The organism is Hyphomicrobium sp. (assembly GCF_036780825.1).
Lineage (GTDB): Bacteria > Pseudomonadota > Alphaproteobacteria > Rhizobiales > Hyphomicrobiaceae > Hyphomicrobium_C.
Genome location: NZ_DAIQCD010000015.1, coordinates 1 through 56768 on the forward strand (window position 1 = coordinate 1; position 56768 = coordinate 56768).

52 protein-coding genes and 1 tRNA gene (1 of these 53 running past the window's edge) are annotated in these 56768 nt (G+C 64.7%); 23 read left to right on the top strand and 30 right to left on the bottom strand.

All coding sequences use genetic code 11. The annotated features are described in order from the left end of the window. Positions 1–5: 5 nt before the first annotated feature. Together V7P99_RS08225 and cpdR are read right to left on the bottom strand one after the other, a co-directional pair. Positions 6–80 (bottom strand) — tRNA-Val (locus tag V7P99_RS08225). Between the two features lie 148 nt (positions 81–228). Further along, positions 229–588, bottom strand: a complete 360-nt coding sequence (cpdR, locus tag V7P99_RS08230; RefSeq protein ID WP_333794380.1) for a cell cycle two-component system response regulator CpdR — start codon at positions 586–588, stop codon at positions 229–231. 346 nt (positions 589–934) lie between these two features. Between cpdR and V7P99_RS08235 the strand changes: the two genes are divergently transcribed. Both V7P99_RS08235 and hisN read left to right on the top strand, forming a co-directional pair. Continuing rightward, entirely contained in the window at positions 935–1831 is an 897-nt protein-coding gene (locus V7P99_RS08235) for an N-formylglutamate amidohydrolase (RefSeq protein ID WP_333794321.1), read from the top strand. A gap of 934 nt (positions 1832–2765) precedes the next feature. Then, positions 2766–3575, top strand: a complete 810-nt coding sequence (hisN, locus tag V7P99_RS08240; protein ID WP_442909891.1) for a histidinol-phosphatase — start codon at positions 2766–2768, stop codon at positions 3573–3575. Between the two features lie 21 nt (positions 3576–3596). On the opposite strand, the gene V7P99_RS08245 is transcribed toward hisN, so the two are convergent. Both V7P99_RS08245 and V7P99_RS08250 read right to left on the bottom strand, forming a co-directional pair. After that, positions 3597–4556, bottom strand: a complete 960-nt coding sequence (locus tag V7P99_RS08245; protein ID WP_333794323.1) for an alpha/beta hydrolase — start codon at positions 4554–4556, stop codon at positions 3597–3599. A 256-nt stretch (positions 4557–4812) separates the two neighbouring features. After that, positions 4813–5319 carry a hypothetical protein gene (locus tag V7P99_RS08250; protein ID WP_333794324.1) on the bottom strand — a complete coding sequence of 169 codons (507 nt, stop codon included), beginning with the start codon at positions 5317–5319 and terminating at the stop codon, positions 4813–4815. A 308-nt stretch (positions 5320–5627) separates the two neighbouring features. Between V7P99_RS08250 and V7P99_RS08255 the strand changes: the two genes are divergently transcribed. The 4 genes from V7P99_RS08255 to V7P99_RS08270 all read left to right on the top strand — a co-directional run bounded on the left by V7P99_RS08255 (position 5628) and on the right by V7P99_RS08270 (position 13644). Continuing rightward, positions 5628–6086: an Hsp20 family protein gene (locus V7P99_RS08255; RefSeq protein WP_333794325.1), complete on the top strand. Its 459-nt coding sequence runs from the start codon at positions 5628–5630 to the stop codon at positions 6084–6086. Positions 6087–6584: 498 nt separating this feature from the next. Beyond that, a complete protein-coding gene (gene gltB / locus V7P99_RS08260; RefSeq protein WP_333794326.1) occupies positions 6585–11288 on the top strand; it encodes a glutamate synthase large subunit in 4704 nt (1567 codons plus the stop codon). A 15-nt stretch (positions 11289–11303) separates the two neighbouring features. Further along, a complete protein-coding gene (locus tag V7P99_RS08265; protein ID WP_333794327.1) occupies positions 11304–12743 on the top strand; it encodes a glutamate synthase subunit beta in 1440 nt (479 codons plus the stop codon). 517 nt (positions 12744–13260) lie between these two features. Further along, on the top strand, positions 13261–13644 hold the full coding sequence (locus V7P99_RS08270; protein WP_333794328.1) for an HPF/RaiA family ribosome-associated protein: 384 nt from the start codon (positions 13261–13263) through the stop codon (positions 13642–13644). Positions 13645–13907: 263 nt separating this feature from the next. Here the strand turns inward: V7P99_RS08270 and V7P99_RS08275 are convergent, their stop codons facing one another. Further along, positions 13908–15287 (bottom strand): SGNH/GDSL hydrolase family protein, encoded by a 1380-nt coding sequence (locus V7P99_RS08275; RefSeq protein ID WP_333794329.1) that lies wholly within the window; start codon positions 15285–15287, stop codon positions 13908–13910. Positions 15288–15326: 39 nt separating this feature from the next. Continuing rightward, positions 15327–16604: a lytic murein transglycosylase gene (locus tag V7P99_RS08280; protein ID WP_333794330.1), complete on the bottom strand. Its 1278-nt coding sequence runs from the start codon at positions 16602–16604 to the stop codon at positions 15327–15329. Positions 16605–16889: 285 nt separating this feature from the next. Here V7P99_RS08280 and V7P99_RS08285 point away from each other — a divergent pair, with 285 nt between their 5' ends. The 3 genes from V7P99_RS08285 (at position 16890) to V7P99_RS08295 (ending at position 20148) form a co-directional block, all read left to right on the top strand. Then, complete coding sequence (locus V7P99_RS08285) at positions 16890–17771, top strand: UTP--glucose-1-phosphate uridylyltransferase (RefSeq protein WP_333794331.1); 882 nt, start codon at positions 16890–16892, stop codon at positions 17769–17771. A 203-nt stretch (positions 17772–17974) separates the two neighbouring features. After that, positions 17975–19015 carry a flagellar motor protein MotA gene (locus V7P99_RS08290; protein WP_333794332.1) on the top strand — a complete coding sequence of 347 codons (1041 nt, stop codon included), beginning with the start codon at positions 17975–17977 and terminating at the stop codon, positions 19013–19015. 104 nt (positions 19016–19119) lie between these two features. Then, the gene (locus V7P99_RS08295; protein ID WP_333794333.1) at positions 19120–20148 is read left to right on the top strand and encodes a peptidoglycan -binding protein; all 1029 of its coding nucleotides are present in this window, start codon (positions 19120–19122) and stop codon (positions 20146–20148) included. A gap of 101 nt (positions 20149–20249) precedes the next feature. Here V7P99_RS08295 and V7P99_RS08300 read toward each other — a convergent pair whose 3' ends face one another. Together V7P99_RS08300 and V7P99_RS08305 are read right to left on the bottom strand one after the other, a co-directional pair. Continuing rightward, positions 20250–20456, bottom strand: coding sequence for a hypothetical protein (locus tag V7P99_RS08300; RefSeq protein WP_333794334.1), 207 nt, complete (start codon positions 20454–20456; stop codon positions 20250–20252). A gap of 269 nt (positions 20457–20725) precedes the next feature. Further along, entirely contained in the window at positions 20726–21757 is a 1032-nt protein-coding gene (locus tag V7P99_RS08305; RefSeq protein ID WP_333794335.1) for a cytochrome-c peroxidase, read from the bottom strand. Between the two features lie 303 nt (positions 21758–22060). Here V7P99_RS08305 and V7P99_RS08310 point away from each other — a divergent pair, with 303 nt between their 5' ends. The 3 genes from V7P99_RS08310 to V7P99_RS08320 all read left to right on the top strand — a co-directional run bounded on the left by V7P99_RS08310 (position 22061) and on the right by V7P99_RS08320 (position 23888). Continuing rightward, on the top strand, positions 22061–22294 hold the full coding sequence (locus V7P99_RS08310) for a hypothetical protein (RefSeq protein ID WP_333794336.1): 234 nt from the start codon (positions 22061–22063) through the stop codon (positions 22292–22294). Positions 22295–22513: 219 nt separating this feature from the next. After that, positions 22514–22861 carry a hypothetical protein gene (locus V7P99_RS08315; RefSeq protein WP_333794337.1) on the top strand — a complete coding sequence of 116 codons (348 nt, stop codon included), beginning with the start codon at positions 22514–22516 and terminating at the stop codon, positions 22859–22861. 274 nt (positions 22862–23135) lie between these two features. Beyond that, positions 23136–23888, top strand: coding sequence for an arginyltransferase (locus V7P99_RS08320; protein WP_333794338.1), 753 nt, complete (start codon positions 23136–23138; stop codon positions 23886–23888). A gap of 121 nt (positions 23889–24009) precedes the next feature. Here V7P99_RS08320 and V7P99_RS08325 read toward each other — a convergent pair whose 3' ends face one another. Together V7P99_RS08325 and parC are read right to left on the bottom strand one after the other, a co-directional pair. Further along, positions 24010–24549 (bottom strand): hypothetical protein, encoded by a 540-nt coding sequence (locus tag V7P99_RS08325; RefSeq protein WP_333794339.1) that lies wholly within the window; start codon positions 24547–24549, stop codon positions 24010–24012. Between the two features lie 124 nt (positions 24550–24673). Next, entirely contained in the window at positions 24674–26923 is a 2250-nt protein-coding gene (gene parC, locus V7P99_RS08330) for a DNA topoisomerase IV subunit A (protein ID WP_333794340.1), read from the bottom strand. 177 nt (positions 26924–27100) lie between these two features. Between parC and V7P99_RS08335 the strand changes: the two genes are divergently transcribed. Further along, positions 27101–27811 (top strand): CAP domain-containing protein, encoded by a 711-nt coding sequence (locus V7P99_RS08335; RefSeq protein WP_333794341.1) that lies wholly within the window; start codon positions 27101–27103, stop codon positions 27809–27811. Between the two features lie 49 nt (positions 27812–27860). Here the strand turns inward: V7P99_RS08335 and recO are convergent, their stop codons facing one another. From recO to rpoZ, 8 genes are all read right to left on the bottom strand, one after another. Continuing rightward, positions 27861–28604, bottom strand: a complete 744-nt coding sequence (recO, locus tag V7P99_RS08340; protein WP_333794342.1) for a DNA repair protein RecO — start codon at positions 28602–28604, stop codon at positions 27861–27863. A 62-nt stretch (positions 28605–28666) separates the two neighbouring features. After that, positions 28667–29620 (bottom strand): GTPase Era, encoded by a 954-nt coding sequence (gene era, locus V7P99_RS08345; RefSeq protein WP_333794343.1) that lies wholly within the window; start codon positions 29618–29620, stop codon positions 28667–28669. After that, complete coding sequence (gene rnc / locus V7P99_RS08350) at positions 29613–30320, bottom strand: ribonuclease III (RefSeq protein WP_333794344.1); 708 nt, start codon at positions 30318–30320, stop codon at positions 29613–29615. Before rnc ends, era begins: the two co-directional genes overlap by 8 nt. Positions 30321–30329: 9 nt before the next feature. Continuing rightward, positions 30330–31112, bottom strand: a complete 783-nt coding sequence (gene lepB / locus V7P99_RS08355; protein WP_333794345.1) for a signal peptidase I — start codon at positions 31110–31112, stop codon at positions 30330–30332. Positions 31113–31242: 130 nt separating this feature from the next. Further along, positions 31243–31644: a holo-ACP synthase gene (gene acpS / locus V7P99_RS08360; RefSeq protein ID WP_333794346.1), complete on the bottom strand. Its 402-nt coding sequence runs from the start codon at positions 31642–31644 to the stop codon at positions 31243–31245. Continuing rightward, entirely contained in the window at positions 31641–32417 is a 777-nt protein-coding gene (locus V7P99_RS08365) for a pyridoxine 5'-phosphate synthase (RefSeq protein ID WP_333794347.1), read from the bottom strand. The genes acpS and V7P99_RS08365 overlap by 4 nt, the downstream gene beginning before the upstream one ends. 93 nt (positions 32418–32510) lie before the next feature. Beyond that, entirely contained in the window at positions 32511–34811 is a 2301-nt protein-coding gene (locus V7P99_RS08370) for a RelA/SpoT family protein (protein ID WP_333794348.1), read from the bottom strand. A gap of 130 nt (positions 34812–34941) precedes the next feature. Continuing rightward, a complete protein-coding gene (rpoZ, locus tag V7P99_RS08375; RefSeq protein WP_333794349.1) occupies positions 34942–35364 on the bottom strand; it encodes a DNA-directed RNA polymerase subunit omega in 423 nt (140 codons plus the stop codon). A gap of 421 nt (positions 35365–35785) precedes the next feature. Between rpoZ and V7P99_RS08380 the strand changes: the two genes are divergently transcribed. The 3 genes from V7P99_RS08380 (at position 35786) to V7P99_RS08390 (ending at position 37772) form a co-directional block, all read left to right on the top strand. Continuing rightward, positions 35786–36403: a LabA-like NYN domain-containing protein gene (locus V7P99_RS08380; RefSeq protein WP_333794350.1), complete on the top strand. Its 618-nt coding sequence runs from the start codon at positions 35786–35788 to the stop codon at positions 36401–36403. Between the two features lie 127 nt (positions 36404–36530). Continuing rightward, positions 36531–37223 (top strand): uracil-DNA glycosylase, encoded by a 693-nt coding sequence (locus V7P99_RS08385; protein ID WP_333794351.1) that lies wholly within the window; start codon positions 36531–36533, stop codon positions 37221–37223. 129 nt (positions 37224–37352) lie between these two features. Next, positions 37353–37772 (top strand): DUF3775 domain-containing protein, encoded by a 420-nt coding sequence (locus tag V7P99_RS08390; RefSeq protein ID WP_333794352.1) that lies wholly within the window; start codon positions 37353–37355, stop codon positions 37770–37772. A gap of 16 nt (positions 37773–37788) precedes the next feature. Here V7P99_RS08390 and V7P99_RS08395 read toward each other — a convergent pair whose 3' ends face one another. From V7P99_RS08395 to dapA, 3 genes are read right to left on the bottom strand one after another with little or no spacing between them, the layout of a single operon-like run. Beyond that, entirely contained in the window at positions 37789–38331 is a 543-nt protein-coding gene (locus V7P99_RS08395) for a peroxiredoxin (protein WP_333794353.1), read from the bottom strand. A gap of 39 nt (positions 38332–38370) precedes the next feature. After that, a complete protein-coding gene (smpB, locus tag V7P99_RS08400) occupies positions 38371–38850 on the bottom strand; it encodes an SsrA-binding protein SmpB (protein WP_333794354.1) in 480 nt (159 codons plus the stop codon). 26 nt (positions 38851–38876) lie between these two features. Continuing rightward, complete coding sequence (dapA, locus tag V7P99_RS08405; protein ID WP_333794355.1) at positions 38877–39767, bottom strand: 4-hydroxy-tetrahydrodipicolinate synthase; 891 nt, start codon at positions 39765–39767, stop codon at positions 38877–38879. Between the two features lie 417 nt (positions 39768–40184). Between dapA and V7P99_RS08410 the strand changes: the two genes are divergently transcribed. The 3 genes from V7P99_RS08410 to chrA all read left to right on the top strand — a co-directional run bounded on the left by V7P99_RS08410 (position 40185) and on the right by chrA (position 44711). After that, on the top strand, positions 40185–42302 hold the full coding sequence (locus V7P99_RS08410) for a lytic transglycosylase domain-containing protein (protein WP_333794356.1): 2118 nt from the start codon (positions 40185–40187) through the stop codon (positions 42300–42302). 71 nt (positions 42303–42373) lie between these two features. Next, a complete protein-coding gene (locus V7P99_RS08415) occupies positions 42374–43294 on the top strand; it encodes an alpha/beta fold hydrolase (RefSeq protein WP_333794357.1) in 921 nt (306 codons plus the stop codon). Between the two features lie 193 nt (positions 43295–43487). Then, the gene (chrA, locus tag V7P99_RS08420; protein WP_333794358.1) at positions 43488–44711 is read left to right on the top strand and encodes a chromate efflux transporter; all 1224 of its coding nucleotides are present in this window, start codon (positions 43488–43490) and stop codon (positions 44709–44711) included. A gap of 9 nt (positions 44712–44720) precedes the next feature. On the opposite strand, the gene V7P99_RS08425 is transcribed toward chrA, so the two are convergent. From V7P99_RS08425 to V7P99_RS08440, 4 genes are all read right to left on the bottom strand, one after another. After that, positions 44721–46655, bottom strand: coding sequence for a sodium:solute symporter family transporter (locus tag V7P99_RS08425; protein ID WP_333794359.1), 1935 nt, complete (start codon positions 46653–46655; stop codon positions 44721–44723). Then, the gene (locus tag V7P99_RS08430) at positions 46652–47083 is read right to left on the bottom strand and encodes a DUF4212 domain-containing protein (protein WP_333794360.1); all 432 of its coding nucleotides are present in this window, start codon (positions 47081–47083) and stop codon (positions 46652–46654) included. The genes V7P99_RS08425 and V7P99_RS08430 overlap by 4 nt, the downstream gene beginning before the upstream one ends. Positions 47084–47356: 273 nt before the next feature. Continuing rightward, positions 47357–48832: a hypothetical protein gene (locus V7P99_RS08435; RefSeq protein WP_333794361.1), complete on the bottom strand. Its 1476-nt coding sequence runs from the start codon at positions 48830–48832 to the stop codon at positions 47357–47359. A gap of 204 nt (positions 48833–49036) precedes the next feature. Beyond that, a complete protein-coding gene (locus V7P99_RS08440) occupies positions 49037–50020 on the bottom strand; it encodes a DUF1134 domain-containing protein (protein WP_333794362.1) in 984 nt (327 codons plus the stop codon). Positions 50021–50457: 437 nt separating this feature from the next. On the opposite strand from V7P99_RS08440, the gene chpT reads away from it, so the two are divergent. The 4 genes from chpT to V7P99_RS08460 all read left to right on the top strand — a co-directional run bounded on the left by chpT (position 50458) and on the right by V7P99_RS08460 (position 53411). Continuing rightward, positions 50458–51105 carry a histidine phosphotransferase ChpT gene (gene chpT / locus V7P99_RS08445; protein WP_333794363.1) on the top strand — a complete coding sequence of 216 codons (648 nt, stop codon included), beginning with the start codon at positions 50458–50460 and terminating at the stop codon, positions 51103–51105. A gap of 250 nt (positions 51106–51355) precedes the next feature. Continuing rightward, positions 51356–51730, top strand: a complete 375-nt coding sequence (locus tag V7P99_RS08450; RefSeq protein WP_333794364.1) for a response regulator — start codon at positions 51356–51358, stop codon at positions 51728–51730. A 263-nt stretch (positions 51731–51993) separates the two neighbouring features. Further along, positions 51994–52617 carry an ABC transporter ATP-binding protein gene (locus V7P99_RS08455; protein WP_333794365.1) on the top strand — a complete coding sequence of 208 codons (624 nt, stop codon included), beginning with the start codon at positions 51994–51996 and terminating at the stop codon, positions 52615–52617. Beyond that, complete coding sequence (locus V7P99_RS08460) at positions 52614–53411, top strand: ABC transporter permease (RefSeq protein ID WP_333794366.1); 798 nt, start codon at positions 52614–52616, stop codon at positions 53409–53411. The genes V7P99_RS08455 and V7P99_RS08460 overlap by 4 nt, the downstream gene beginning before the upstream one ends. Positions 53412–53527: 116 nt before the next feature. Here V7P99_RS08460 and V7P99_RS08465 read toward each other — a convergent pair whose 3' ends face one another. From V7P99_RS08465 to V7P99_RS08485, 5 genes are all read right to left on the bottom strand, one after another. Then, a complete protein-coding gene (locus tag V7P99_RS08465; protein ID WP_333794367.1) occupies positions 53528–54478 on the bottom strand; it encodes a hypothetical protein in 951 nt (316 codons plus the stop codon). A 216-nt stretch (positions 54479–54694) separates the two neighbouring features. Then, positions 54695–55021: a hypothetical protein gene (locus V7P99_RS08470; protein WP_333794368.1), complete on the bottom strand. Its 327-nt coding sequence runs from the start codon at positions 55019–55021 to the stop codon at positions 54695–54697. Positions 55022–55173: 152 nt separating this feature from the next. Beyond that, on the bottom strand, positions 55174–55389 hold the full coding sequence (locus V7P99_RS08475; RefSeq protein ID WP_333794369.1) for a cold-shock protein: 216 nt from the start codon (positions 55387–55389) through the stop codon (positions 55174–55176). A gap of 224 nt (positions 55390–55613) precedes the next feature. Then, positions 55614–56501: a 23S rRNA (adenine(2030)-N(6))-methyltransferase RlmJ gene (locus V7P99_RS08480; protein WP_333794370.1), complete on the bottom strand. Its 888-nt coding sequence runs from the start codon at positions 56499–56501 to the stop codon at positions 55614–55616. Between the two features lie 107 nt (positions 56502–56608). Continuing rightward, positions 56609–56768, bottom strand: partial view of a bactofilin family protein gene (locus V7P99_RS08485; RefSeq protein ID WP_333794371.1) — the final stretch only. Its footprint extends 389 nt past the window's final position; 160 of the gene's 549 nt are visible here — the last part of the coding sequence; the start codon falls outside the window, past its right edge; its stop codon occupies positions 56609–56611.

The following is a 56768-nucleotide window of genomic DNA, read 5'->3' on the forward strand; positions in this document are numbered from 1 at the left end:
TCGGATGGTGGGCACTAGAGGGATCGAACCTCTGACCCCTACCATGTCAAGGTAGTGCTCTACCGCTGAGCTAAGTGCCCATCCGAGCCTAGAATGTCATTCAGGAGCGCCCCGTATACTGGCATTGGGGGCCGGAGGCAAGCGAGGAAACCGAAGAGCCGCGATGCGCCGCAGGACTGCGGCTCCGAATGCGGGCACCGCCGCCGCGGCGACACACATCAAAGCTCGTCAAGCGGCGAGAAGGCGCTCGACCTCACGCACCAGATCCTTGAGGTGGAACGGTTTGGACAGCACGCGCGCATCTTTCGGCGCCGACGCTTCATTGTTCAGAACGACGGCCGCAAAGCCGGTGATGAACATGATTTTGAGCTCGGGGTCGATTTCGGAAGCCCGGCGCGCAAGCTCGATGCCGTCCATGCGCGGCATCACGATATCGGTGAGCAGCAGCGTAAATGGCTCCTGCTTGAGGCGCTCGTAGGCCTCCTCGCCGTTGGCGAATGCAAGCACCTCGTACCCTGCCTTGCCAAGCGCGCGCTCAAGAAAGCCACGCATGGAATCGTCGTCCTCAGCCAGCAAGATTCGGCACATCGGCATACGGGAAGGCTTGGCGGTCATGGGGATTTTTTACTCGAAATGTCCACTTATCAGTGATAGCCCATTGGGCACCAGGAATCTGACGCGAGTTTGGTAAACGGAGCGTGAAACCCCACCTACTCTCGCACCAGTTCACGCTTGGACGCCAGTCTTCGCAGGAAGTCTTGGCGGAATGCAACAGAAAGCGTCGTCCACACCGCCGCAATGAACGTTAGCGGTATGGCGCCAAGCCAGATGGACACCGCGCGACCGCGTTGGCACACTCGCCCTGTCACGTCGCGCAATCCGCTGCCGCTTCGCTCAGTATCCAACGGTGAAAACCTCGTGTGAGCCCGGACCCATGACTGCAAGGAACTTCCCGCTCTGCGCCGAGCTGCAACCACCGTTCACAATATTTTCGCCGAGCGAGCAGACGGCGCCATTCGTCCTGTGCTCGCCGCATTCAGGCCGCATCTATCCTCGGGCCTTCCTTGAGCAATCCCGCCTCGATCCGCAGACGCTACGCAAAAGCGAGGACTGCTTCGTCGACGAGTTGTTCCAGGGTGCTGCAGACCTCGGCGTACCAATGATCGCGGCCCAGTTTCCGCGCGCCTATCTGGACGTCAACCGGGAGCCTTACGAGCTCGACCCTGAGCTTTTCGCCGATCCCCTGCCCGACTACGCGAACAGTCAATCCGTGCGCGTGATCGGCGGTCTCGGTACGATCGCACGCATTGTCGCTGATGGTGAGGAGATCTACGACCAGCAGCTCCATGTGGAAGAGGCACTGGCGCGCATCCAGCAACTCTATTTTCCGTTCCACACCGCCCTGCAGGGGCTCGTGGAAGAGACGAAGGCGCGCTTCGGCTACGCCATCCTAATCGATTGCCACTCGATGCCCTCGGCCCAGATGGCGCAAAGCCACGGACCGCGGCCCGATTTCGTCCTCGGCGACCGATTCGGTACGGCGTGCGATCCCAAGCTCACTCGCTTCATCCGGGATACACTCGTTCAGGAGGGCTATGACGTGAAGCTCAACCGGCCTTACGCTGGCGGCTACATCACGGAAAGCTACGGTCGCCCCTACCGCGGGGTGCAGGCTTTGCAGATGGAGATCAACCGGGCCCTTTACCTGGACGAGGCCCGCTTTACGCGCTCGGCTGGATTCGCGCGCCTGAAGCGGGATCTCACATGCCTCGCCGAGACGCTTTTTTCCGCATTCCCAGCCATCATCGCCCAGAGGGACGCGGCGGAGTAGGGCACAGCGCGCCAGTCCTGGCCCGCCCCTCCCTCCCGAGGGCTTCAGGCAAAAAAAGGGGCCGTCCGGATGGACGGCCCAAGTCTAGGGAGGAAACGCCCAAGGAGGGCTTGTGATCCCATGGGGATCACACCGCCATATCTATGGTGCGATGCCGCGAACTGCAAGCCCAGCAGGGGCGATAAAATGTTGCAGCGCGTCATGCGCGACCAAATGGCAACGATACCGTTCAGTAACGCTATCGACCTTTCCACAAAGCAGGAAATTTTGCTGTAATTCCATGTGCGAAAGCGTCGCAACGCTACAAACAAAAAAAGGGCCGTCCAGATCGGACGGCCCAAGTCTAGGGAGGAAACGCCCAAGGAGGGCGGCAACATGGCGAGTCAGGCTCAACGATGTCGCACTGCAAGATATCGGTCGGGATGCCCTAAAAGGAAAGTGCAAAAAACGCAGAGCTGCTATTACAGGTAGGCAGGGCGGCGCCAATTAAAAGGGCGCTCCGTCAACGGACGGCAGACTTGATCGAAAGAGGCCGTCCGAACGAGCGAACGGCCCAAGTCTAGGGAGGAAACGCCCGATTGGGCTGCGGCGGCGAGACGCTTTCCTCGTAACCGCAGTTTTTTTATGCGCCTGTTCGCCGCTGCCGGCAATGCGTGCGGCGTTTTGCACCGAGCTTTGAGAAGAAGATGGTGCGTGCCCGCAACACAACAGGCAAGCAACAAACTTCTACTCTCATCATGTGTATTTATAAGATGTGGGGCGTTTTTGTCGTTGCTCTAACCGCGCGACGCACGCGAAGGCGTGCTAAGTCTTTGTTCGAGAGACCGCTTCCCCGCTGAGAGAATCTACAGCTTCCGCATCTCGAAGGAGGGGCGCTCTCCCCTACCGCACGGCTTCGGATCGCTGCGCGTCCGCCTTTATTTTTCGGATATCCATCGTGACTTCGCTTTCCCGCTCCACCTTCAAAGACCTGCTCGCGCTCGCCCACGATCTGGCCGATCAGTCGCGGGCGGCCATCCGGCCGCACTTCCGCAAGCAGATGGCCGTAGACAACAAGGCCGGAGCCGGCGGCTTCGATCCTGTCACGCGGGCGGACCAGGGGGCGGAGCGCGCCATCGTGCGGCTCCTGCGCAGCCGGGTGCCAGAGCACGGCATCATTGGAGAGGAGTATGGGGAAAGCCGGAGCGAGGCCGCCTTGCAATGGGTTGTCGATCCCATCGACGGCACACGCTCCTTCATCACCGGAACCCCCATGTGGGGGACGCTGATCGGTCTTCTTCATTCGGGCATGCCCGTACTGGGCCTCATGGATCAGCCCTACACCGGCGAGCGGTACTGGTCCGGCGAGGCGGCGGCCTATCTGCGCGAGGCTGAGGGCAAGCCCCGCCGCATCCGCACGCGCGCGTGCCCGCGCGTGGGCGATGCCCTCATGATGACCACGAGCCCCGAGCTGTTCGAGCCCGGAGACGAGACCGAAGGCTTCGAGCGCGTCCGGCGTGAGGTGCGCATGACGCGCTACGGCGGCGATTGCTATGCGTATTGCTTGCTTGCGGCGGGCTTCGTCGACCTTGTCATCGAGGCGGGGCTCAAGAGCTACGACATCGTCGCGCTGATCCCGATCATCGAACGCGCCGGCGGCCGCGTCACGACTTGGGACGGCCGCCCTGCAACAAGCGGTGGACGCATTCTCGCCGCAGGCGATCCGAAATTGCACGGTAAGGTACTGAAGCTCCTCAACCGCTAATTCCGGGCTGATCGTGGCGTATCACGCAGCGATCTCGTCGAGGCCCATGTAGGCGTCGAAGGCGGCCCAGAAGCGGAGGCGGATCGAATCCGCCTCCTGCAGGATCTCGTGGCGCGAGGACGGAAGCAGCACGTGCGTGCCGACCTTCAGGCCGATGGCGAAATCTTCGGTGGCGCGCGAGCAGACGATCTCGTCCTTGCCGGCGACGAAGATCATCATCGGGACCCGCACCGAGGCGGCATATCCATCCGCGGCGACCAAAGACATCGAGCGATAGGCCGCCCGCAGCCACCCGATCGTCGGCGATCCGAGGCCGAGCGAAGGGTCGGTATCGAGCACCGCCTTGTTGCGATGCCATCGCTCGCGATCAGAGGTGAGAGGGTTGCCCTCGAACGGCCCCTGCTCCGCGATCGTATCGCTCCCGCCCCTGATGTACTTGCCGGACAAGCCGAGAAGGCAGGCGGCCTCCGCATAGGCGCGGGCCAGGGGCTGCGGATAGCCGACCCGCTGATCGGCGAACGCGATCATCGGCGCGGTGAGGATCATGCGCTCGAACCAGGAGCCGGGCCGGGCGGCATTGCGCAGCAGCACATTGGCGCCCATCGAGTGACCGAGCGCCAGGAACGGCGGCGGGCAATCCGGCAGCACCACCTCCCTCATGAGCAGGGCAAGGTCGCTCTCGTATTCGCGGAACGAGCGCACATGGCCTTTGCGCGGATTGGCCAGCGGACGCGACGAGCCACCCTGCCCACGCCAGTCCATGGTTGCCACGGCAAAACCGCGCCGGCGCAGGTCGGCCACCACCTCGAAGTATTTCTCGACGAACTCGCCGCGCCCTCCGAGCAGACATACGGTGCCGCGGCGGGGCCCACGCGTCGCCGCCCAGCGGACGAACCTGAGGCGCGCGCCGTCAGCCGTCTTGAGCTCACCGGCAACAGCACCGCCAGGGACCGGATTCTTGGCCAGCGCTACAAGCTTCATGCTTCCGCATCCCGATCTGCAAATCATCGGCAAGACTAGAGCATTTTCCGTTCGCTTGCGCTCACTGCAAATTCTCTAGCTATTTGTTTGAGCGAGCATCTTCACCCATTCGGCCGATGCCGCCCGAATGGGATCTGCTCTAGCATGAGCGATGATGACATCCAGCGCGGGCGCGCATGAAGCGGAGAGCCAGCCGGTCTCCTTCGAGCGGCTTCACCCACGCGCGCCATTTCCGATCAAGACGGGCTTGCTCTCGCTATTTCACCCAGCGCCAGTCCCGATAGGCAACGCCGCGGTGAGCCGGCCTTGCCGCAAGCACCTCGCCGGAGCAGCGATCCACGCGCAAGTCGAATGGGCGCCGGCTATCGTACCGGCGGGCGCGGATGTGGACGATGCTGCCATCGCCGCCCATGGGCCGCACGTCGCTCCATCCCTGGCGACGCAGCTCGCTCCGGACCTCCCAGCGCTCAAGACAGACATCATAGCGCTCGGTGTAGCGCTCGACGCGGACAGGCGGCCGTTCGGCGTAGCGCGGCGGCGGTGCATCGGGTGGCGGCACCGGCACGGGATAGCCGTCCTTGATCGAGCCGGGACGCCTCGCGCCCATGTCGTAGCCATCGTCACCCGTATCGTAGGCATCGTCGTAAGTCTGGGCCGCATAGCCATCGCCATACAGATCAGCGGTGGAAGCGGCGCGCGGAAATGTCAGCACGGCCGCAGCGACGGCCGCCGTCAGGCAGCCCGTGAACAATGACGCTCTCATAGCTTACTCCGGATCAACTTCGACACGCCCGCACGCGAGATCCAGGGCGGGAAAGGAACGCAAATCGTTGGTCACTGCACATGAACGCGAGATGAAGAGTTATGGTTTTTTCGTTTCAAACGCTCGGCTTGTCTCCCGCCGGTCTCTCGCCGGCCAGAAATCCTGCGCAGAGGGCAGCGCCCCTTGAAGGGTGCAGAGCGCCTCCTAAATGAAGGGTACGCGCACGCCCTTTGCGGGTGCGCGGGTTCAGAGATCCGGCCCACTGCGGGCGGATCCCGATCAGTCGCTTCTTCAGGAGGACTAACGTTATGCGACATTTCGATCTTACACCACTCTACCGCTCGACCGTTGGCTTCGATCGGCTCGCGCAGCTTTTCGACAGCGTGGCGGGCGGGGAATTCGATGCGCCCTATCCGCCTTACAACATCGAGCGTCTCGGCGAGAATGAGTACCGCATCACCATGGCGGTGGCCGGCTTCGCCGTCGACGAGCTCAAAGTGGACGTCAAGGAGAGCACACTGTCGGTGCGTGGCGAGAAGAAGGCAGAGGTGAACGAAGGCGACGAGCGGCGCTACCTGCATCGCGGCATCGCCAGCCGCAGCTTCGAGCGTCGCTTCCAGCTCGCCGACCATGTGGAAGTGAAGGGCGCCGACCTCAAGGACGGGCTCCTGCACATCGATCTCATCCGGAACCTGCCGGAGCGCATGCGCCCGCGGTCGGTTGCGATCGGTTCAGCCGAGCCTGCCAAAATCGAAGCCCAGGCCTAACCAACTCCCGGAGGAGCCGGTATCCCTCCCCCATCCGGCTCCTCACCCAGGGCGGCGGCATTCGTGCCGCCGCCCTTTTTGTCGCTGTCTTTCTTCAATCTTGCCTCGAAACCCGCTTGTGCGGCAGAATAAAATCTGCGAAATTTTTCGACTGAAAGGTCAGCATTCCTGTCCTTTGTATTCTTTTGCCTTTACGCAATCTTTGCGTAGGCCGTGGCAAACTGGGCGCGTTTTTCAGCTTGGACGAGAGCAGCACAAACGCTGCGCCCCAAGCTTCGGAGGTGGATTGCGGTGGTCGCAGAGCTGCCACGTCTCGTAAGCGGTTGTCCGCCGGACGGCGCAAGAGCCTGATCGCCAGGCTTCCGCCAAGCGCCCCTTAGCGCGCAGACGTGCAGCAAAAGAATTACGGGATCCGCATTCCGACCATCGATCGGTTCGAGCGGATGGCGCTGAGCCAGTCTCCAAGGAGACGGCGCCGTGACCCCGAGGACCACGTCCATGACCAGCAACACGCCGTTTCTCGGCACCTTTGAGCGTCCGCATGCGCAAGGCCTTTTCGACCCTAGGCTCGAGCGTGATTCCTGCGGCGTCGGCTTCATCGCAAATCTCAACGGCACGGCGTCGCACCGTGTGATCTCCAACGCCCTCGAGATGCTGCGCAACCTCGAGCATCGCGGCGCATCCGGCGCCGACCCGCTGGCGGGGGACGGTGCCGGCGTGCTGATCCAGATCCCGCACGCACTTTTACTTCAAGACTGCGCCAAGCTCGGCTTCAGGCTGCCGGACGCGCGGGGCTATGCCGTCGGCCAGCTCTTCATGCCACAAGACGAGAGGCTGGAGCGTCACTGCCGGAGCGTGTGGGAGCGGGTGCTCGGCGAGGAAGGCCTCGCACTCATCGGCTGGCGCGCGGTTCCGGTCGACAACTCCTGTCTTTCGGACATGGTGCGCGCCACCGAGCCGGCGCATCGGCAAATTCTGATCGCACGCCCCAAGGGCATGAGCGAGGACGCCTTCGAGCGGCGGCTCTATCTCGTGCGCAAGATCGTCTCCAATGCAATCCACGCCTCCTATCATGGCCGCGACATCGGCCACTACACGGTGAGCCTTTCCTGCCGCACCGTCGTCTACAAGGGGATGTTCCTCTCCTACCAAGTCGGCGCCTACTACAGAGATCTCGCAGACCCACGCACGGTTTCGGCGATGGCGCTCGTTCACCAGCGCTTCTCCACCAACACGTTTCCATCATGGAAGCTCGCGCATCCCTATCGCATGGTTGCCCACAACGGTGAGATCAACACGCTGCGCGGCAACGTGAACTGGATGGCAGCCCGGCAGGCCTCCATCTCCTCGCCGCTGTTCGGCGACGATCTCGAGAAGCTGTGGCCGATCTCGTATGAGGGCCAATCGGACACGGCCTGCTTCGACAATGCGCTCGAGTTCCTCGTCATGGGCGGGTACAGCCTAGCGCACGCGGCCATGATGCTGATCCCCGAAGCGTGGGCCGGCAATCCGCTGATGGATGCCCGGCTGCGCGCCTTCTACGAGTATCACGCGAGCCTCATGGAGCCGTGGGACGGACCCGCGGCCATGGCGTTCACCGACGGGCGGCAGATCGGCGCCACGCTCGACCGCAACGGCCTGCGGCCGGCGCGCTATCTCGTGACCCGCGACGGCATGGTGATCATGAGCTCGGAGGCGGGTGTCCTTCGCGTGCCGGAACGGGAGATCGTTAAGAAGTGGCGCCTGCAGCCGGGAAAGATGCTGCTCATCGATCTCGAGAGGGGGCGCATCGTCTCCGATGACGAGCTCAAAGCGGAGCTGTCCGCAAAGCATCCCTACGCGAGCTGGGTGAAGCGTACGCAGATCCTGGTCTCGGACCTGCCGCTTTCCGCCACGCTCGAAGCACCGCGCCAGAGCAATGCCTCGCTGCTCGACCTGCAGCAGGCCTTTGGCTACACGCAGGAGAGCCTCAAGCTTCTCATGGCGCCGATGGGAGCGAGGGGCGAGGAGCCGATCGGCGCCATGGGCAACGATGCGCCAATCTCCGCGCTCTCCAACAAATCGAAGCTGCTCCACACCTACTTCAAGCAAAACTTCGCGCAGGTCACCAACCCGCCGATCGACAGCATCCGCGAGCAGCTGGTGATGAGCCTCGTCTCCTTCATCGGGCCGCGGCCGAATCTCCTCGATCTCGAAGGCACGTCGAAGGTGAAGCGTCTCGAGGCGAGCCAGCCGATCCTCACCAACGAGGATCTCGAGCGCATCCGGCAAATCGGCGCGGTGAAGGACAACCACTTCGCTTCAATCACCATCGACATCACCTATCCCGCCGACACGGGGCCTTTCGGCATGGGGCCCGCCGTCGATGTCATCTGCGCCGAGGCCGAGGAAGCCGTGCGCACGAAGGGCTGCAACATCATCATTCTCTCGGACCGGCGCACAGGCCCGGACCGGATACCCATCCCCTCCCTGCTCGCGACGTCGGCCGTCCACCATCACCTCATCCGGCAAGGACTCAGGACGTCCGTCGGTCTCGTCGTCGAGACGGGCGAGGCACACGAGGTGCACCAGTTCTGCACGCTCGCGGGCTATGGCGCGGAGGCGATCAATCCCTATCTCGCCTTCGACACCCTCGCCACCATGGCGCCGGAGCTCGACGCCGAACTCACGCCCGAGGACGTTAAGAAGCGCTATATCAAGGCCATCGGCAAGGCGCTGCTCAAGGTCATGGCCAAGATGGGCATCTCGACCTATCAGTCCTACTGCGGGGCGCAGATCTTCGATGCTGTGGGGCTCGCGACGCCGTTCGTCAGCAAATACTTCACGGGCACGCATACCTCCATCGAAGGCGTGGGCCTTGACGAGATCGCCCGCGAGACTTTCGAGCGTCACACGGCAGCGTTCGGCAATGCGCCGGTGCTCGCCGATGCGCTCGACGTCGGCGGCGACTACGCCTACCGCGTGCGCGGCGAAGCCCACGTCTGGCGGCCGACCGTCGTCGCCGATCTGCAGCACGCCGTGCGCGGCACCGAGCCGGCCGATGCTATGTCCGGGCGTATCCCGCAGACCTACCGCGATTACGCCCAAGCCATCGACACACAGTCGGAACAGCTTTTCACCATTCGCGGCCTCTTCCGCATCCGCTCCGCCGAACGCATGGGGCGCACGCCGGTGCCGCTCGACGAGGTGGAACCCGCGGCCGAGATCGTGAAGCGCTTCGCGACGGGCGCCATGAGTTTCGGCTCGATCTCACGGGAAGCTCACACGACGCTCGCGATCGCCATGAACCGCATCGGCGGCAAGTCGAACACCGGCGAGGGCGGCGAGGAGAGAGACCGGTTCAAGCCGCTCGCCAACGGCGATTCCATGCGCTCGGCGATCAAGCAGGTCGCGTCGGGCCGCTTCGGCGTCACCACCGAGTACCTCGTCAACGCCGACATGATGCAAATTAAGATGGCGCAAGGGGCCAAGCCCGGTGAAGGCGGGCAGCTTCCCGGCCACAAGGTGGACGCGACCATTGCCCGTGTGCGCCATTCCACGCCCGGCGTCGGCCTCATTTCGCCGCCGCCGCATCATGACATCTATTCGATCGAGGATCTGGCGCAGCTCATCTTCGATCTCAAGAACGTCAACCCGGAGGGCCTCGTCTCAGTGAAGCTCGTCTCCGAGGTAGGCGTCGGAACGGTTGCGGCCGGCGTCGCCAAGGCGCGCGCCGATCACGTCACCATCTCAGGCTTCGAAGGCGGCACGGGCGCCTCTCCGCTGACCTCGCTCAAGCATGCGGGCAGCCCTTGGGAGATCGGACTTGCGGAGACGCACCAGACGCTGGTGCTCAACCGGTTGCGCGGGCGCATCGCCGTGCAGGTCGACGGCGGCATCCGCACCGGACGCGACGTCGTCGTCGGCGCGCTGCTCGGCGCGGACGAGTTCGGCTTTGCGACGGCGCCGCTGATCGCCGCCGGCTGCATCATGATGCGCAAGTGCCATCTCAACACCTGCCCGGTGGGCGTGGCGACACAAGATCCGGTGCTGCGCGCCCGCTTCACTGGCAAGCCCGAGCACGTCATCAACTACTTCTTCTTCGTCGCCGAGGAAGTGCGGGAGATCATGGCTGCCATGGGCTGGCGCCGCTTCGACGACATGATCGGACAGAGCGACTGGCTCGATGCGGAGCGGGCCATTTCACACTGGAAGGCGCGCGGGCTCGATTTCTCGAAGGTGCTCCACAAGCCCAGCGCGGCCGAGAGCGTCGCGATCCGCCATTGCGAGGCGCAGAACCATGGCCTCGACAAGGTGCTCGACAATACGCTGATCAAGGCGGCCCTGCCGGCGCTCGATGGCCGCAAGCCGGTGAAGGCCGCGTTCGCGATCAAGAACACGGACCGCGCGGCCGGGACCATGCTTTCCGGAGAGATCGCCAAACGCTACGGCCACGCCGGCCTGCCGGACGATACCATCTGGCTCACCTTCAAAGGCACCGCAGGCCAGAGCTTCGGCGCATGGGCGGCACACGGGCTGACCCTCGACCTCGTCGGTGAGGGCAACGACTATGTCGGCAAGGGCTTGTCGGGTGGCACCCTTATCGTGCGGCCGGACCCTGCATCCGGCATCGTACCCGAAGAGAGCATCATCGCCGGCAATACGGTGCTCTATGGAGCCATCGAGGGTGCCTGCTATTGCCGAGGCATCGCCGGCGAGCGCTTCGCCGTTCGCAACTCCGGCGCCTATGCCGTCGTCGAAGGCACGGGCGACCATGGCTGCGAGTACATGACGGGCGGCTGTGTCGTGGTGCTCGGGCCGACCGGGCGCAACTTCGCCGCCGGCATGTCGGGCGGCGTCGCCTACGTGCTCGACGAGGCCGGCGATTTCGATACGCGGCTCAACACCGAGATGGTGGAACTCGAGACGCTGGCGGGCGATGCAGCGCTCATAGCACGGCTCGCCAAAACCAATGGCGAGAGCGCCAACCGGCCGCTCGCTGACGTGATGCTCGATATGCGCCGGCAAGACCTCGAGCGGCTGCATGCCCTGATCGTGCGCCATGCGCACTATACGAACTCAGCCAAGGCTAAGACGATCCTCGCCGATTGGGCGTTCTACGTGCCGATGTTCAAGAAGGTGATGCCAATCGAATATCGGCGCGCGCTGGCCGAGCTTGCAAAGAGAAGCACGCCAGCCACGACGGCTCAGGTACAGGCTTAGAGAAGGCGGAATACAATGGGAAAGCCGACCGGATTTCTCGAGTTCGACCGCGCGGATCGCATGTACGAGCCCGCCGAGAGCCGCATCAAGCATTGGCACGAATTCGTGCGGCCGCTGCCGGATCCGGCTGTGAAGGTTCAAGCTGCGCGCTGCATGGACTGCGGGATTCCCTATTGCCACAGCGGATGTCCGGTCAACAACCAGATCCCGGACTGGAACGACCTCGTCTTTCGCGGCGACTGGAAGCGGGCCTCTCAGAACCTCCACTCCACGAATAACTTCCCGGAAGTGACGGGACGCATCTGCCCCGCACCGTGCGAGGCCGCCTGCACGCTCAACATCGATGACGCGCCGGTGACCATCAAGACCATCGAATGCACGATCGCCGATCATGCCTTCGAGGCCGGATGGATTACGCCGCAGCCTGCCGAGACGAAAACCGGCAAGAGGATCGCGATCGTCGGATCCGGCCCGGCGGGTCTTGCCGCCGCTCAACAGCTCGCGCGGGCTGGGCACGAGGTGCACGTCTACGAGAAGAACGCGCGGCCCGGCGGACTGCTGACCTACGGCATCCCCGACTTCAAGATGGAGAAGCACATCGTCGCCCGACGCCAGAAGCAGATGGAGGCCGAAGGCGTCGTCTTTCATCTCGGCGTGAACGTCGGCGCCGACATTCCTGCACGCGAGCTCGAGGCTCAACATGATGCGGTGTTGCTCGCCATCGGCTCGGAAACGCCGTTCGACTTCTTCGCCGCGTCTCCCGGTCGCGATCTCGACGGCATTCATTTCGCCATGGACTTCCTCACGCAGCAGAACCGGCGCATCGCCCGCGAACCTCAGCTTCGCGGCACGCGAGAGATCTCGGCCAAAGGCAAGCACGTCATCGTCATCGGCGGCGGCGACACGGGCTCCGACTGCATCGGGACGTCGTTTCGCCAAGGCGCGAAATCAGTAACGCAGCTCGAGATCATGCCGAAGCCGCCGCTCAAGGAGAACAAGGCGCTCACTTGGCCGGGCTGGCCGCTCAAGCTCCGTATCTCGACCTCACAGGCCGAAGGCGCCGTGACCGAATATGCCGTGTCGACGACGGGCTTCTCGGGCGAAGGCGGCCGCGTAAGCAAGCTTCATTACGTGCATGTCGACGGAAAGCTGCAGCCCGTCCCGGGATCGGACGCGGAGCTGGATGCAGAGCTCGTGCTCTTCGCTATGGGCTTTTCGGGACCAAGCGACGGAGGCGTTCTGTCCGGCTTCGGGCTGGAGACGGTGCCGCGCGGACGCTTCAAGGGGCTCAACGCCAACGATCGCGACTATCGCCTGCCGGGCAGCTGCAAGCTGTTCGCCGCCGGTGACGTTCGGCGCGGGCAATCGCTCGTCGTGTGGGCGATCCGGGAGGGACGCCAGGCGGCCGCGGCCATCGACGCGTTTCTGATGGGCCGCACGGTGCTCCCGAGATAGCGGCGCGCATTCGCTCTCGTGTGGTCATTACGTCGTCGCAACGCGCGTCGGAGCACTGTGGACATCGCGTGGCGATGGGGCTTCGTTCCGCCATTTTCCATGCATGGCTTCGCCTGATTTTTTTGCTTGCATAGCTCCGCCCGGTCTTTTTGTTTGCATGGCTTCGCCGGGTCTTTTGTTTGCATGGCTTCGCCATGACTTCCCACTTTTCCGGAAGCGCTTTCTCAGAGATCGCGCTTCTGGTCGGAAAACCGGTTCCCACTTTTCCGGAAGCGCTTTCTCAGAGATCGCGCTTCTGGTCGGAAAACCGGTTCCCACTTTTCCGGAAGCGCTCTCTTGGTGGCCGCGCTTCCGGCCGGAAAACCGGTTCCCACTTTTCCGGAAGCGCTCTAGGATCAGAGATGCTTTGACCTTGATCAGCACGGGCATGCGGCCACCTGAGTACCCTTGATCCGCAGCGCGCGAGTGCCCAGGTCTCTAGAAGGGGAACTCCGCGATCAACCACTAGGGAGCAGATATGATCACTCCGCTCGAAATCTCGTTTATCGGGCTCGACAAAAGTCCCGCAATCGAAGCCAGGATTGCGGAGCGCGCGGCGAAGCTCGAAAAGCATTTCGATCGCATAACGCATTGCCGCGTTGTGGTGGCGGCGCCCCACAAGCACTCCCACAAGGGCAAATCCTACGAGATCAGGATCGATATCGGGCTACCCGGCACGGCCCCATTGATCGTCACCCACGAGGCAGCAGTCGCGCAGGCACAGGAGGATCTCAAGATCGCGCTGCGCGATGCCTTCGACGCGGTGGATCGCCGGTTGAACGAACTGATCGAGAAAAAGACCACCGCGGCGCGCGTCGAGAGCAAACGCCGGCGGCCGGCAAGAGCCATAAGCGAAGTGTAGACCTTCGACGACTGGGAGGGGGCCGGTCTTTCCGCCTCCCCTCCTCTGTCGCGGCGAGAGGATATAGCTGCGGCGGCGCGTGGAAGCCATGCTCGCTGCAATCGAAAGCATTCGCTCTTAGAGTGCTTCCGGAAGCGTGGGGAACCGGTTTTCCGAAGAGAAGCACGATCGAACAAAAGCCCAGAGCCGTTCTCCGATTCCGCTGGCTCTAGGATGCGGAGGCTGCGTGAGCCATTCCGATTTCAGTGAGATCGGCATCAGATTTAATTCCGGATCTTGCGGCGCTGCGCTGCCGGCGCCTTCGGCTTATCATCAGTTGCTGTAGCGCCCGTCACTACCGGGTCGCCATCAGGCAGGAAAGCTGCTTCCGTCGGCGGTGCGGGGCGCGGCCACGTTGCATCGTCAGCTCGCCCGGGCTTCGGGGGTAGGCGCTCGCCTTTGAACAGAACCCGGAAGTAAGGAGATTGCGAAGGCGACAGCCGCCGATGGCCGCCCGCTTGACCCGCACCCGTCGCCAGCGCCACGGTGCTCATGACCGTCAGGCCTCCGGGGATCTCATCGACCACCGACTCCCCCAGCTGCGACGGACGATCGACACTTTCCCGACGCGTCACCAACGCCACGACAGAGGCCGAGATGGCCGGCCGCACGATGTCGAGCGCTACGATCTCCTCACGCCCCGTCTCGCTCACGATGCGAAGATTGACCCGGCCGTTGTCCGCTTTCTGATCTCCGGGACCACCATCCTTAGCCCCTGGTATTTGCGTTCCCCCGCCGCTTTGAGATCCTGCCCCTGCGCCGTCCGATGTTTCGGCGAGCTTCGCGCGATCGGGATTGATCTTCGCCTGCTCGGCCTCATCGCCGTCGAGAGGAACAGCGCGGTCGGCGCGCGCCTGCGTCAAGTCACGGCGCAACTCGCGATCGACGAAGTAGGCGAGCTTCTTGTTGCCTTCCCAGGTGAAATAAACGCCGTCGCCGGCGCGTAATCGGCGGATCTTGCCGGTGACGTCAGGACCGTATTGGCTCCAGCCGCCGCTCTCGTCGATGAACACCGCATAGGCGTCGACATACTTGGCGCCATTCAGGTAGACGCGCTCGCGCAGGACGTTGTTCATCGTCTGCACGTCCTCGTTGGCATCGCTACGGCGCACGCCGGGAAGACCGACCCAGTACGTGGCCACGTTGCGACGGCGCAGCATCTTGAGCAGGCGGTCGCTACGGGCCGCATACTCGCGGCGCCAGCCCTCCGTTCCGACCATCAGCCGCTTTCCACTCGCGGGGTCGCGCACAGAAACGCGATCCCACGCGCCCATCATCAGGATGGCGATCTGCGCTGGTTCGGCTTTCAGCCGCTCTTCGAGCTCAACGAGCTTCTGGTCGAAGTCACGTCGCATGAGGCCGCCGATCGAAAGCGGCGTGCCGCGAAGCACCACGCGGGCGTCCTTCTGAAAGGTGTCGCGTGCGCCGCCGAGCAGCCCTTCCGCGAGATCGTCTCCGATCACAACCAGGTTGTAGGTGTCATTCGGCGGGAACGGCGTGATGAAGCTGGTGCCGGCAGGATCGTCCTGCGACGCGGCCGGTCCGGGCGCCGACAGGAAAGCCGCCAGCAAGGCGAGGAGCGAAAGCGTGAGGCGCCTGTGCATGCCGTTCTCGAATGGACGCATTGCGGCGCGGGCCAGCCGCTACCGCGACGCGGATCTTCGCATGTGATCAAGAACGGCATCGGAGGGCCAGCAGTCAACCTTCAAGTTGTTGGCCCGCTCGTAAAGACCGATGACCTTGCGCGTGTTGGAGCCGACCTTGCCGTCGATCTTCTCGACATCATAGCCGAGGCTCGTCAGACGAGTCTGAATCTCCTCGATGTTGCTCGTCTTCTGCGGGCCTGTGCCGCCCCAGGGCGTGACGAAGTCGCCGGCGCCGGCGATGCGATCCGCGAGATGGCCGACGAAGACGGCGTAGAGATCCGACATGTTGTAGCGGCGGATCACCTTATAGTTCTCGAGCACCAGGAACGACGGGCCATAGCCGCCCGCGGGGCTCATCAGATACGCCTCGAGCGCCAGTTGCTGCTCGGTCCATGGGCGGCCGTTGGCACGCTTGAGGCCGAGCTTTGCCCAGTCGGCAATGGTGCGCGCCTGCGTCGGGCCCTCGTAGCCGCAATCCGCCTCGCGCGTGAGCTTCACTTCATAGCCCCAGGTCTGGCCGGCGACCCAGCCCTTGCCCTTGAGCTGGCTCGCGGCCGAAGCCAGGGCGTCCGGAACCGAGGTCCAGATGTCGGCCTTGCCGTCGCCATCGAGATCATGGGCATGGACGAAATACTCGCTCGGCATGAATTGCGTGAGCCCCATGGCGCCCGCCCACGAGGAGCGCATCCGTGCACGCGGGATACCGGCTTCCAGCATGCGCAGCGCGGCGATCAGCTCCGCGCGAAACATTTCCTTGCGACGGCCGAGATAGGCTTGCGTCGCGACCGCTGTGATCGCGTCATGGGGAAGCTTGTGGTGGCCGAAAGCGGTCTCGCGTCCCCAGATGGCCAAGACCGAATATCGATCGACGCCGAGTTCGCGCTCGATCCTTTCAAGCGTTGCCTTGTGCTTGGCGAGGAGATCCCGGCCGGTCGCTGCGAGGCGCATGAGATAGGCGCGATCCAGATAGTCGCCCGGCGCGCGCGTGAACTCGGCCTGCCCGCCCGAGCCGCTCGCGCGCCGGCCAGGAAGTTCGAGGTCGGGCAGCTTGAGATCCGGCTTGAAGCTTTTGAGGGCGGCATCAAAGGTGGCACGCGAGACGCCTGCCGCTTGAGCCTCGGGCCACAAGCCTTCGATCCAGGCGTCCAGTTTCGCGTCGGCCGCTGCTGCCTGCGGCAGGAGCATGGCGGCCATCAGCAGCGCCAAGCCCGCCGCCAAAAGGCGCGAGCAAAGGAACGCGTGCACGCGAGCAAATGTCCGGAGGTGGCGGCTCATCGTGATCTCAGCATCGTGCGTAGCCTCACAGTTGCCTCTTTTTGTATTATCCAGGTTCAGAGTTTCCGGTTCTCTCCCCCGTGTCTGGGATTCGGGGCATTTTTACGGCCCTGCCCTCCTTGTTCGCATCTGGCCGGAACCGTTCGGTCGCGCGGGCATTGCGCCATGGCCGTGCAGCCTCAATCGGCTAAGCTCTTCCAACGGAGATATCGTCGCGGCTCCTGCTTCCTCCGTCCTTCGCGTCCGCGGCCCCTCCACGTCCCTCCTCCCAATCTCGGTGTTCTGATGACCAAACCTAAGCGCATTCGCAAAGCCGTGCTGCCCGTCGCGGGGCTGGGCACCCGATTCCTGCCCGCGACGAAGGCGGTGCCGAAGGAAATGCTGACCATCGTCGACCGCCCGGCGATCCAGCATGTCGTCAACGAGGCACGTGCGGCGGGCATCGAGCATTTCGTGTTCGTCACCGGGCGCGGCAAGAGCGCCATCGAGGATCATTTCGATCACCAGTTCGAGCTCGAGGCGACGCTCTCGGCCAAGAAGAAAACCCGCGAGCTCGAAGACCTGCTGGCCGAGCTTCCCGCAGCGGGGCAGACGAGCTTCACACGCCAGCAGGCGCCGCTCGGCCTCGGCCACGCCGTGTGGTGCGCGCGAGACATCATCGGCAACGAGCCGTTCGCGCTGCTGCTTCCCGATATGCTCCATCACGGCGCTGCTCCTTGCCTCGGCGAGATGATCGAGGCGCACACACAAACTGGCGGCAACCTGATCGCCGTTTCACCGGTGCCGGAGGACCAGACGCATCAATACGGCATCGTCGGCGTGGAAGATCCGAAGGCGAAGGTCAGCCGCATCACCTCCATGGTTGAAAAGCCGCCCAAGGGAACGGCGCCGTCGAACCTTCACATCACGGGGCGCTACATCCTCGAGCCGGAAATCTTCGACCTGCTCGCGCGCCAGGAGGCCGGGGCGGGCGGAGAGATCCAGCTCACCGACTCCATGATCGCCCTCAGTAAAGATCCGCAGCATGCCTTCCATGCGGTACGCTTCGACGGCGACATCTACGACTGCGGCTCGAAGATCGGCTTCCTGCTGGCCAATGTTGCCTATGCGCTCGAGCGTGAGGATCTCGGCCCGGAACTCAAGGCTGCCCTCAAGGCGCTCGTCTGAAGACGGATCAATTCGCCCTTGAGAGACTTGCAGAGCGCGCTGGCTCACGCCTAAAAATTGCCAAATTCGAGCAGCGCGGCACGATGTTGCCCGTTTCAGGTGTCATGGGGTTCGGCTATGTTCGGGGGCTCTCGTCAAACGACATCCCGCATCCGGCGCTTTGCTCTCGCCGGAAAATAGCAGCGCACGGGCGGAGACTTTGAATGGCACGCAAGCGATCCGATGTGACTTCGCCCTCCGCGCACAAGTCGCTGACGCCGCCCGGGCTGTTCCTGGTGCGCATGCTCGTATTCCTCACCCTGGTCGCCTTCCTGACCGTGATCCTGCACGAGCAATTGACCACCGCGATCATGAACAATCCGGGGCTCAACGGCCTCATCATCGGCGTTCTGTTCATCGGCATCATCTATTCATTCCGGCAAGTGGTCCGGCTCTATCCCGAGATCCGCTTCGTCAACGCATTCCGCATCTCGGACCCGGGGCTCGCAAGCACGCACCAGCCGGTGCTGCTGGCACCGATGGCCACCATGCTGCGCGACCGGACAGGAACCCTCTCGCTGTCGACGGTCTCGATGCGGACGATTATGGACAGCATCTCGTCGCGGCTTGATGAAGCCCGCGATACGGGGCGATACATGGTCGGGCTGCTCGTGTTCCTCGGGCTGCTCGGCACCTTCTGGGGGCTTCTCGAAACCATCCAGTCCGTCGGTGGCGCCATCAGTGCGCTCGACACATCGACCGAGACCGTCACCGTGTTCGACGAGCTCAAAGCGGGGCTGGCTGCGCCGCTCAAGGGCATGGGGACGGCGTTCTCCTCATCGCTCCTCGGCCTCTCGGGCTCTCTGATTATCGGCTTCCTCGAACTGCAGGCGAACCACGCGCAGAACCGCTTCTACAATGAGCTCGAGGAGTGGCTCTCCGGCATCACCGAACTGACGCCCGGAGCATCAAGTGCCACAGAGCTCGCGAGCCGGCAGCTCCTCTCGGCTGTCTATGAGATGCAGCGGGCGGTGGACGATCTCTCGGCACGGCTCCAGGAGAACGGGGGGCCGAGACCGCCATCAGAGCCCGGCGCCGACCAGCCGGTGCGCGATCTCGCCCGCGGCGTGAACCAGCTCGTTACCCAGATGCGCAAGGAGCAGAAGGTCGTGCGGGAGTGGGTGGACGAGCAGGCCGCCCAGCAGACGGAAGTGACCAGCGTGCTGCGCGAGCTTGCTCAGAACATGCTCAAGAAGGGCGGCTAGCGCGATGGCCGCGACAGGCACGCCCATGACGATGGCGCCGCGCGTGTCTCGGCAGCTCGCTGCCCAGGGCGGACTGCGGCGGCCTCTGGAAGCGGAGCACTAGCATGGCGCGAGGGCGCTCACGGCGCGGCGGCGAATACGGCGAGTTCTGGCCGGCCTACGTGGACGTGCTCAGCACGCTGCTCCTCGTCGTCACCTTCCTGATGTCGATCTTCATGATCTCGCAGTATTTCGCGACACAGGAGGCCAGCGGCAAGGACACCGCGCTCGCCCGCCTCAACCGGCAGATCGCCGAGCTGACGAGCCTGCTCTCGCTCGAGAAGGGCAAATCGCGCTCGGCGGAGGATGAGCTTGCGGCGTTGCAGGCAACGCTCGCCGATCTGCAGCAGGAGAAGACGCGGCTCTCTGGCTTCGCGCTGAGCGGAGACGAAAAGGCCAAGGCTGCGGAGGGACGCATCCAATCGCTCGAGGCGGACCTCGACGCGCAGAAGACCATCTCCAACGAAGCGCTCGCCAAAGTCGATCTGCTGAACCAGCAGATGCTGGCCCTGCGCCGCCAGCTCGCCGCCCTCAACGAAGCGCTCGAAGCATCCGAGAAAAAGGACCAGGATAGTCAGGACCGGATCAAGGATCTCGGTGCTCGCCTCAATGCGGCCCTCGCCCGGCAGGTGCAGGAGCTGCAGCGCTATCGCTCCGATTTCTTCGGCCGGCTGCGCGAGCTGCTCAAGGACCGCAAGGACATCCGTGTCGTGGGCGACCGGTTCGTGTTCGAATCCGAAGTTCTATTCCCGTCCGGATCGGCGACGCTGACGCCGGAGGGGCTTGCGGCCATGGATCAGCTCGCGATTGCCATCGCGGATCTCGCCCGGACCATTCCGCCTGAGATCGACTGGGCGCTGCAAGTGGACGGGCACACCGACGTCCGCCCCATCGCGAGCTTCCAATTCCCCTCGAACTGGGAGCTTTCGACGGCGCGCGCAGTGTCTGTCGTCAAATATCTCGTCTCGCGCGGGGTTCCGGCTGAGCATCTCGTGGCCGCCGGGCACGGCGAGTTCCAGCCGCTGGAGAAAGGTTCCGACGAGGAGAGCCTGCGCCGCAACCGGCGCATCGAACTCAAGCTGACGAACCGGTAAGGGCGACCTTCATCCCATAAGGGACGGTGGATCAAAGAGCAGGCAAGTCTCGAAAGATCCGGAACGCGTATTCCCGGCCACTTTGAGAATGGACGTAATAGTCAGATCTTCGCGAAATGGCCCGCAGGACGGCAGGACCACTTCCTCGCAAACCATTTGGGATGGCTTTCGGTCCACTTCGCGATTTCCGACGGGCTCATCATCATGCACTGAGCAGGCGTCACGCTCTCGGCCATGTAGGTGAGCGAAACATCCTTGCATTGCGCGTGATCTTCCAGAAGGCAAACGGAGACGATCAGCTCTAGCATCTGCGACCCCAAGTTCTCAAAAAGCCGCTTTCGGCGGCACCAAAACCAAGGGGGCGTGCCATCCCTTTTATTTTCTTATTGACCGCAATACTTGATATCGAATCGACCCAGGCACAAGACTGGATTTTGTGCAAAGCTTTGCCGGATTTTTGGACCGCGGCATTTCAACATTGCGACAGTCCAGTGCGGAATTTGTGAAACATTTTTGAATGCAAAAGACTTTTACCGATTCCGTTCGGGACGGAATCCCAACCTTCCGGCGCACGCATCTAAGGCGTGGGGCGTGTTGTCTCATGCCCAGAAAAAGCGTCCGGCTCACCGGATAACGCATTCAGAAACGCGATCAGCGCGCTTTTCTCGGCGTCCGTGAGCTTGAGATCGCGCACCAGAGTCGGCGCTAGCGATGGGCGGGCCACGAAGCCGCCGGCATAGTGCTCGACGACATCCCTCAAGGTGGCAAGCGAGCCGTCGTGCATGTAGGGCGCGGTGCGGGAGACCTCGCGCAGGGACGGCGTTTTGAACTCCGGCAGCCCTTTCCCGTCTGGCTTGAGGCCGCCCCGGCCCATGTCCGGGCCAGGCATGCCAATGTCGTGGAAGGCGTCGTCGGTGAAACGCCAGCCGCCGTGGCAGGAGACGCATCCGCCTTTGCCGACGAACACGCTGAAGCCGGCCAGCTCTTCCTCCGTCAGCGCCAGGTCATCGCCCTCGACCCAGCGGTCGAAGCGGCTTTTGGGCGAGACCAGTGACCGCTCGTAGGCCGCCAGCGCCTCGAGGATATCTGTTTCCGAGATGTCCTGGGTGGACGGAAAGGCCTCGGCGAAGCGGGCCCGCATGGCGGCATCGGCCGACAGACGGCGGGTAATGGTTGCGAAATCTCCAGCCAACTCATCGGGCGCCAGGATCGGCACCCGCGCCTGCTCGGCAAGGCCCGGCGCGCGCCCGTCCCAGAAGAAGGTTTTCGCCCAGGCCAGATCATAGAGCGCCGGGGCGTTGCGCTCGAGGACGACACCGCGCGGGCCGATCGCCTTCGGACGGCCATCCGTGAAGGCGCGCGCGGGATCGTGGCAGCTCACGCAGGAGTCATGGCCGCTCGCGGAGAGGCGCCCGTCGCGGAAGAGATCGTACCCAAGGGCGATCTTCGCCTGCTCCTCGGGCGCGGGCGGCCTATCGGCTTCTGCCGGGCGCGCGAAGATGGCTCGCCAGACGGCCTCGCGGCCGGGCTTCGCAGGTGCCTCCGACACGGGGCCGGCCCGCGTGCCGGCGCCACCGCAGAGTATGAGCCAGATCAGAGAGGCAATCAAAGCGGCTCTCGGCCAGAATTGCCGTGGAGTTTTCATTACAAACGTATAGCGCCGGCAGCAGGTGGATGGGTGCTTATCGGCTGCGCTGCATCGTCAGATGCCGCGAAGCGGGGCAAGCGTGGCTGCCATAGCACGCCCCGCAGGCGGAACGCAGGTGCGTCGCACGTGGCCCTTGATTCCGGGTCCAACCTCTTCCATCCAATAGACCATAAGCATTATCCATCCGGCAGCGGGGCACTGCCTGTCCGATTATTCTTGAAAACAGGAAAGCGTGCGGGCAAGCCGCTGCTTTGGGAGTTGTTCATGGCCATTGGCATCGAGGACGCAACGGCGGTGCAGCCTCAGCTTGCCCGCCGGGTGACCCTCGGCTGGTTTCTCAAGCGGTCCCTCATCGGCATCGCCATCCTCATGTTCGCCATGGGCGGGCTGGCGTGGCTGACCTATGCGTCGATCGACCCGGACGCGGAGGGGCAAGTTTCCACCTCGACCCAAGGGGCGGGCGAGAGCAGCCTGCAAACCGGAGCCCTAGCCCCCTGAGCGCGGCCCCTCTGGGGATGTTGCCCGCGGCTGCCTCTTTGATCTGGAGCCGTTCCGCGTTAGGTGGACTAAGTGAACGGCTCCAAGTTTTTGTTTGATCGTGCTTCTTATCGGACACTTTAACTTGCATGGCTCCGCCATGACCGGTTTCCACTTTTCCGGAAGCACTCTAGCATTCGGCGGCTAAGCCCTGCTTTTCCGGATATGCGAGGCCACGCCATGCCCGTCTACGATCTGATCCTGCTCATCCTCGTCGCCGCGGGCGCCTTTTCTGCGGGCTACCTGATCGGACGCCTCAAGGCGCTGGCCGAGGTCAGGGCCAGCCGGCCGCGCGAAGACACCAGCTCGCCGCTCCCCGGCCCCTCCTTCGACACCAGGGCGCCCGAGGCGCCGAGCCCCGTGCCGCAGAGACCGAGAGGCACGCCACCACCCGCATCGGCGGGGGGCGCGGACGGTCATGCGCCAGGCTCGGCCGGAGCATCATCCTGGCAAACGCCGCAGCGCCGCTCGACCAAGCCGCCCCCGGCGGCTGCCGGATTGATGGGCACGGGCAAGACTGAGCGCTGAACAACAAGCCTAAACCCGACCCTGAGGGCGGTTCGGAGGCCAGGGTGCGTCGTCCCTGCGCCGTCTGGCGAACGCACTCGAAATTGACGGCTCCGCACGCTCGAACTTGATCGGCTGCCAGATGCTCGACTATCCTCGCTCTCCGGCGAACGGCTAACCTGCCCGTCCGACGCGCATGGCGCAACACGCGCTTCCGATATCGCGCAAGCGCCGCGTAATTGGCAATGTCCGCACTCGGCAGGACATCGGGACCGGCGGCAAGGATGGTTCAGGAATGACGGAGCAGCAGAAGCACTTCCCGGAATTCTACGTCACTGCGCCGCAGCCCTGCCCCTACTTGGCGGGCAAACTCGAGCGCAAGCTCTTCACGCATCTCACGCACGACAAGCCTCTGGCGCTGATCGACAACCTCCTCAAGGGCGGTTTCCGGCGCAGCCAGAACATCGCCTACATGCCGTATTGCGACGGCTGCCATGCGTGCGTCTCGGTGCGCATCCTTGTCGATGAGTTCGAGCCCGGGCGCACGATGCGGCGCACGCTCTCCCACAATCGCGACCTCATCGCGCGGCGCGTGTCCGCGATCCCGACCTCCGAGCAGTACGCGCTGTTCCGCAGCTACATCGATGCGCGCCATTCGGACGGCGGCATGGCCGACATGAGCGTTCTCGATTACGCGATGATGGTCGAGGACAGCGTCGTCCGCACGTTCCTCACGGAATACCGAGCGAAGCCGGAGCATCCGCTCGAGGACCACGTCGAGACCTGGCCGCTCGCAGGGGTGGCGCTTTGCGACCGCCTCTCGGACGGCATCTCGATGGTCTACAGCTTCTACGAGCCGCTCGAGGAAGAGCGCAGCATCGGCACCTACATGATCCTCGAGCACATCGAATATACGCGCCGGCTCGGACTCCCCTACCTCTATCTCGGCTACTGGATCGAGGGTTCGCGCAAGATGAGCTACAAGACGCGCTACCAGCCACAGGAGCACCTGGGGCCGGACGGCTGGGTGCGCGTACCGGGGAAGTAGAAGGCGCGCTGCTGCGCAGAGGTCGCGCTAGTGCCGTTCCGGTTTAAGTGGAATCGGGGACCGGCTCTAAGCTTTTGCTTCTTCTTATCCGAAAACCGGTTCCCACTTTTCCTGACGCACTCTATTCGGCGATCTCGGCGTCGAGCTTCTCGAACATATAGCGCCATTTGTCATGTTGCGTCTCGATCAGGACCTGCATGTGCCCGCGCAGTTCGGACAGCATCGTGCAGCTCGGCTCCGGCGCGTTGGCGCCCTCCTGTCCGAGCGAGGAGATCGAGGCCAGGAGATCGTTGGTCGTGGCGTCGAAGACGGCAATCCGATCGTCCTTCACGAACGGCGCGGCTTCTCTCAGGAACCGGTGGTCGTCCCAGCCCCGCTTCTCCTTGAGCTGGCGCAGCTTCGCCTGGAACTCGGGGCGGTTCTTATTGTTGAGGTCGCGTAGCTGCTCGGCGGCGTGATCGACAGCGCTCTCAAATTCCGCCTTGCTGCACGTCTCGGGTGGAGCGGCGGCTTCGGGCACTCCTTCCGCCGCCGGCGCCGGCTGCTCCTGGGCAGCCGAAAGGGCAGGCAAGCCAAAGGCCGCACCCACAAGCGCGGCAGCGGCCAGCATCAGCCTCACGATCCCCGCCGCACTCACGCCCGGCCATCCCTTTTCGTACACCCCGACGAGACTCTCCTAACGGGGTGTTACGCAGGAGGCAAGGCACGCCGGCGCGGCGTGCTTGTTTTCAGGGCGCACCGTGTCTATCAGAGCGGTCCCGAGCGCATGGATCGGAGACGAAAAATTAGCGGAAGCGAGGGCCGAACCGGTTGGAGCGCGGGAAGCCGCGGGGTGCTGCGCGGCCAGCCTGGGAGCGGCTTCCAACCCACTCCCCGAGGTCCGACCAGGCGAGCGTGAAGCTGCGGCCCGCGGTATCGAGCCAGGAGAGCCCCTCCTTTTTCGCGAACACGCAGACATCCGCAAGCGCGCCATCCTTGAGGCGCTGCAGGATCGTACCCTTGCCGCGGGACATCTCGTTCACCTCGCTCAACGGAAACACGAGCATCTTGCGGTTCTCGCCAATCGTCGCGACGTGGTCGCCCTCGGCCGGAACGCACACGCCCGCCTCCTCGCCGACGGCCACGTTCAGCACCTGCTTCCCCTTGCGCGTGGACGCGATCACCTCGTCCTCCGGCACGACAAAGCCGTAGCCGCCGGTGCTCGCCACCAGCAGCTTGCGGCCGGGCCGGTGCACGAAGCATTCGACGAAGTCCTGGTTCTCCTCGAGGTCGACCATGAGGCGCACGGGCTCGCCATGGCCGCGGCCGCCCGGAAGATGGCTGGCCTCCAGCGTGAAGAAGCGGCCGTTGGTGGCGAAGAGCACGAGCTTGTCGGTGGTCTGCGCCTTCACCGCATATTTCAAGCTGTCGCCCTGCTTGAAATCGAGCTTCGAGAGGTCGTCGTGATGGCCTTTGAGCGCGCGGATCCATCCCTTCTCCGACAGGATGACGGTGATTGGCTCCTTCTCGACAAGCGCCGCGTCGAGATCGACGTCGATGTCTGGCGCGTCCGCGAAGCTGGTGCGGCGGCGGCCGAGCGCCGTCTTCTTCGAGTAACGCTCGCGGGTGGCACGCACCTCTTCTGAGATGCGATCCCATTGCAACTCCTCGGAGGCGAGAAGCTCATTCAGGTTGCGCTGCTCGCCTGAGAGCTTGTCGTGCTCGGCCTTGATTTCGACCTCTTCTAGCCGCGACAGGCTTTTCAGACGCAGGTTGAGGACCGCATCGGCCTGCACCTCCGAGAGCTTGAAGCGCTCGATCAGCTTGGCCTTCGGGTTGTCCTCGAAGCGGACGATGCGGATCACCTCGTCGATGTTGAGGTACGCGATCAGGTAGCCGTCGAGAACCTCGAGCCGGTGCTCGATCTTCTTCAGGCGATACCGCGAGCGGCGCACCAGCACGTCGATGCGGTGCTCAAGCCACTGCTTCAAGACATCGCGCAGCGACAGCACATTCGGGATCTGGCCGGCCGAGAGCACGTTCATATTGAGGCCGAAGCGGACCTCGAGCTCGGTGAGGCGGAACAGGCTTTCCATCAGCAGAACGGAATCGACCGTGCGGCTCTTGGGCTCGAGGATCAGGCGAATCTCCTCCGCGGATTCGTCGCGCACGTCGCCGAGCAGCGGCAGCTTCTTCTCGGTCAGAAGCTCTGCGATCTTCTCGATCAGCTTGGCCTTCTGCACCTGATAGGGGATCTCGGTGACGACGATCTGATAGCCGCCGCGGCCCGTGTCCTCCTTCGCCCACTTCGCGCGCAGGCGGAAGCCACCACGACCGGTGCGGTAGGCTTCGAGGATGTGCTCGCGCGGCTCGACCAGAACGCCGCCCGTCGGGAAGTCCGGCCCCGGAATCATCTCGACCAGCTTCTCGAGCGTCGCGCTCGGATGCTTGATCAAGTGCAGGAGCGCGGCGCAAAGCTCATCGACGTTGTGCGGGGGAATGTTGGTCGCCATGCCGACGGCGATGCCGGCGGAGCCGTTGGCCAGCAAGTTCGGGAAGGCCGCCGGAAGAACGGTCGGCTCCTGCTCCCGCCCATCGTAGTTGGGGCGGAACGTGACCGTATCCTCGTCGATGCCTTCGAGCAGATCGGCGGCGACCGGCGTCAGACGCGCTTCGGTATAGCGGTCGGCGGCCGGGTTATCGCCGTCGATGTTGCCGAAGTTGCCCTGGCCGTCGACAAGCGGATAGCGCACGGCGAAATCCTGCGCGAGGCGCGCGAGGGCGTCATAGATCGCCTGGTTGCCGTGGGGATGGAAGTTGCCCATCGTCTCGCCGACGATCTTGGCACACTTCCTATACCCGCTATCGGGATCGAGGCCCAATTCGCGCATGGCATAGAGAATGCGCCGGTGCACGGGCTTCAGACCGTCGCGCACGTCGGGCAGCGCGCGGTGCATGATGGTGGATAGCGCGTAGGCGAGGTAGCGCTCTTCGAGCGCGTCCTTGAGCAGGACCGGCTCAATGGGGCCGGATCCTAGAATCGGTTTGTCTGTCATGGCGTTTGGTTACTGCTCCACGGGGCGCGCCTCAAGTGCTGCGGCGCCACAGGTTGCAGCGGCACACAGTTCGTTGCCATTTTTCCGCAAACCCGGGACCGCGCAAGGGCGCTGCCTTGCCTTCGCCGCCGTTGCGCCCGATCCTCAGAATCGATCTCCGCCAGCCAGCCATCCGCCATGCCTGCCGATCTTCCCGACATTCCGGTCGTCGAAACCCAGATCATCGAGATGACGAACGCCTATCGCGAGCGCCAGAACCTCGGTCTGCTGAAGGCGAGCCCGAGCCTTGCCCAGGCCGCGCGCGCCTATGCGGCGTTTCTCGCGAAGAGCGGTCTCTTTTCGCACACGGCCGACGGCCGCCAAGCGGGCGATCGCATCTCCTCGGCGGGCTACGCATGGTGCCAGATCGGCGAGAACCTCGCCATGCACCTCGACAGCCGCGGCTTCGAAGCGCGAGTGCTCGCTGAGAAATCGGTTGAAGGATGGATCAACTCGCCTCCGCACCGGGCGAACCTCGTGGCGCCGCTCATGACGGAGATTGGCGTCGGCGTCGCCCAGGCGCCGGACAAGAAGCCGAAGTTCATCTCCGTGCAGCTCTTCGCGCGCCCGCAAGCGCTCACCTACGCATTCCAGATCGCGAACACGACATCGGAGAGCATCGCCTACTCGTTCGCGGGTGAGGCACACGAGATCAAGCCACGCCACGCGGTGACGCACTCGTCCTGCAGCCCGGGCGAGATCAGCTTCGACCGCTTCGGGGCTGGGCTGTGGTCCAAAGGGCTATCTCTCCGCTATGAGGCGCGCGACGGATTGCTCTACAGGCTCGAGCCCGATGCCGCAGACGGCGGCGTGCGCATTGCCGTGACGCCGCTCGAACGCGCGCGGTGAGCTGTTTAGAGCCGTTCCCCGATTCCACCTAAAGCGGAACGGCTCTAGATCACGAGAGAAACCCGGCTTCGTCGAGACGGTGAAGCTGCGCCAGGAACCGCACGCGTGCCGCCGGCCCTTCCTCACCGCGTGGACGGAAGATCCGCGTTTCCAGGAAGTGGCCGGTCAGGGCGAAGGCGCTCGCGATGTCACCGGGCGCAGGCGATGTCTTGCGGCCCGGCAGCAGAAACGCCGGCAGGGAAAGCAGCCGGTCGTGATACGGCTCGCCGGCAGATGCCGATACGGCGCGGCCCGTCTTCGGCGAGACGTAGATGAGATCGTCGTTGCCACCGGTCGCGGCGCACTGCGTGAGATCGAGGCCGAAACCCAGCTCCTCGAGCAGCGCCAGCTCCCAACGGGCGAGCAGTGCCGGCCAGACGCTCGCGTCGTCGAGATAGGCGAGCACGAACAGCGTCACCTCATAGAGATTGGGATGGGGATCGCGCTCGGGCAGCAGACGGGCGAGCGCCGTCATCGACGTCAGGCCTGCAAGCGCCGCAGGATCGTCCATGGCGCCGGCCGCGTAGCCGCGGATCAGCTCGACCGTCATGTGGCCAAGGTGATCGGCAAGGCGCGCCTTCCAGGTGACATCGACGTGATTGCCGATCTGGAGCACGGGGCGTGTCCGGCGCGAGCGGCCGCCGTGCACGAGGCCGAGGTGGCGGCCATGCGCGCGCGTGAAAATCTCCACCACGGCCGCCGTCTCACCATGGGGCCGGACAGACAGGATGACGCCTTCGTCGGACCAGTTCATGGGGGAAGCTTAGCCGATTTCGCCGCCAACGCGCCCCTCCGCTCCGCGAGGGTGTGGGGCGGTCAGTCGTCCGAAGGAAACTCGAGGCCCATCTCGCGGTAGCGCGCGGGGTCGCGATCCCAGCCCTCGCGCACCTTGACGAAGAGGAAGAGATGCACCGGCGCGCCGACGATCTCGGTCAGCTCGGTACGAGAGGCTTGGGAGATTTTCTTCACCGTCTGGCCGCCCTTGCCGAGCACAATGCTCTTCTGGCTGTCGCGCTCGACGTAGATCGTCTGGTCGATGCGCACCGACTTGTCGCGGAGCGTCTTCCACGACTCGGTCTCGACCGTAATCTGATAGGGCAGCTCGTCGTGGAGGTTGTCGTAGATCTTCTCGCGCGTCACCTCGGCGGCGAGCTGGCGCATCGGAAGATCGGAGAGCTCGTCCTCCGGATAGAGCCAGGGGCCTTCCGGCACGTGGGCCGCGAGATAGCGCTTGAGCTCCGCGACGCCGTTGCCGGTGAGAGCCGCGATCATGAAAACGGCCTCAAACGTGAGGCGCTGCGAGAGATCCTGAACCAGGGCCAGCAGGCGGCTCTTGTCTGCGACCCGGTCCACCTTGTTCAGGACGAGGATCGGCTTGACGTTCTGCCCGGCAAGCCGCGCGATCAGCGGCTCCACCTCCTCGTCGATACCCTTGGCGGCGTCGATCAGCACCAGAACCTGATCGGCATCCTGGGCGCCCGCCCAGGCGCTTGCGACCATCGCCTTGTCGAGGCGGCGGCGCGGCGCGAAGATGCCCGGCGTGTCGATCAGCACGAGTTGGCTGGCGCCCTCGACGGCGATGCCGCGGACCTGGATGCGCGTGGTCTGCACCTTGCGCGAGACGATCGTCACCTTGGCGCCGACCAGCGCGTTGACAAGCGTCGACTTGCCGGCGTTCGGCACACCGATGATGGCGATCACGCCACAGCGCGTGGGGCCTGCTGCCCCCGCGCCGGCGTCGGCGTCCGCTGCTTCCCGCTTCTCAACCAACTTGACGCTTCTCCAAAATACCTTCCCGCTCGAGCATGACGGATGCGGCCGCCTGCTCGGCCGCGCGCTTCGAGGCCCCCTGGCCGCGCGCGGGCGGGCGCCCCTTGATCCGGACTTCGGACGTGAAGCTTGGCGCGTGATCGGGGCCGGTGCGCTCCACTTCCACGTAGGTCGGCAGCGCGAGGCCACGGCCCTGCGCCCATTCCTGCAAGGCGGATTTCGGGTCCGCCGCCGCATGGCCGAACGAGACCTCCTCGTTCTCCCACAAATGGCGCACCACGTCGCGCGCCTTGTTGTAGCCCGCCTCGAGGAAGATGGCGCCCAGCACCGCCTCGACCGCATCGGCGAGGATGGTCGCCTTGAGGCGGCCACCGCTTCCGGCTTCGCTCTCGGAAAGCATCAGGAACTCGCCCAGGCCGAGCGCCCTGCCAACGCTGGCGCAGGTCTCTCCTCTCACGAGGCGGTTCAAATGCCGCGCAAGCTCGCCTTCGGTGGCGTCGGGATAGGTTTCCTCGAGAAGCTCGACGATGGCGAGGCCAAGCACCCTGTCTCCGACGAACTCGAGGCGCTCGTTATCCTCGCGGACCTTCTTCGCGCCGCGCAGGCTGGCATGCGTCAACGCACGCGTCAGCAGCGCCTCGTTCTTGAAGCGATAGCCGAGCCTTTTCTCCAGCGTCTTGTACTTGCGGGCTTTGAACATCAGCCGCTCTCAGCGGACAAGGTCGAAGATCCGACTCCAGCGAATGTCAAAGGGCCATGTCCATGGCGATGTCCAGCGCATGGCGTCCGGCTCGTCGATGGCGGCCGAGAAGAAGATGATCTCCGCGCGCCCGACAAAGTTCTCGAAGGGTACGTAGCCCACCGAGGCGCGGCTGTCGGAGGAATTGTCCCGATTGTCGCCCATCATGAAATACTTGCCGGCCGGCACCTTGAAGACGTCCGTGTTGTCGAACTCGCCTTCGGGCTCGAGGTCGAGCACGGTATAGGTCGGTCCGCCATCGGGCAGCGTCTCGAGGTAGCGCTTGTAGACCACGCGGCGGCAATGCCGGTAGTAGGGGTCGCACTCGACGTTCGTAAAATCGTCCTTGTACACCTTGGGCACGGCAACGCCGTTGATGTGGAGGACGCCATCCTTCATCTGGATCTCATCGCCGGGCAGGCCGACCACGCGCTTGATGTAATCGACGGATTCATCTTGCGGCAGACGGAATACGGCCACGTCACCGCGCTTCGGCTCAGTGGCGAAGATGCGGCCCGAGAACAGATTGGGGCTGAACGGAAACGAGAAGCGGCTGTAGCCATAGGCCAGCTTCGAGACGAACAGATAATCGCCGATCAATAGCGTCGACTTCATCGATCCGGAAGGGATGTTGAACGGCTGATAGAAGAATACGCGCACGACCATCGCGATCGCGAGGGCCTGCACGATGATCTTCGCGGTTTCCCCCCAGCCGGATCCCGCCTTGGCCTTGGAGTTCGTGTCCAGGCTCATCTCCTGCTCCTTGGCCCGCCGGGTAGTCCGGGGGCGGCTTGAACCCTGCTCGCTATACCGGCTCAGGGCGCGCTGTGCAAACAGGTCTGCGGCCGCAGGGGTCCTGCACCGCCACACCCAGCTTAATGGTTCATGCGGCCGGCAAGGCCGAAATGATTACGACGGCCTCGGCGAGCGGAAAATCGTCCGTGAGGGCAAGATCGATGCGGGGACGGCATCCCGCCGGCGTCAAGCGAGCCAGATGATTGGCCGCGCCGCCGGTGAGGGCCAGCGTCGGGCGCCCGGACGCGAGATTGATGACCCCCATGTCGCGCCAGTAAACGCCGTCCCTGAGGCCGGTGCCGAGCGCCTTGGCGCACGCCTCCTTGGCCGCGAAACGCTTGGCGTAAGAGGCCGCCCGCGCCGCCCGGCCGTCAGATTTCGCGCGCTCGATATCGGTGAAGATGCGGCTCAGGAAGCGCTCGCCGAAGCGGGCGATGGTGGCCTCGATCCGCCGGATGTCGACGATATCGTTGCCGATCCCAATGATCACGCCAGCACCCGGCTCGCGGCCGCATGGCGCGCCTCGTCCATCAGGGAGCGCATGCGCCGCACCGCCGCAGGCAGGCCGCCGAAGATCGCCTCGCCGATCAGAAAATGGCCGATGTTGAGCTCGACCACCTCGGGCATGCGGGCCAAGGCCGCGACCGTATTGAATGTCAGCCCGTGCCCGGCATGGACCTCGAGGCCGCGCGCCGCGGCTTCGGAAGCGCCCTGGGCGAGGCGCGCCGCCTCGGCTGCCATGCCCCGCGCGTCATCGGCCGCGGCATATTCGCAATAGGCGCCAGTGTGCAGTTCGACGATGTCAGCGGCAAGCTCCGCGGATGCCTCAATGGCACGGGGATCAGGCTCAATGAAGAGCGAAACGCGGATGCCGGCAGCCTTGAGGTCCGCAATCACCGGGGCCAGCATGGCTTTCTGCCCGACCACATCGAGACCGCCCTCGGTGGTGCGCTCCTCCCGCCGCTCCGGCACGAGGCAACAGGCGTTCGGCACATGGCGCAGCGCGATGGCGACCATTTCGGGCGTCGCCGCCATCTCGAGGTTCAAGGGACGCGTCAGCTCGCTCTTCAAGCGCGCGATATCGGCGTCCGAGATATGACGACGATCCTCGCGCAGGTGCGCGGTGATGCCATCAGCGCCCGCCTCGACCGCAAGATGCGCCGCGCGCAGGGGATCGGGATGGCGCCCGCCGCGCGCATTGCGGATGGTGGCGACGTGATCGATGTTCACGCCCAGGCGAAGATAGCTCAGACCTTTCGTCATCGTGCTTTCATATCCATTGCTCGTCACGGGCACTCGTACGCGTAGCCCCTTCCAGCGCTGAAAAGGGGCCGTTTCAGTGGAGGCGTAAGGCCGTCATTCAAAGATACGCTCGACCTTGGTGACCACCGCTTTCGCCTTGAGGCCGTTGATGATCTGGTTCAGGTGCGCGAGATCCCAGACTTCGAGGCCGATGCGCATTTCAGTGAAATCCAAGGCGCGCCGCAGCATTTTCAGATTGTCGATGTTGCCGCCCGCCTGACCGATGACGTCGGCGATCTCGGCCAGCGCCCCGGGCCGATTGGGCGTGGTGACGCTGATCAAGGCTGGAAAACGCTCCGGATTTTCCGGATCGACATCCCAGGCGACATCGATCCAACGCTCGTGCTCGTATTCCTGGAGGCGGGGCGAGTGGATCTGGAAAATGCGGATGCCCTCGCCTGGCGCCAAAACTCCGACGATGCGGTCTCCCGGCACAGCGCCGCCCGCTTCGAATAGTAGCGGCATGTCGTTCCTCACGCCACGGATCGGAACGCCGCGGGTGCGGCCGGACAGAGTGTCCGCCGACGCACTCTCCGTGCTCGAGGATCCGCCAAAGCGCAGCTTGCTCGCTGCCGCGCGCGTCAGTCTCTGCCAGCCCTTGGCCCTGGCCGGCTCTTCGGAGCGCGGGGCGGCGCCGACCGAAACCACGCCTTCCGGCACCACGGCGCGCACGACATCGTCGATCTTCACCTCGTTGCGCGCCACCGCGGCCAAAAGATCGTCGAGGCTCTTCTGCGAAAGCCGCGCCAGCACCTTCTTCACGCCTTCGTCGGAATAGGTCTCGCCGATACGTTCGAACGCCGACATGAGGAGACGGCGGCCGAGCTCGGCATACTGGCGGCGGATGGCATCGCGGGCGGCGCGGCGAATGGCGGAGCGTGCGCGCCCGGTGACGGCGAGGCTCTCCCATGCCGCAGGCGGCGTGTGCGTCTTCGAGGTCTTGATCTCAACCTCGTCGCCGTTCCTCAGGCGGGTATCGATCGGCATGTGCCGGCCGTTGACGTAGGCGCTCACGGCCCGGTTGCCGACGTCGGTATGCACGGCATAGGCGAAGTCGAGCGGCGTGGCGCCACGGGGCAGCGCGATCAGGCGCCCCTTCGGCGTGAAACAGAACACCTGATCCTGGAACAGCTCCAGCTTCGTGTGCTCGAGGAACTCCTCCGGGTTCGATCCCTCGAGCAGCGTCTCGACGAGGCGGCGCAGCCACTGATAGGGGCCGCTCTCCTTGTCGCTGAACACGAGGGTTTTAGGCGTAGCCAGACTGGCGCCGCTGCCGTTGATCCTCTGCGCGTTGGGCGAGCTTTCGGTGCTCTCCACATTTATGCCGTCCTTATAGAAGGCATGCGCCGCGACACCGTACTCGGCCACCTCATGCATGGCGCGGGTACGGATCTGCAATTCCACGCGCTGGTGGCGCGGCCCTACGACGGTGGTGTGGATCGACTGATAGTTGTTCTGCTTCGGTGTCGAGATGTAGTCTTTGAAGCGGCCCGGAACGGTGCGCCACGTCTGGTGCGCGACGCCGAGCACGCGGTAGCAGTCGTCCACGGTGCCGACGATGACGCGGAAGGCGTAGATGTCGGACAGCTGCTCCATGCTGATCTGCTTGTTGGCCATCTTGCTCCAGACGGAGTACGGCTTCTTCTCGCGGCCGGACACTTCCGCCTCCATGCCGACCTCGGCCAGCATGGCGTGGAGCGCGCTCTCGATCTCCTCGACGAGACCCTCGTTGCGCAGGCGCAGCTCCTCAAGCTTCTCGGTGACGGTCGTATAAGCGTCCGGATTGAGCCAGCGGAAGGCGTGCTCCTCGAGCTCGTCGCGCAGAGCCTGCATGCCCATGCGGCCGGCAAGCGGCGCATAAATCTCGAGCGTCTCTTCAGAAACACGCTTCCTCGCCTCGGGCTTCATGTGCTCGAGGGTGCGCATGTTGTGCAGCCGGTCCGCCAGCTTGACGAGCAGCACGCGGATATCGCTCGAGATAGCGATCAGGAGCTTGCGGAAATTCTCCGCCTGCTCCGCCTTCTTTGACACCAGATCGAGGCGCTTGATCTTGGTGAGGCCATCGACGAGCGACCCGATCTCAGGGCCGAACAGCTGATCGATCTCGGCGCGCGTGGCGTCGGTGTCCTCAATCACATCGTGGAGCAAAGCCGTGGCGATGGTCGCGTCGTCGAGCTTGAGCTCGGTCAGGATCGCCGCCACTTCGAGCGGGTGCGAAAAATAGGGCGCGCCGGACGCGCGCTTCTGGTTGCCATGCGCGCGCATGGCGTACACATAGGCGCGGTTGAGCAGCGCCTCGTCTGCAGACGGATCGTAACTCTGTACTCGCTCGACGAGCTCGTACTGACGCATCATGGTCCGAACACACTCCCGGCGCCGCCCAGCACCACGCTTCACGCCTGTCTGGCGCGCTCCAGAAAGAAGAAGAACGCCTCAGGTCGTCAGAAACCGATGCTCAACGCAACGGCCGTGGCTGTTTAGCCTCTCAGCGGCCGCGCTCGCGCGGCATGCCTCCGTTGGAGGACGGTTCGGACGGCGTCATGCTCTCAAGGCCGCGCAGAAGCTGCTCTTCGGTGAGCACGTCGACCTGGGTATCGGACGCCTGATCGTCACGACCGAGCACGGGCGCGCGACGCTCTTGCGGAAGAACGGGCGCGGCGGCGGCCTCAGGCTCGTCGACCTCGACGTTCTTCTGAATTGAATGAATGAGGGATTCGCGCATATCCTCAGCGGGGATCGTGCGCTCGGCGATCTCGCGAAGCGCGATCACCGGATTTTTGTCATTATCTGGGTCGACAGTGATTGCGCTGCCGTTGCTGATCGAACGAGCCCGGTGCGCTGCGAGCAGGACAAGCTCGAAGCGGTTGGGGACTTTATCGACGCAATCCTCAACTGTGACGCGTGCCATTCGCTAGCACCCCTCTCTGGTGTGTCGCAGATGATGCGGAGTAAAACCTTCGGTTGCCACAACCCGTGAAGGCGCAGCTTACCTCTCAAGAGGGGTTAATTGCCACGAAATGGGCCTTTCGGCAAGTCCACCCATGAAATCGGGGCACGAGGGTAAACCCGGCGCGGCAATTGGTTTCAAGCGGTTGCAATTCCTAGCGGAGCCCCCACTTCCAATGCAAACTGTCGTTGGACTCGATCCGGACGCGCTGGTGGCACACGGACGTAAGGCAATTTTCACTCTCGTTCGATTTCTTCCGTGCAAGATCGTTGCTCATTGCTGTTAAGAAGCGAACCACCTTCCGGTATGTTTGGCCAATGGCTTCGATTTCCGTGCATGGACCAACCAGCACACTGCCCATTTTCGCTCAAGGATAACAACAATGCACTTCTACCAAGGCGAGCGCATCGCGCTATTTATTGATGGCGCAAATCTCTATGCGACCTCAAAGGCCCTGGGATTCGACGTCGATTACAAGCGGTTGCTGGCTCTGTTCCGCCAAAAGGCCCAGCTCGTCAGGGCGCTTTACTATACGGCGCTCACCGAAGACCAGGAATACTCCTCCATCCGGCCGCTGATCGACTGGCTCGACTACAATGGGTTTACCATGGTCACCAAGCCGACCAAGGAATTCACGGACGCGTCGGGCCGGCGCAAAGTGAAGGGCAACATGGATATCGAGCTTGCGGTCGATGCCATGCGGCTCGCCGATACGCTGGACCATATCGTGCTCTTCTCTGGCGACGGAGATTTCCGTGGACTGGTGGCGGCTCTGCAGCAGAAGGGGCGCCGCGTCAGCGTCGTCTCGACGCTCCAGACGCAGCCGGCGATGGTGGCGGACGAACTTCGCCGCCAAGCGGACCAGTTCATCGACCTCGCGGATCTCGAGCATCTCATCGGACGGGATGCCGCCAACCGCAGCAGCGGGCGCTCGACGCCGGGGCGCGGGCACCGCGACCATTACAGCGAGACCGATCACGTCTCTGAGGAAGAGGTCTAACTGGGTTCGCCGGGCGGCTGGCGGCCCGGCGCTACGCAGCAAGCCTACGCAACCGCGCTTTTGCGGCCCCTTGCCGGACGGCGGCCCACGCGCTCTTCTACGGCGCTCAGGTCGAATCGTCGGAACAATGACCAACGCACCTCATCCTCAAACTCCGTCACCCGCACCGTTTCCTCCGGAGGCGCCGCGCGACTGTGGGCTTTGCCCGCGTCTCGTCTCTTACCGCCACGAAGCGGAGCGGGCCGAGCCGGCCTGGTTCAATGGCGCGGTGCCCTCATTCGGCGTCGATAAGGCGCGGCTCCTGATCGTCGGGCTGGCGCCGGGGATGCGCGGTGCCAACCGGACCGGACGCCCGTTCACGGGCGATTATGCCGGCGAACTCCTCTACTCGACGCTCCTTACTTTCGGATTTGCGGAGGGCGTGTACCGCGCGGACCCCGAGGACGGCCTTCGCCTCGTGGACTGCATGATCACTAATGCCGTGCGGTGCGTGCCGCCGGGCAACAAGCCCCTGCCGGTGGAGATCGCCACCTGCCGCGGCTATTTCTCGGCACGGCTCGCGGCCCTTCCACGGCTCAAGGCCCTGGTCGTTCTCGGCCGTGTCGCGCACGAGCAGACGATCACCACGCTCGGGCTCAAGAAGAGCCAATTCCCATTCCGCCATGGTACGCGCCACGAGGCTGGGCCGCTCGCGCTCTTCGACAGCCTGCACTGCTCGCGCCTCAACACAAACACCGGCCGGCTCACGACCGAGATGTTCCACGCCGTCTTCCGCGATGTGCGGGCCTATCTGGACGGCCTCCCGAACGGCGCGCGCTGAACGCGTTCAAAGACCCTCTCGGCGACGCTTTCCTCTTCAAGGTTTTCGGGTTGACGCCTATCATCTGACGCACGGAAGGCCGGACGCCCGCCGCTGGGCGATCCTCTCATGTCTCGCCGGAGGACATCCATGGCCGCCAAGCCCGTGCTCGAAATCGCACCCGAGAAGGTGGCGCACGTCATCATCAAGGCGCGCGAGTACGACGCCAAGGTCGGCGCCTGGAACACGTCGACGAGCGAAGGCGACGCCGACGAGGATCCGAACGCTATCCTCGAGGACTTCGCCAACGATGCGACCGCCGCGGAGATCGCCGGGTTCATCGATGCGCTCAATGACGACGAGCAGGTGCAGTTGGTTGCGCTGGCCTGGGTGGGGCGCGGCACCTTCGAGCCGGAAGAGTTCGAGGAGGCCGTGGAGACGGCGCGCAGCCAGCGCGGCGATGCGACGGCAAGCTATCTCCTCGGGCTGCCGCTTCTCGCCGACTATCTGGAGGAGGGGCTCGAGAAGCTTGGCTACTCGGCCGGCGACATCGAAAGCGATGTGCTGTGATCGCGTTTTTGAGCCGTCACTGCGAAAGAGCGCTCAGCAGATCGCGGGCGTGGGTGTGCGGCGGATGTACGGGGTAGATGGCGCGCTCTATTGCGCCGTCGCTCAGAACCAGCGTTAGCCGTTTGAGGTAGACGACGCCACCCGTCTCGAACGTCGGCAAGCGAAGCGCTGTACGCAACGCACCCGCGGCATCGGAGAGGAGCGGAAACGGCAGGCGAAGGCGGGCGGCAAATTCCTGCTGCTCCTCCGTCGTCTGGCCGCTCATGCCTACGACGTCGATGCCGACCTCGCGGAATGCCCCGTACGCCTCGCCAAACCCTTCCGCTTCGGGTGTCGAGCCATGGGCGCCCGGTATGTCATCCCATCGTGGCGGGTTTGGACGACCTGGGCGACCGGTCCACGGATACGCAAAGACAATGCAGCGGCCAGCGAGGCGGGACAGCGATACGGCTAGGCCCTCGGTGGAGGCCAGAGAAATGTCGGGAAGCACGACGCCCGACACGAGGTGGGACGCAGCGCCATCATCCAGAGGTGCCGGCCACGGCCAGGGTGCGCTCATCGCGGGTCGGCCCCGCTTGCGGCTCGGTCGCCCGTCACGTCAGCCCTTCTCGCGCAACAGACGTGCCTTCTGGCGGTCCCAGTCGCGCTTGGCGGCGGTCTCGCGCTTGTCGTGGAGCTTCTTGCCTTCCGCCAGGGCGAGCTTCAGCTTGGCGCGGCCGCGCGCGTTGAAATAAAGCTCGAGCGGCACGATCGTCATGCCTTTGCGCGACACGGCGTTGAAGAGCTTGGCGAGCTCGCTCTTGCGTAGGAGCAGGCGGCGCTTGCGGCGCGGCTCATGCTGGAAGAAACGGCCCGCCTGCTGATACTCCGGGATATGGGCGTTGATCAGGCAGAAGCTACCGTCGTCCTCGAACGAGGCGAAGCTCTCGGAAATATTGGCCTGGCCGGCGCGCAGGCTTTTGACCTCGGTGCCCTTGAGCTCGATGCCGGCCTCGTAGTCATCCGTGATGAAGTACTCGTGGCGTGCTTTCCGGTTCTCGGCCACGAGCCGGCGGCCGTCATCCTTCTTGGCCGACATGGCTCTTTATTCTTTCTATGATCTTTCTATTCGGCGGCGGCCGCCTGCAGCAGGCCCACCTTGGCAAGCGCCGCGTCGACGACTTTCTTCGCCCGATCGGATATCGCGACCATCGGCAAGCGCATATCGGGCGCACATAGACCGAGGCGCGAAGCAGCATATTTCACGGGGCCGGGATTCGTCTCAACGAACAGCGCGTCAAACAGCGGCAAAAGCCGGTCCTGCAGTGCGAGCGCAGCGGCAAAGTCTCCCTTCATCAGCGTGTTCTGGAGCTCTGCGCACAGGCGCGGGGCGACGTTGGACGCCACCGAGATGCAGCCGTGCCCGCCGTGGGCAGCAAGCGCGAGCGCCGTCACGTCCTCGCCGGAGAGCTGGATGAAGTCCGGCCCCATGGCGGCACGCTGCTGGGACACACGCGCCAGATTGGACGTCGCGTCCTTGACGCCGACGACGTTCTTCAACTCGAAGATCCGCGCCATGGTCTCGACCGACATATCGACGTTGGTGCGGCCTGGAATATTGTAGATGAGGATCGGAATGCCGACGCTATCGTTGATGGCCTTGAAGTGCTGGTAGAGCCCTTCCTGGCTGGGCTTGTTGTAATAGGGGTTGACGATCAGGAGCCCGTCGGCCCCGGAGCGCTCCGCGTGCTGGGAGAGCTCGATCGCCTCATCCGTGGCATTCGAGCCGGTGCCGGCGATCACGGGCACACGCTTGCGGGCGACTTCGATCGCGATGTCGATGACCCGCTTGTGCTCATCGAAATCCAAAGTTGGGCTTTCGCCCGTCGTGCCGGTCGGCACGAGCCCGTGCGTGCCCTCGGAGATCTGCCACTCCACGAGCCGGCGCAGCGCCTCCTCGTCGAGCTGGCCATTCTTGAACGGCGTGATTAGCGCCGTGATGGAGCCCCTAAACATTCGCCCTCGATCTCTCGTTGCCTCGTATGCCGCACAGCACTCCCGCCATCGTGCCGTGGCAGACCGCCCGATCGACGTGTACTTTACGGGCCAGGGCACCTTGACGCCAACGCGCGAGTTTGTACCTTCACCCTAATTCGCTTGTCTCGGCAACGGCCTTAAATGCGGCTGAGAAGGTGAACATTATGCGCTCGTGTGGCAGGCCGCAAGCCGACGCAGCGTTTGAGGTTGCATACCGCTTAATTCAGACGGAAAGCCAGCCGTATCGGGGGCGGCGCAGACCTAATCCCCATTTCCATTAACTGGCGCTCTCGCGGCGCCACGGCGAGGATGAGCGTGATCGGACCAACCTCCGCAGCAAGCCTACGTCACAGCCGGCTGGGGGCATGGATGCCCGGCCGCAGAGCCCTGGCCTTGATGGTTGCCTTGGTCGCCGCAACGTCCATCGGGGCGGCGCAAGGCAAGATGCCGAAGCCCGCCAATCCTTCTCAAGCGGAGCGCGAGCATATCCAGCGCCTCGACAAGGCCATCGCGCCGCTGGCGACGTTCACGCTGAGCGCGGGCGATGCGCAGCGGCTACGCGATGCGATTCGAGCGCTTTCCGGCGCCAAGGCGGATGTCGCAGCGGCCGAGGCCATCAAGCGGCAGATCGACGATCCCGTGGCGCGGAAGCTTGTCGACTGGTTCCGGCTGCGCAAGGGGCTAGGAGAGGCTCGCGAATACCGCGCGTTCCTCGATGCGAACCCTGCCTGGGGCGATCGCACCACCCTCACGGCGAAGTTCGAGGAGGTGCTGTTCAAGCAGGGCGGCAGCTCGGGCGAGATCAAATCCTATTTCACAGATCGCGAGCCGCAGACCGGCGTCGGACTTGCGGCGCTTGCATCGGCCCATCTGGCCCTCGGGGAGACGGATGCGGCGCGCCGTCTCGCCGCGCGAGCCTGGCGTGAGACGATCCTGCCCGCCGCGCTCGAGCCCGGCTTCCTGGCGCGGTTCGGCCCGCTGCTCACCAAGGCGGATCACAAATGGCGGCTCGACCGGCTGCTGCTCGACGATATCCGCTGGCAGGGCGAGAAGAAGCAGCGCGCGGCCATCGTGAAGCGCGTCATCGCGTTGCTGCCGGCTTCCGAGCAGAAGAAAGCACAAGCGCGCCTCGCTGTGTTCCTCGGCTCCAAGACGGCGCTTAAGGACATCGAGGCGCTGCCCGCCGAGCAAGCCCCCGACTGGGGCCTCGTGTTCCATCGCATCCAGGCGCTGCGGCGCGCGGGCAAAGCCGACGAGGCGGCGAAGGTCATGCTCAGTGCGCCGACAGAGGAAGCGCGCATCGTGGCGCCGGACGCCTGGTGGATCGAACGGCGCGCGCTTGCCTACGCGTCCCTGAAGGCCGACAATCCGAAGCTCGCGTATGCGCTCGTGCGCGAAGCGGGGCCGCTCGGCGCCAATCCGCTCAAGGACCAGGCGTTCATGGCTGGATGGCTGGCTCTGCGCTATTTGCAAGACCCGAAGCGGGCCGAGGTCCACTTCCAGGCCCTGAACAAGGCGGCGGACGGCCCACTGAGCCGCGCCAAGGCCCGCTACTGGCTCGGCCGCACGGCGGAGGCACAAGGCCAGCGGGCCGCGGCCGACGAATATTACCGGCAGGCGCTGTCCGATCCGGACACGTTCCACGCGCTGCTTGCGCGCCAGAAGCTCGAGCCGGGGCGTCTCGCCATCACCACATCGGCTCCCAAGGCGCCCTCCGCGGATGAGATCCGCGCCTTCATCGCCCATGACGCCGCCAAGGCCGTCGTGATCGCGAAGAGCGCGGGGCTCGACGCCAGCGTCATGCGTACGTTCCTGGTGCAGCTCAGGATGTTCCACATCAAGAACGAAGCGGAGCTCGCGATGGTGGCGCACCTCGCCGAAGCCGTGGGCGATACGCAGTCTGCCGTGCGCGTCGCCAAAGCCGGCATCGCGCGCGGCCACAACCTCTACTACTACGCCTATCCGGTGCATCCCTTCCCGGCCTACACGCCGCTGCGCAAGCCGCCGGAGACGGCGTTCCTGCTGGGCCTCGCCCGCCAGGAGACCGAGTTCAATACGCTCATCGTTTCGGGCGCGGGGGCCAAGGGGCTCCTTCAAGTGATGACGATCACTGCCAAGCACGTCTGCCGCGATTACAAAATCAAGTGCGACATCGACAGGCTGACTTCCGACCCGGCCTATAACACCATGCTCGCTTCGGCCTACGTCGGCGACCGCATGCAGGAGTTCTCGGGCTCGTATATCCTGACGCTCGCCGGCTACAATGCGGGACCCGGACGGGCCCGCCAGTGGATCCGCGAGTTCGGAGATCCGCGGAACCCGAAGGTCGATCCCATCGATTGGATCGAGCGGATCCCGATCCAGGAGACGCGCGAATACGTGGGCAAGGTGCTGGCCAACATTCAGATCTACCGCTCGCGGCTCGGCGAGGAAGAGGCGGCGCTGAGGCTCGAGGAGGATCTCAACCGGGCGCGCGTGGCGGCCGGCGGAAAAAGCGGAAAGTCGGATGGGTAGTTCTTGGCTTTGAAGTGAGCGCTCTTCAGGGCTGGGCGCCCCGAGGAAAGCTAACAGCAGGGTTGTTTTGCATGTCGCGCCTCGAGCAAGCGTATCGGGACATCTACTTCACCGCCCGCGACGGGCTGAGGCTCTATGGCCGCCACTATCCGGCGGCATTCCAGAACAGCGCACAACGGCGTCCTGTCGTCTGTCTCGCGGGGCTGACGCGCAACGGGCGGGATTTCCACGTCATCGCCGAGGCGCTTTCGCAGCACGCAGAGGCTCCGCGCGACGTCTATACATTCGACTATCGCGGACGCGGGCTTTCGGAGAACGATCCGGACTGGCGCAACTATTCCGTGCCGCTCGAAATGACGGACGTGCTCGATTTCATGACCGTCACGGGCACGGCTGGTGCCGCGATCCTCGGCACCTCCCGCGGCGGCCTCATCGCCATGGTGATGGCAGTCGCTCAGCCGCGCTCCGTGGGGCCCGTGGTGCTGAACGACATCGGCCCTGTCATCGACCAGAAAGGTCTCGGGCGCATCGCCGCTTACGTGGGGCGCATTCCGCTGCCCGCCTCCTGGAAGGACGCCGGAGCCCTCGTCCAGGACATGGGCAAGCGCGCCTTTCCCGCCATCTCGGCGGCGGAGTGGGAAGAGGTGGCGCGGCAATGGTTCAACGAGCGCGACGGTCGGCCGGCGCCGGGATACGATCCGGCGCTGTCAAACGCGCTGTCGGTGCTCGACGGGCCGATCCCGCAGCTCTGGCCACAGTTCGAAGCGCTGAAGCGCGTTCCGGTTCTGGTGCTCAGAGGCGAAACCTCGGACATCCTATCGACCGAAACGGTGGAGGAGATGGCGAGACGGCATCCGGCGTTGTCGACGTATGTGGTGAAGGGACAGGGGCATGCACCTCTCCTGCGCGATCGGGAGAGCATCGACGCCGTCGCGCGCTTCCTCGCGACCACGGAAGCCGCCGAATGGCAGCCGAGGCTGGCCTACGGCTAGAGCCGTTCCGGCTCAAAATTCTCCCGCACCGCAACATACGTGCATGGCGCTCGCCCGATCAGCCAGCCGCAAGGCTGCATGTCGGCGCGCGGACCATCAGAACCAACCTTGTCATAGGCTTGCATTTGTTTCGGCGGCATGGTTGCCGCCAGGAGACGCGCAGGCCTCGAGGTTGCCGGAAAGTGATCAAGCGATGAGAGAAGCGGAAGCGGTGGCCGGCGGCGCACGCTGGCAGGAGGGCTCGCCGGGAGAAGTGTTCCTGGCCTTTCTCAAGCTCGGCCTTACGTCCTTCGGCGGTCCCATCGCCCATCTCGGCTATTTCCGGCACGAGTTCGTGGAGCGGCGGCGCTGGATCGACGATCAGGGCTATGCCGATCTCGTCGCGCTGTGCCAATTCTTGCCCGGCCCCGCGTCGAGCCAGGTCGGCTTCGCATTGGGATTGTTGCGCGGCGGCCCGCTCGGCGCGCTCATGGCCTGGGTCGCGTTCACGCTGCCGTCGGCCTTGCTACTCGCCGCCTTCGCCTACGGCGCATCGAGCCTTGGCGGGCCAATCGGTACGGGCGCGATTGCTGGGCTCAAGATCGTAGCCGTGGCTATTGTCGCCCAGGCGGTGCTGGGGATGGCGCAAAACCTCTGCCCCGATCGGCAACGGGCTACCATCGCCCTTGCCGCCGCCGTGCTCGCTATCCTGTTCACGGGCGCATGGGGCCAGGTCGCGGCTATTGCGGCCGGCGGTGCAGCGGGGCTGATCGTCAGTCGCGCGGACGGCACGCCGGTCTCAGGCCACATACGCTTTCCCGTGGTGCGCGCCGCGAGCCTTCTTTGCCTCGGGCTCTTCGCCGCGCTGCTGGTTGGCCTGCCGTTGGCGCTTGCCGTCGCGCCGTCACAGAGCCTCGCCCTCTTCGATGCCTTCTATCGCGCGGGCGCGCTCGTTTTCGGCGGCGGGCACGTCGTGCTGCCTCTTCTCGAATCGGCGGTCGTCGATACAGGCTGGACGACACACGACCAATTTCTCGCCGGCTACGGTGCCGCGCAGGCCGTCCCCGGACCGTTGTTCACATTTGCCGCCTATCTCGGTGCGGTGCTTACGCCGGAACCGAACGGGCTGCTCGGGGCGGCGATCGCCCTCATTGCCGTCTTCCTTCCGGGCATGCTCCTGCTTGTCGGCGTTATTCCCTTCTGGGACGCGCTGCGCATCCGTTCCGGCACGCAAGCCCTGATGCGGGGCGCAAACGCCGCCGTCGTTGGCATCCTTGGGGCGGCACTTTACGATCCTCTTTTTACGACGGGGATCACCAGCCCTCACGCGTTCGCCTTGGCGCTCACCTGCTTCGTGCTGCTGGTCGTGTGGAAAGCTCCACCTTGGCGCGTCGTCCTCGTCGCTGCGGCGGGTGGCGCCCTCATCGGACTTCTATAAAGCTCAGAATCACGCAGCGTGCGCGGTTGTTGTTGCCGGTCTGCGCCGGCGCGTCAGAAGGCTCACGAGCACGAGCACGGCGAACCCAACCGGCACGCCGAAGACAGCGCCGGATGCGCCGTCAATGCCGAACCAGTTAGCGAGGCCCGCGCGTGCGGCCGTGCCGCGAGCGAGCCCGTCGAGGGCTTCCGCCGCCGCAGCCCTCACCTCTTCCGTCTCACCCTCGCGCGCCTCGGCTTCCAGCGCCCCGAATTCCTCGATGGCGAACTCGCCTGCGTTCGAAAGCGGTGCCGAGACGCGGTAGAAGGCGGCGGGAGCCGCCGCGATGCCGATCTCGTAGCAGAGCGTTACGCCTCCACCCGCAAGGATGGCTGCGACAGCGCCGGCAGCTGTAGCGCGCGGCCAGGAGAGGCCAAGCACCAACACCGGAAACAGGCCGGCCGCCGCAAGCGAGAGTACCGACACGACAATCGTGACGAGACTGTCCGCCCTCAACACCATGGCACATGCTGCGGCTGCTGCCGCAAGGAGGAACGCCAGCATGCCGTGCCAGGGCGGCCGGCCGTCCCGGCGCGGGGTGTCCTCCCCGTTGTTAAACAGCGTAGCGACGCTCCGGACGAACGCGGCGGCAACGACGACCGCAGCCGCAAGCCCGGCAACGAGGATCCAATCCGGGGCGCCAGACAAGGCCGGCAGAGCGAGCAGCACTCCCGCCGGCTCGATGGCGAGCGCAGCCTGGCTGAGCGTTCCGGTTTCATCTCCCGCCGCAACGGCCGCAGCCGGAAGCACCTGCCCGACATATGCTTGCCACAGCTCGCCTGGAGACGCGCCGTTGAGGCTTTGCGCGGCTGCCAGCATGGCGGCGCGAGCTTCATCGCCTAGGGCGCGCCAGGCTTCACCCAGAGCCGGTGCGTGGACGGCAAAGCGATCGGCGATGGCGTGCGGGTCGGTGCCGGCGGCCGCGACTGCCTTCGCCAGCTGATCGAGCATGGCAAGCGAGGTGCCGTGGACGCGGGCGAGATCGGCGTGGAGCGGGGCTTCGAGCCATCGGGGCAAGTCGGCGAGCGGCGCTCCGGCAGCCATGGCGCTATAGATCTCGAGCTTGGCGTAGGCGGCAAGCGCCGGAACCGAGATCAGGATCAGCATGACGAAAAAGACGCTCCAGGCGCCGGCGAGACGAACGTCGGGAGGGCGTCCCACGGCGGCGAGTGCAGAGACGAGTTGCGGCAGCACGGCCGTACCCAGCCCGAGCGAGATGACGAGCGCGGCGGTGTCGAGCTGCGTGAAGCGCACGAATGGCGCCACATGGACGGAGAAGGTATCGAAGTCGACGAGGCCGCTTTCGATGAGCCGCTCTTCGAGATCGGCGACGGCGGAAAGCGCCTGCCCATAAGCGATATGCGGAATGACGAGCCCGTGCGCCTTGATGGCGAGCAAGGCCAAGAGCGTCAGGATGCATCCCGCGAGGAGAGCATAAGCCAACGTGGCGAGCTGCGCGAACCGGCGATCTCCCAGCATGAGCGCGGCCGCAACGGAAAGCGTCAGCGCTGCGATTAGCGCAGCCGCATAGGGCACGCCGAGCAGGGCCGCTCCAAGGAACCCCGCAAAGGCGAGTTCGGCCGCAAGGAGAGGCACGGCGACGAGAGCGATGATGATTGCGCCGGCGATGGCCGCTCTCGTCCCGAACCGCGCGTTCAGCGCTTCCGGAATTGTCCGCGTACCGAGGCGCGCCAAGCGCGGCGCGATCAGCACCCCCGCCAGCACGACGCCCGTCAGGAGGCCGAGGCCATAGGCCAGATGATCGAACCCGGCCAGGACGACGAGCCCCGGCAGCGCCGCCAGAAGAGCGACGGGAACCGCGCGTCCGGCGATCGAGATGCCAAAGAGCACGCGTCCCGCGGGGCCGGCGGCGGCATGGGCGGGCGCTCTCATCACCTCATTCACGGATCACCCTCCGCGGCATCGATCCCGTTCTGGCGGAGAGCCCAGATGAAGGCGAGCACAGCAAGACCGATCAAAGCGCCTTGGGCAGCAAGGAAATAGCCAAGCGGCACGCCTCCCACGCGAACGAGGCTCAGAGGCTCGGCAACGAGCGGCAGGCCGATCGAAAGGAGCGCTACGAAGATGAGCGCGGTTGCTGTCGTGCGCGCGGTTCGCAATGCGTGCCGACGCTCAGGGTAACAAGCGATGGCGCGGCGGATCATGCCGGCAGCGATCAGCAGCACGCCGCTTGCCAGAAGGAGCGCGAGCCCCCCGTAGCCGAGCAGCAGCAGGATATCGATCCCCGATGCACCGGGAACGAGCCCGCCCACGCCCGACAGCACCGCAATGGCAAGAACGAGCAGCAGGACGCCCAGCGCGATCTCGATCATGTCCCCTCCGTCAGGCGATAACTATCTGCGCAAAACGAGACGCAGGGCAATCGCTGTCCGCCCGAGACGAGGAACGAGCGGCACCGAGCCTCGAGCGCGCCACGATCCGGTCGACACGAAACAAATTCGGGGCGGCCTTTACGGCACCGCCCCGAATTGTCCATCCCTAGACTTGGGCCCAATTCTGATTTTTCGTGCCGGGGTGGATCGGCCCCCTCCCTCCGGCGAGGTGCGACAATGAGTGCACCGCCCGCCTCTGTCAAGAACCCGATATCAGGCTACGGGCTTTTCTGCCCGGGTTATCCGTTCGATGAGGCTCGAGCGGCGGATCGACTTCTTCGGCGCACCGTCCCCATTCGCGGAAGATCCGGAAGATGACGCCTGCGCCGGCGCTTGACCATCTCCGCCGCTCCCGCGCATAGGGCTCTTCGCTCCATCGCCGCTGCCCGAGGGTCCGCCCAAGGCGCGCAGAAAACCGCCTGAGCGGGAGGGCTCCGCAGGCGTCGGGCGCACCGCAGCGGATGACGAGGCTCCGAAGGGGGCCGCCTGGGGCGGACGCGGCGCCGCGATCCGCTCAACGAGCGAGCGGTGGGGACGATCCGCCATCTCGGCCCCACGATCTTGGGGGGCGCCGGCAGCCGGCAGAGAGCCGGCACCGAGCCGTCGCATCTCCTCCATGGCATGCGCGGACTGGAGGGCGAGCTTCTCGTTGGCGGCGGATACCTCCGCGCGCAACCGCTGAATGGTTCTGGCGTGTGCGTCCGCTTCGGCTTGAAGCGCACTGACGCGTGCGCGCAGCGACACCTTGCTTTCTTTCCCCGCGCGCTCGTCTGCGTCCTTCGCTGCGTAGACGGCGAGCGCCGCCTCGAGGCGCGAGACCTCGGCGGCCCTGTCCTCGCTCGCAGCCCGCAAGGAGCGGATCTCGGCTTCGAGCGCGGCTGTGCCGGTGCGGCCTGCTTCTGCCGCCGCAAGCGCCTTGCGCAGACGCACAACCTCTTCCTGGAGGCCTGCGTCCGGCGTGGCGCCTGCCCCGCCCTCCACCGTCTTCGATTCGACGTGAGCCAATGTCTCCTGCAGGCGGGAGATGAGGGCGTGCTGATCGCGCGCCTGGGCGCGCAGTGCCTCGACCTCCGTCCTCAGGGCTATCTCTCCGTCGAAGCGGGGATCGACGAACGTGTCGCGGTTGCGGGCGGCGCGGGCTGCAAGCGACGCTTTAAGCCGGCCGATCTCTTCGCGCTGCTGGACGTTGATCTGCGTCGCCTCCTCGAGCGCCTCGGCCTGACGTTTGGACGTCTGGGTCAGGTTGGTGATCTCGCGATCGCGATGCAGGAGAAGCCCTTTCGCCTCGTCGAGGCGCACCTCGACCTTAGGCATCCGCTCGGCAATGGTCTGCTCCAGGACGCGCCGGGCGTTCTCGTGCTCATCGAGCCGGGACTCGAGCCGCTCGATCTCGCCTTCCAGCTCGCTGATAGCCGCATCGCGCCGGTTGAGCTCCACCCGCTGGCGGGCCGCGGAATTGGCAGCCTTTTCGACCTTCTGCTCGAGCTTGTGGATGGTGAGCGCATAGGCGGCGCGGAGCCTGTCCTTGTCGGCTGTGATCTCGGCGGAGGAGAGCGGCATGGTGGCGCGCAGGCGGTCGGTCGCGATGCGCGCCGTGCGGCGGCCGTAGATGGGCGCCAGCAGAAACCCGATGAGGCCTGCTGCAAAGAACCCCAGCGCAACGAACATTGCCGACTGGATGGTAATCACCGGCGCATCCCCGGATCAGTCCCTCTCATTTCCGCCACATGCTTCACCGCCACACATTCGTCCCGCCCAGTGATCTTATCGACTGGTCTTTGCGACTGGTGCCGTTTCGGCCGCCCCGCCCTTGGCATGGGGCGACTTAAACCGCACCAGTCGCTAGGCGCAAGCGTGCCGCCCCACGGAGAAGCATAAATCCTTATATGGGACTTATAGCGGATTCCATGTCGGCGTGCGGGTATACTTCAGATACCCCACGTTGGCGCCGAGGCGCACTCCGACACCAGAACGGATGACCGCCAGCGTGACCTCGCCATACTTCTGGAACTGTACGCTGAGGCCCCCGACGAGATAGGCGGAGCCCTGCACGCCTCCAAATCTTTGATAGATTTCCGAGGGATCCGACAAATTATAGACGAGCACCATGGTCTTGGACCCTTCTGCGCCGGCATCATAGCCAAGCGACGGGCCCTGCCAGAACACCTTGTGATCGCCGGCATCCTTCGTGAAGAGACGCCCCTCGCCATAGCGCAGGCCGACGAGGAAAGCCCCGCCCGCATCCTCGCCCAGGATATAGCCGTTCGGACGCCCCTGGCTCTGGAACGCGTATTCCACTGCCTTGCCGAGGCCCTGGCTGATGGCGCCGAAGAATCCGTGGCCGGCGGCGATGATCTCGTTCTGGCTGTACGAGCTCCGATCCTCGTCCGGCGCGCCCCCAGGCTCGCGGTAGGCTTCCTGGCCCGGGGGAGCATAGGGCTCGCCGTAGCCTCCGCGGCCTCCATCGTCGACGGGACGGCCGGGATCACTGTAACTGTCGCGGCCGTTGGGCGGCACATAGGCATCGCCCCCCGCCGAATAGGAGTCGCCCCGCGAATAGGCGTCGTTTCGCGGGGAATAGGCATCGCTGCCGTATCCACCCCGGTTCGGCGAATACGTGTCGCCGCTCCCCGAATAGCTATCGCGCTGCGTTGCGTACGAATCATTCGATCCGTATCCGCCCCGGTTCGACGAGTAGGTATCAGCCCCTGAAGAAGAATATGACCCGCTGCGCGAGCTGGATGACGCCCCGCTGCCGCCGCTGCGGTAGCTGTCGGGACTCCAAAGGCCGTCCTCGGCCATCGCGGGACCGGCCGCCAGCATCAGGGCCGCTCCGACGAGCGCGAGCCAAGGGCTGCGGCAAACATGAAACATCATGGGCTTTCGCAATCCTCAAGGCGCGGCCGACGGCGCGGGCCTCGCCTCAGCCGCATGCAGAAAATGTATCGAATCTCAATAATCCTTCTCGGAAAGTATTACCAAAGTATGGCTGTGCGGGAGCGCGCGCTGGCGATGCACGTGAACCAAACTACGCAAGGTGGCGCTATGATTCGCGAAACTCCCATCGGACTTTTTTAACCTCGTCACGTGGCCGGCGAGGCTCATTCAGAGGGCAAAAATTCCCCCGCGGCCGCGTCCTGCGGCCACGCGGCCTTTGCAGAGGCGGGAGCGGCGTGTATCAGAACGATCAAGTATTCGCGGGGATGCATCCCCGCATTCCGTCCGATACCGTTCCTTGCGTACGGCAGGCCATGGCGTTCCTACGCCCGAGAACAGGTCCGCCTCATGGGCGACGACCGCAAGAGGACATATCCATGACTGACGCACCTGAGCGCGTGCATCCCACGGATCTGGAGCTCGCCGCACTCATCTCGAGCAAGATCTGCCACGATGTGATCGGGCCGGTCGGCGCCATCTACAATGGCCTCGAGATCCTCAACGAGGATGACGACGAGGAAGCCCAGGCCTATGCGCTCTCCGTCATCCGCAACGTCACCGAGCAGGCGTCGGCGCGGCTGCAGTTCGCGCGCTTCGCATTCGGCGCGGCGGGCTCCGCCGGCGCCTTGATCGATCTCGGTACCGCCGAGCAGATCTCACGCGGCTTTATCGGCCAGGGCAAGCACAAGCTGGTCTGGAAGGGCATTGCCGGCCATATGGCCAAGGATAAGGTGAAGCTCCTCCTCAACCTGATCGCGGTCGCAGTCACGGCGCTGCCGCGCGGTGGCGAGATCGAGGTGCTCATGCAGGGCACGATCGAGACGCCGGGCTTCGTCCTGCGTTGCTGCGGCACGGCCGCCCGCCCGCCGCAGCACCTTGGCGCGTTCATATCCGGTGAAGACGTGCCGCCGCTGGATGCGCTGACCATCCAGACTTACTACACGTGGCGGCTCGCCGAGACCGCCGGCATGAACCTGTCCATCGTCAAGGACGGCGACGACGTGCTGCTCTCCGCCCTCAGTTAATACCATCCGTGAACACCTCGTCCCGTCCTGCGGCGGCATAATGCGCTTGCTGCGCGGCAGGTTATGGCCGCTGAGATGCCTTCGCTGCCGACTGTGATGGAGCCCTCCTCACCAGTCGTTAACTCCTTTCAAGCACAAAGATATAAAGGCCTGGGAACTGGCGGCGCCCGCGACTTACGTCACGGCTGCCGACCCGTCCTTCGCATTCCCCATTGTGGCCATACGCGGCCGGACGGAGCCTAAAAGCGCCATGAAGCGTTGCCTCGTCGCCGATCAGTCGGAAATCATCCGAAAAGTCGCGCGCCATTACCTCGAGCAACTGTCGTATGACGTCCTGGAGGCGGACAACGCCAGCGAGGCGCTTGAGCTTTGCCAGAGCAACAGCATCGACGCGCTCATCCTCGACTGGCGCCTGCCGGACAAAACAGCCGTCGAGTTCCTGACTGCGCTGCGTTTCTCCAGCGAGGGCACCCGGCGCCCGCTCGTCATCTATTCCACATCCGAAAACGATGCGGCAGACATCTCGCGCGCCTTCTCGGCCGGAGCCGACACGTACCTCATAAAGCCCTTCGACAAGCACGCGTTCATGGAGACCCTGGCCAACGCCGGAATGACTGCGGCCTAAAGCGCGCTCACTCTTATTGGAATTCGGATTGCGCGACGCGAACGCGCTCTAAGTTTTTATTTGAGAGACTGATTCACGTTCTCGGTGAATGCGTGTCCGCATCCACCTCAAACGATCAGGCCCTAACCGGCTGGCTTCCGCTTCACGCCCTTGCTAAAGCCCTTCCCGTCCGGGGAATCACGGAGCGGCTCAGCGTTCGTCGTCCTGCTTCTTCTCAGCTCCCTGGCTCGCGTGACATCAACACGACGACGATAGAGGCCGAGGTGCTGCGCGTCGAACATCTTAGAATCGGGTCGCTGCCGCCCTTGTCCTTCTCCGTCGCAGCCGGTGAGTGCCTCGCCATCGAAGGGCCTTCGGGCTCCGGCAAGAGCCGCATCCTGCGCGCTATCGCGGACCTCGATCCCGTGGATGGGCAGATCTTCCTCGACGGGCACGAGCAGCGGGAAATGGCGCCCGCGGTGTGGCGGCGGACGGTGCGCTATGCGGCGGCCGAGCCAGGATGGTGGACGGATACGCCGCGCGGCACCCTGAACCCGGCTGCATCATCGCAGGATCGGATCCCCCGCCTGCTGGCAGCGGTGGGTCTCGACGAGGCCATGCTCGATCGCCCCGTGAGCCAGCTCTCGACGGGCGAACGGCAACGAATCGCCCTCGTGCGCGCGCTCGCCGACGAACCCAAGGTGCTGCTGCTCGACGAACCCACGGCGGCGCTCGACAAGGCATCGACGGCGCTCGTCGAAGAGCTCATCCGTTTTCAATTCCTCGCCGAGCGGAGCGTACTGATCGCGAGCCACGACACGGGGCTCATCGATCGCCTCGCCCATGCGCGCCTGCAGCTCGCGCCGTCCGATCCGGCGCCCAGACCTCTCCAGCCCCCACAGCCATGACCTATATTGCGCTCGATACGACCGACCTCGCCATCGCGGCGATACTCCTGATCGCGAATGGGCTGGTGTCCGTCTGGTTCCGGCTCGGGCTCGAGCGCACGCTCGCCATCGCCGCGCTGAGGATGGTGGTGCAGCTCGCCATCGTGGCGCTGGCCCTGCGCTTCATCTTCTCGCTCGACTCGGCTCTGTGGACGGCGCTGTTCGCGCTCTTCATGGCCGCGGCGGCCGGGTATGAGGTCGTGTCTCGGCAGGAACGGCGTGTCACCGGCGTGGCCGCAACGGCGCTCGGAGCCGGCGCACCGTTCTTTGCGGGGCTGGTCGCCACGCTGTTCGCGACGACGCTCGTCATCGGGCCGGACCCCTGGTATGCGCCGCGCTACGTGCTCCCCATCTTCGGCATGATGCTCGGCAACGCGCTTCAGGGCACGAGCCTCGTGCTCGATTTCATCACCTCCGCGGCCGTGCGCGAACGCGCCGCCATCGAGGCGCGCCTCGCGCTTGGCGCGGGCCGGTATGAGGCCGTCGACACCATCCTGCGGCGTGCGCTCACCACAGGGCTGATGCCCATCGTCACGGCCATGGCGACGACCGGCATCGTGGCGCTTCCCGGTATGATGACGGGCCAGATCCTCGCTGGCGTCGACCCCGTGGAGGCAGCCAAATACCAGGTGATGATCCTGTTTCTTGTTGCGGGCTCGACGGGTATGGCCGTGGTCGCCGCCGGGCTCGGCGCCGTGCTGCTGATCACCGATGACCGTCACCGCCTGAGGCTCGATCGGCTAACGCGGAAATAGGATCGTTATCACCATACATGAAGAGCGCCGCAGCTCGCTGCGACGCTCTTTGTATTTGGGCATATTGTCATTGCCGGATCAGCGCGCTTCGTGCGAGCGGCCGGCCTGGCCGGGCTTTACGGCGCGATGGGCTCGACCGGAACCGACGATGACGACGGAGCGCTCTCCGGCTCCGCATTCGGCGATGTGTCTGCGGGCGATGCCGGCTCGCTCGAGGGCGCAGCGCCGGCGGCCGCAGGCGGCTGAGCCTGGTGCTGCGCCATAGCAGCAGCGGCGCGCTCGGCGGCCTCGGCCGCGCGCTCGGCTGCGGCGGCGGCACGTTCGGCTGCGGCCGCGGCCGACTCTGCGGCAGCGGCTGCCGCTTTGCTCGCCTCGTTCTCCGACGTGCCCACCGGCTCAGCGCTCGGCGTCGCAGGCTCGATGGCGGCCGGCGAAACGGCGGCGGCAGTTCCGGCAGCCGTCGGCGGCACAGGGATTGCGCCCGTCTCGACGTTCGTGTCCGAAGCCGTGTCAGGCTTTATGTCGGCGGCCTTCGTCTCTTCCAGGTCCGCGCTATCGGATTCGGCTTTCGCCTGATCCGCTTCAGGGCTCCTTGCCGGTTCGGACTTTTCAGCTTTGGCCTGCTCGGACTTCGCGGGCTCAGACTTGGCTGGCTCAGACTTTTCGGCAGCGCGGTCGGCCTTGTCGTCGGACGATTTCGCAGCCGCCTCCTTCTTCAGAGCCGGCTTGGGAGTCGTTTTCGCCTGCTGCTGTGATCCCTTGTTGAGATCGGCACCCCAGCAGACCGTGGCCGTGGCCGTGCAGGTGTGCTCGTCGAACAGGATCAGGTTCAGGAAGAGCTCGCAGGAGACGTCCTTTTTGCCGACCGAATACTTCTCGATGCCCTGCTCTGCCGCCCACGTGGCGATATGCTTGTCGAGCAGATTCTTGGAGTCACGTGTCGGGCCTTCCTTGCCATAGTCGTTGACCGTGAACCCCATGCGCTTGCAGCCGGCAAAAGCCGGATGGGCCGCCACGAGCGCACCCGTCAGCGCGGCGGCGAAGGCGAACCTGGACAATAAACCCATCAAGCTTCTCCGTAAGGGCCGAAGATCATTTGTGTTCCTGCTGCTATAGCGGCGCCAGGCCGGCATGCCTAGACCGCTCCATCACGTTATGCGCAGGTTTGCCGAGACTACGCGGGCAGGATGCCGGGGTCGCCCGGCAAAGCGGCAGTAAGGGAAACGACACCGCGCACGCGCGTGAGGGCGCGGTGCGCGATGCCCTCAATGCCGCACGATGGATCAGAGCTTGCAGATCGTGGCGGATCCGCGGCACGTCCAGCCCCAGCTACCGCCCTGCTTGCAGTTGTATGCACGCTTGCCGAACTCGTATCCGGGCAGTCTCGCGGCCGCACCGACCTTGTTGTTCGACGACATCCAGGACGCCCAGGCGCCCCAGTCGACAGCCTGGAGAAGAGCCTCGTCCACCTGCAGCTTGGCGCCCTCCTGGCTTCCGGCCTCGCCGATGGCACCCTTCTTGACGCACGTCTTGGCCTCGGCCGAGGCCGTCATGGCCGCCAAGCCCGCTACGGCAACGAGCGCCGTCGTCATACGCACAGCTTTGAGCATCGCTCTATCTCCCTCGAAAAAGCCGGCACACGCGTCAGCGTGGACCGCGAGGGGACTCTGCCCCACTTGCCGCACGCTGCCCATCCGTCATGCACAGGGAAATAGGCCGCCGGGGCGATTTTCATGCGCTCGTTGCGTCCGCACAACTGGCCTCAGCCTGCCTGCTGCAGGTTGACGGCCTTGGGACCCTTGCCGCGCGTGTCGGGCTCGGTATCGAAAGAAATGCGGGCGCCTTCCGCGAGGGAGGCCAGGCCGGCGCGCTCGATGGCGGTCACGTGGACGAAGACGTCCTTGCCGCCATCGTCCGGAGTGATGAAGCCATAACCCTTTTGATCGTTATAGAATTTGACCGTTCCAACCTGGCGCATCTCATGCCTCCACGCACCCGCCTTGCAGGAACCGGCTGGAGAGCGGGGCAGTGCTCCGGCCGGCGGATCTATTAGCCGCGCGGCGCGAGACACCTAGGTTTCGGTCGGGCAATGCTCAGCACAAGCTTTTCCTATCACCTCGACAGCCAGCGCAGAGCATCCGGCGCCGTCTTTCGGGGGGAACGCGACTGCGAGGCAAGACCCAGATATGGCTCCGCCGCCGCTCAGTGCGATCCGGCTGGCGTTTTCGTCCTGGACAGACCGCGCTCGTCCGTCAGCCACGCGAGGCGGCTCCCGGCGCCGCTTCCCTGCGAAAGGGTCTCAACTAAATATGGCAGCAAAATTGCGAGCCGCTCTTCGAGCGTGAACGGAGGATTGAGGATCAGCAGGCCATTGCCGGAGAGACCGCCGGCGCTCTGCGGCGTGCGGACGAACAATTCGGCCGAGAGCAGCTTCGGGATCGAGAGCGCGGCGGCCTTGCGCAGGAAGGAGCCGGTGACTGCCTCGTCTTTGATCGGATACCAAATAAGAACCGTACCCGTCGCGAAGCGCCGGCGGACATCGCCTAGCGCGTCGAGAAGCCGGCGAAACTCGCCCGGTTCCTCGAACGGAGGATCTATCAGGACGATTCCGCGGCGCTCTGTCGGGGGCAGCACGGCCTTGAGCGCAGTCCATCCGTCGAGCGCGAGCACCTTGGCGGCACGATCTTTAGCAAAAAGCGCCGCGAGGCGGCGAACGTCTTCGGGATGGGCCTCGTTGACGACGAGACGATCGTTCGGGCGCATGAGACGGCGAGCGATGAGGGGGCTGCCAGGATAGCGGACGAGTTCGCCGCTACCATTCTCATTTCGCACCACATCGAGATAGGGCGCGAGGATTGCCGCCACATCGGACGGGAGCGAAGCGGCAAGGATGCGGCCGATGCCCTCCCTCCATTCACCCGTTCTCTGGGCTTCATCGCTCGCCAGGTCGTAGAGACCGATCCCCGCATGGGTGTCGATCACGCGGAAGGGCGCGTCCTTCAGCTTCAGGTGCTCGATGACGAGCGCAAGGACGGCATGCTTGAAAACATCCGCGAAATTCCCGGCGTGATAGATGTGGCGATAGTTCATGAGGCGCCCGAAAACACTGCGGGGGCGGCCTGCGGCTGCCCCCTTCCCGTGCACCGCTCTAGCATAGTTTCCCGCACTTTGCGGGAGCGGCATCGCGCTTGGGGGGGTCAGCCGCTCATGGCATGTGTGAAGCTTGGGAGAGCGGACGGAGCAATCTCCCGGTGGGGCTCACTGCCGGCAACGGGGCGCTCGAGTTGGGGTGCGATCTCCGAGGGATCCTTCACGCGGCGCGAGCGGCCGTCGAAGGCTGCGCCCTGCTCGATCGAA

Excerpts from the sequence above, each read along its gene's own strand:
- cpdR (WP_333794380.1), bottom strand. The coding sequence starts at position 588 with ATGTGCCGAATCTTGCTGGCTGAGGACGACGATTCCATGCGTGGCTTT.
- V7P99_RS08235 (WP_333794321.1), top strand. The coding sequence starts at position 935 with ATGACTGCAAGGAACTTCCCGCTCTGCGCCGAGCTGCAACCACCGTTC.
- V7P99_RS08245 (WP_333794323.1), bottom strand. The coding sequence starts at position 4,556 with ATGAAGCTTGTAGCGCTGGCCAAGAATCCGGTCCCTGGCGGTGCTGTT.
- V7P99_RS08250 (WP_333794324.1), bottom strand. The coding sequence starts at position 5,319 with ATGAGAGCGTCATTGTTCACGGGCTGCCTGACGGCGGCCGTCGCTGCG.
- V7P99_RS08255 (WP_333794325.1), top strand. The coding sequence starts at position 5,628 with ATGCGACATTTCGATCTTACACCACTCTACCGCTCGACCGTTGGCTTC.
- gltB (WP_333794326.1), top strand. The coding sequence starts at position 6,585 with ATGACCAGCAACACGCCGTTTCTCGGCACCTTTGAGCGTCCGCATGCG.
- V7P99_RS08265 (WP_333794327.1), top strand. The coding sequence starts at position 11,304 with ATGGGAAAGCCGACCGGATTTCTCGAGTTCGACCGCGCGGATCGCATG.
- V7P99_RS08270 (WP_333794328.1), top strand. The coding sequence starts at position 13,261 with ATGATCACTCCGCTCGAAATCTCGTTTATCGGGCTCGACAAAAGTCCC.
- V7P99_RS08275 (WP_333794329.1), bottom strand. The coding sequence starts at position 15,287 with ATGCACAGGCGCCTCACGCTTTCGCTCCTCGCCTTGCTGGCGGCTTTC.
- V7P99_RS08280 (WP_333794330.1), bottom strand. The coding sequence starts at position 16,604 with ATGAGCCGCCACCTCCGGACATTTGCTCGCGTGCACGCGTTCCTTTGC.
- V7P99_RS08285 (WP_333794331.1), top strand. The coding sequence starts at position 16,890 with ATGACCAAACCTAAGCGCATTCGCAAAGCCGTGCTGCCCGTCGCGGGG.
- V7P99_RS08290 (WP_333794332.1), top strand. The coding sequence starts at position 17,975 with ATGGCACGCAAGCGATCCGATGTGACTTCGCCCTCCGCGCACAAGTCG.
- V7P99_RS08295 (WP_333794333.1), top strand. The coding sequence starts at position 19,120 with ATGGCGCGAGGGCGCTCACGGCGCGGCGGCGAATACGGCGAGTTCTGG.
- V7P99_RS08300 (WP_333794334.1), bottom strand. The coding sequence starts at position 20,456 with ATGCTAGAGCTGATCGTCTCCGTTTGCCTTCTGGAAGATCACGCGCAA.
- V7P99_RS08310 (WP_333794336.1), top strand. The coding sequence starts at position 22,061 with ATGGCCATTGGCATCGAGGACGCAACGGCGGTGCAGCCTCAGCTTGCC.
- V7P99_RS08315 (WP_333794337.1), top strand. The coding sequence starts at position 22,514 with ATGCCCGTCTACGATCTGATCCTGCTCATCCTCGTCGCCGCGGGCGCC.
- V7P99_RS08320 (WP_333794338.1), top strand. The coding sequence starts at position 23,136 with ATGACGGAGCAGCAGAAGCACTTCCCGGAATTCTACGTCACTGCGCCG.
- parC (WP_333794340.1), bottom strand. The coding sequence starts at position 26,923 with ATGACAGACAAACCGATTCTAGGATCCGGCCCCATTGAGCCGGTCCTG.
- V7P99_RS08335 (WP_333794341.1), top strand. The coding sequence starts at position 27,101 with ATGCCTGCCGATCTTCCCGACATTCCGGTCGTCGAAACCCAGATCATC.
- recO (WP_333794342.1), bottom strand. The coding sequence starts at position 28,604 with ATGAACTGGTCCGACGAAGGCGTCATCCTGTCTGTCCGGCCCCATGGT.
- rnc (WP_333794344.1), bottom strand. The coding sequence starts at position 30,320 with ATGTTCAAAGCCCGCAAGTACAAGACGCTGGAGAAAAGGCTCGGCTAT.
- lepB (WP_333794345.1), bottom strand. The coding sequence starts at position 31,112 with ATGAGCCTGGACACGAACTCCAAGGCCAAGGCGGGATCCGGCTGGGGG.
- V7P99_RS08365 (WP_333794347.1), bottom strand. The coding sequence starts at position 32,417 with ATGACGAAAGGTCTGAGCTATCTTCGCCTGGGCGTGAACATCGATCAC.
- V7P99_RS08370 (WP_333794348.1), bottom strand. The coding sequence starts at position 34,811 with ATGATGCGTCAGTACGAGCTCGTCGAGCGAGTACAGAGTTACGATCCG.
- rpoZ (WP_333794349.1), bottom strand. The coding sequence starts at position 35,364 with ATGGCACGCGTCACAGTTGAGGATTGCGTCGATAAAGTCCCCAACCGC.
- V7P99_RS08380 (WP_333794350.1), top strand. The coding sequence starts at position 35,786 with ATGCACTTCTACCAAGGCGAGCGCATCGCGCTATTTATTGATGGCGCA.
- V7P99_RS08385 (WP_333794351.1), top strand. The coding sequence starts at position 36,531 with ATGACCAACGCACCTCATCCTCAAACTCCGTCACCCGCACCGTTTCCT.
- V7P99_RS08390 (WP_333794352.1), top strand. The coding sequence starts at position 37,353 with ATGGCCGCCAAGCCCGTGCTCGAAATCGCACCCGAGAAGGTGGCGCAC.
- V7P99_RS08395 (WP_333794353.1), bottom strand. The coding sequence starts at position 38,331 with ATGAGCGCACCCTGGCCGTGGCCGGCACCTCTGGATGATGGCGCTGCG.
- smpB (WP_333794354.1), bottom strand. The coding sequence starts at position 38,850 with ATGTCGGCCAAGAAGGATGACGGCCGCCGGCTCGTGGCCGAGAACCGG.
- dapA (WP_333794355.1), bottom strand. The coding sequence starts at position 39,767 with ATGTTTAGGGGCTCCATCACGGCGCTAATCACGCCGTTCAAGAATGGC.
- V7P99_RS08410 (WP_333794356.1), top strand. The coding sequence starts at position 40,185 with ATGGTTGCCTTGGTCGCCGCAACGTCCATCGGGGCGGCGCAAGGCAAG.
- V7P99_RS08415 (WP_333794357.1), top strand. The coding sequence starts at position 42,374 with ATGTCGCGCCTCGAGCAAGCGTATCGGGACATCTACTTCACCGCCCGC.
- chrA (WP_333794358.1), top strand. The coding sequence starts at position 43,488 with ATGAGAGAAGCGGAAGCGGTGGCCGGCGGCGCACGCTGGCAGGAGGGC.
- V7P99_RS08430 (WP_333794360.1), bottom strand. The coding sequence starts at position 47,083 with ATGATCGAGATCGCGCTGGGCGTCCTGCTGCTCGTTCTTGCCATTGCG.
- V7P99_RS08440 (WP_333794362.1), bottom strand. The coding sequence starts at position 50,020 with ATGATGTTTCATGTTTGCCGCAGCCCTTGGCTCGCGCTCGTCGGAGCG.
- chpT (WP_333794363.1), top strand. The coding sequence starts at position 50,458 with ATGACTGACGCACCTGAGCGCGTGCATCCCACGGATCTGGAGCTCGCC.
- V7P99_RS08450 (WP_333794364.1), top strand. The coding sequence starts at position 51,356 with ATGAAGCGTTGCCTCGTCGCCGATCAGTCGGAAATCATCCGAAAAGTC.
- V7P99_RS08460 (WP_333794366.1), top strand. The coding sequence starts at position 52,614 with ATGACCTATATTGCGCTCGATACGACCGACCTCGCCATCGCGGCGATA.
- V7P99_RS08465 (WP_333794367.1), bottom strand. The coding sequence starts at position 54,478 with ATGGGTTTATTGTCCAGGTTCGCCTTCGCCGCCGCGCTGACGGGTGCG.
- V7P99_RS08470 (WP_333794368.1), bottom strand. The coding sequence starts at position 55,021 with ATGCTCAAAGCTGTGCGTATGACGACGGCGCTCGTTGCCGTAGCGGGC.
- V7P99_RS08475 (WP_333794369.1), bottom strand. The coding sequence starts at position 55,389 with ATGCGCCAGGTTGGAACGGTCAAATTCTATAACGATCAAAAGGGTTAT.
- V7P99_RS08480 (WP_333794370.1), bottom strand. The coding sequence starts at position 56,501 with ATGAACTATCGCCACATCTATCACGCCGGGAATTTCGCGGATGTTTTC.